The sequence below is a fragment of the Phytopseudomonas daroniae genome, from assembly GCF_004327285.1.
Lineage (GTDB): Bacteria > Pseudomonadota > Gammaproteobacteria > Pseudomonadales > Pseudomonadaceae > Aquipseudomonas > Aquipseudomonas daroniae.
In genome coordinates, this window is the sequence record NZ_QJUI01000008.1 from 172,413 (window position 1) to 228,985 (window position 56,573).

The 56,573-nt window shown below is 62.7% G+C and carries 52 protein-coding genes and 1 pseudogene (1 of these 53 only partly in view); 31 read left to right on the top strand and 22 right to left on the bottom strand.

All coding sequences use genetic code 11. The features are described 5' to 3' along the window. Window positions 1–52: 52 nt before the first annotated feature. The 5 genes from epd (at window position 53) to fba (ending at window position 4,147) form a co-directional block, all read left to right on the top strand. Window positions 53–1,117: an erythrose-4-phosphate dehydrogenase gene (gene epd, locus DNK06_RS10885; protein ID WP_131180051.1), complete on the top strand. Its 1,065-nt coding sequence runs from the start codon at window positions 53–55 to the stop codon at window positions 1,115–1,117. A 4-nt stretch (window positions 1,118–1,121) separates the two neighbouring features. Continuing rightward, entirely contained in the window at window positions 1,122–2,300 is a 1,179-nt protein-coding gene (locus DNK06_RS10890; RefSeq protein WP_131180052.1) for a phosphoglycerate kinase, read from the top strand. A gap of 75 nt (window positions 2,301–2,375) precedes the next feature. Beyond that, a complete protein-coding gene (locus DNK06_RS10895) occupies window positions 2,376–2,570 on the top strand; it encodes a hypothetical protein (protein WP_131180053.1) in 195 nt (64 codons plus the stop codon). A 17-nt stretch (window positions 2,571–2,587) separates the two neighbouring features. After that, window positions 2,588–2,917, top strand: a complete 330-nt coding sequence (locus DNK06_RS10900; RefSeq protein ID WP_131180054.1) for an MliC family protein — start codon at window positions 2,588–2,590, stop codon at window positions 2,915–2,917. Window positions 2,918–3,082: 165 nt separating this feature from the next. Continuing rightward, a complete protein-coding gene (gene fba / locus DNK06_RS10905) occupies window positions 3,083–4,147 on the top strand; it encodes a class II fructose-bisphosphate aldolase (protein ID WP_131180055.1) in 1,065 nt (354 codons plus the stop codon). Window positions 4,148–4,446: 299 nt separating this feature from the next. On the opposite strand, the gene DNK06_RS10910 is transcribed toward fba, so the two are convergent. The 3 genes from DNK06_RS10910 to DNK06_RS10920 form a co-directional block, all read right to left on the bottom strand. Then, a complete protein-coding gene (locus DNK06_RS10910) occupies window positions 4,447–5,142 on the bottom strand; it encodes an SPOR domain-containing protein (protein ID WP_131180056.1) in 696 nt (231 codons plus the stop codon). Then, complete coding sequence (argS, locus tag DNK06_RS10915; protein WP_131180057.1) at window positions 5,143–6,882, bottom strand: arginine--tRNA ligase; 1,740 nt, start codon at window positions 6,880–6,882, stop codon at window positions 5,143–5,145. 132 nt (window positions 6,883–7,014) lie between these two features. Continuing rightward, on the bottom strand, window positions 7,015–9,234 hold the full coding sequence (locus DNK06_RS10920) for a primosomal protein N' (protein ID WP_131180058.1): 2,220 nt from the start codon (window positions 9,232–9,234) through the stop codon (window positions 7,015–7,017). Between the two features lie 310 nt (window positions 9,235–9,544). Between DNK06_RS10920 and rpmE the strand changes: the two genes are divergently transcribed. The 4 genes from rpmE (at window position 9,545) to DNK06_RS10945 (ending at window position 13,388) form a co-directional block, all read left to right on the top strand. Beyond that, on the top strand, window positions 9,545–9,757 hold the full coding sequence (gene rpmE, locus DNK06_RS10930) for a 50S ribosomal protein L31 (protein ID WP_042552353.1): 213 nt from the start codon (window positions 9,545–9,547) through the stop codon (window positions 9,755–9,757). A gap of 26 nt (window positions 9,758–9,783) precedes the next feature. Continuing rightward, entirely contained in the window at window positions 9,784–10,581 is a 798-nt protein-coding gene (locus DNK06_RS10935) for a thermonuclease family protein (protein ID WP_207389942.1), read from the top strand. After that, window positions 10,581–12,017 (top strand): M48 family metalloprotease, encoded by a 1,437-nt coding sequence (locus DNK06_RS10940; protein ID WP_131180118.1) that lies wholly within the window; start codon window positions 10,581–10,583, stop codon window positions 12,015–12,017. Before DNK06_RS10935 ends, DNK06_RS10940 begins: the two co-directional genes overlap by 1 nt. A gap of 102 nt (window positions 12,018–12,119) precedes the next feature. Beyond that, window positions 12,120–13,388, top strand: a complete 1,269-nt coding sequence (locus DNK06_RS10945; protein WP_131180060.1) for a malic enzyme-like NAD(P)-binding protein — start codon at window positions 12,120–12,122, stop codon at window positions 13,386–13,388. Window positions 13,389–13,637: 249 nt separating this feature from the next. Here the strand turns inward: DNK06_RS10945 and DNK06_RS10950 are convergent, their stop codons facing one another. Beyond that, window positions 13,638–16,076: a penicillin-binding protein 1A gene (locus tag DNK06_RS10950; protein WP_131180061.1), complete on the bottom strand. Its 2,439-nt coding sequence runs from the start codon at window positions 16,074–16,076 to the stop codon at window positions 13,638–13,640. A 182-nt stretch (window positions 16,077–16,258) separates the two neighbouring features. Between DNK06_RS10950 and DNK06_RS10955 the strand changes: the two genes are divergently transcribed. The 11 genes from DNK06_RS10955 to DNK06_RS11005 all read left to right on the top strand — a co-directional run bounded on the left by DNK06_RS10955 (window position 16,259) and on the right by DNK06_RS11005 (window position 31,946). Then, a complete protein-coding gene (locus tag DNK06_RS10955; RefSeq protein ID WP_131180062.1) occupies window positions 16,259–17,323 on the top strand; it encodes a pilus assembly protein PilM in 1,065 nt (354 codons plus the stop codon). Then, complete coding sequence (locus DNK06_RS10960; RefSeq protein WP_131180063.1) at window positions 17,323–17,895, top strand: PilN domain-containing protein; 573 nt, start codon at window positions 17,323–17,325, stop codon at window positions 17,893–17,895. Before DNK06_RS10955 ends, DNK06_RS10960 begins: the two co-directional genes overlap by 1 nt. Further along, window positions 17,892–18,515 (top strand): type 4a pilus biogenesis protein PilO, encoded by a 624-nt coding sequence (pilO, locus tag DNK06_RS10965; RefSeq protein WP_131180064.1) that lies wholly within the window; start codon window positions 17,892–17,894, stop codon window positions 18,513–18,515. The genes DNK06_RS10960 and pilO overlap by 4 nt, the downstream gene beginning before the upstream one ends. Further along, a complete protein-coding gene (gene pilP / locus DNK06_RS10970; RefSeq protein ID WP_131180065.1) occupies window positions 18,512–19,030 on the top strand; it encodes a type 4a pilus biogenesis lipoprotein PilP in 519 nt (172 codons plus the stop codon). The genes pilO and pilP overlap by 4 nt, the downstream gene beginning before the upstream one ends. 54 nt (window positions 19,031–19,084) lie before the next feature. After that, the gene (locus DNK06_RS10975; protein WP_131180066.1) at window positions 19,085–21,226 is read left to right on the top strand and encodes a type IV pilus secretin PilQ; all 2,142 of its coding nucleotides are present in this window, start codon (window positions 19,085–19,087) and stop codon (window positions 21,224–21,226) included. A 3-nt stretch (window positions 21,227–21,229) separates the two neighbouring features. Continuing rightward, a complete protein-coding gene (gene aroK / locus DNK06_RS10980; protein WP_131180067.1) occupies window positions 21,230–21,748 on the top strand; it encodes a shikimate kinase AroK in 519 nt (172 codons plus the stop codon). A gap of 51 nt (window positions 21,749–21,799) precedes the next feature. Then, on the top strand, window positions 21,800–22,906 hold the full coding sequence (gene aroB / locus DNK06_RS10985; RefSeq protein ID WP_131180068.1) for a 3-dehydroquinate synthase: 1,107 nt from the start codon (window positions 21,800–21,802) through the stop codon (window positions 22,904–22,906). 7 nt (window positions 22,907–22,913) lie between these two features. Next, window positions 22,914–24,500, top strand: coding sequence for an SPOR domain-containing protein (locus tag DNK06_RS10990; protein WP_131180069.1), 1,587 nt, complete (start codon window positions 22,914–22,916; stop codon window positions 24,498–24,500). Window positions 24,501–24,732: 232 nt separating this feature from the next. Continuing rightward, window positions 24,733–29,181 (top strand): glutamate synthase large subunit, encoded by a 4,449-nt coding sequence (gene gltB, locus DNK06_RS10995; RefSeq protein ID WP_131180070.1) that lies wholly within the window; start codon window positions 24,733–24,735, stop codon window positions 29,179–29,181. Between the two features lie 117 nt (window positions 29,182–29,298). Beyond that, window positions 29,299–30,717, top strand: coding sequence for an FAD-dependent oxidoreductase (locus DNK06_RS11000; RefSeq protein WP_131180071.1), 1,419 nt, complete (start codon window positions 29,299–29,301; stop codon window positions 30,715–30,717). Between the two features lie 128 nt (window positions 30,718–30,845). Beyond that, window positions 30,846–31,946 (top strand): glycerol dehydrogenase, encoded by a 1,101-nt coding sequence (locus tag DNK06_RS11005; RefSeq protein WP_131180072.1) that lies wholly within the window; start codon window positions 30,846–30,848, stop codon window positions 31,944–31,946. On the opposite strand, the gene DNK06_RS11010 is transcribed toward DNK06_RS11005, so the two are convergent. Further along, entirely contained in the window at window positions 31,943–33,871 is a 1,929-nt protein-coding gene (locus DNK06_RS11010; RefSeq protein ID WP_131180073.1) for a sigma 54-interacting transcriptional regulator, read from the bottom strand. The two genes, DNK06_RS11005 and DNK06_RS11010, sit on opposite strands and share 4 nt — an antisense overlap. A 269-nt stretch (window positions 33,872–34,140) precedes the next feature. On the opposite strand from DNK06_RS11010, the gene DNK06_RS11015 reads away from it, so the two are divergent. The 6 genes from DNK06_RS11015 to DNK06_RS11040 all read left to right on the top strand — a co-directional run bounded on the left by DNK06_RS11015 (window position 34,141) and on the right by DNK06_RS11040 (window position 39,417). Next, the gene (locus DNK06_RS11015; RefSeq protein ID WP_131180074.1) at window positions 34,141–35,508 is read left to right on the top strand and encodes a CmpA/NrtA family ABC transporter substrate-binding protein; all 1,368 of its coding nucleotides are present in this window, start codon (window positions 34,141–34,143) and stop codon (window positions 35,506–35,508) included. Then, window positions 35,508–36,344, top strand: a complete 837-nt coding sequence (gene ntrB / locus DNK06_RS11020; protein WP_131180075.1) for a nitrate ABC transporter permease — start codon at window positions 35,508–35,510, stop codon at window positions 36,342–36,344. Before DNK06_RS11015 ends, ntrB begins: the two co-directional genes overlap by 1 nt. 4 nt (window positions 36,345–36,348) lie before the next feature. Beyond that, window positions 36,349–37,257, top strand: coding sequence for an ABC transporter ATP-binding protein (locus DNK06_RS11025; RefSeq protein ID WP_131180076.1), 909 nt, complete (start codon window positions 36,349–36,351; stop codon window positions 37,255–37,257). Beyond that, the gene (gene cynS / locus DNK06_RS11030) at window positions 37,250–37,690 is read left to right on the top strand and encodes a cyanase (RefSeq protein ID WP_131180077.1); all 441 of its coding nucleotides are present in this window, start codon (window positions 37,250–37,252) and stop codon (window positions 37,688–37,690) included. The genes DNK06_RS11025 and cynS overlap by 8 nt, the downstream gene beginning before the upstream one ends. Before the next feature lie 118 nt (window positions 37,691–37,808). Beyond that, window positions 37,809–38,876, top strand: coding sequence for a uroporphyrinogen decarboxylase (gene hemE / locus DNK06_RS11035; protein ID WP_131180078.1), 1,068 nt, complete (start codon window positions 37,809–37,811; stop codon window positions 38,874–38,876). Window positions 38,877–38,898: 22 nt separating this feature from the next. Further along, entirely contained in the window at window positions 38,899–39,417 is a 519-nt protein-coding gene (locus DNK06_RS11040) for a hypothetical protein (RefSeq protein WP_131180079.1), read from the top strand. A gap of 96 nt (window positions 39,418–39,513) precedes the next feature. Here DNK06_RS11040 and DNK06_RS11045 read toward each other — a convergent pair whose 3' ends face one another. Both DNK06_RS11045 and DNK06_RS11050 read right to left on the bottom strand, forming a co-directional pair. Continuing rightward, on the bottom strand, window positions 39,514–39,795 hold the full coding sequence (locus DNK06_RS11045) for a hypothetical protein (RefSeq protein ID WP_131180080.1): 282 nt from the start codon (window positions 39,793–39,795) through the stop codon (window positions 39,514–39,516). Between the two features lie 55 nt (window positions 39,796–39,850). Beyond that, window positions 39,851–40,258, bottom strand: coding sequence for a DUF2141 domain-containing protein (locus DNK06_RS11050; RefSeq protein ID WP_131180081.1), 408 nt, complete (start codon window positions 40,256–40,258; stop codon window positions 39,851–39,853). 82 nt (window positions 40,259–40,340) lie between these two features. Between DNK06_RS11050 and DNK06_RS11055 the strand changes: the two genes are divergently transcribed. Genes DNK06_RS11055 through darH form a run of 4 tightly spaced genes read left to right on the top strand, consistent with a single transcriptional unit; the run spans window position 40,341 to window position 43,830 of the window. Beyond that, window positions 40,341–41,258, top strand: a complete 918-nt coding sequence (locus tag DNK06_RS11055) for a dialkylrecorsinol condensing enzyme (protein ID WP_131180082.1) — start codon at window positions 40,341–40,343, stop codon at window positions 41,256–41,258. Between the two features lie 19 nt (window positions 41,259–41,277). Next, window positions 41,278–42,435: a beta-ketoacyl-ACP synthase III gene (locus DNK06_RS11060; RefSeq protein ID WP_131180083.1), complete on the top strand. Its 1,158-nt coding sequence runs from the start codon at window positions 41,278–41,280 to the stop codon at window positions 42,433–42,435. Further along, window positions 42,425–42,832: a DarG family dialkylresorcinol biosynthesis protein gene (locus DNK06_RS11065; protein WP_131180084.1), complete on the top strand. Its 408-nt coding sequence runs from the start codon at window positions 42,425–42,427 to the stop codon at window positions 42,830–42,832. The genes DNK06_RS11060 and DNK06_RS11065 overlap by 11 nt, the downstream gene beginning before the upstream one ends. Then, window positions 42,829–43,830 (top strand): BtrH-related acyltransferase DarH, encoded by a 1,002-nt coding sequence (gene darH / locus DNK06_RS11070; protein WP_131180085.1) that lies wholly within the window; start codon window positions 42,829–42,831, stop codon window positions 43,828–43,830. Before DNK06_RS11065 ends, darH begins: the two co-directional genes overlap by 4 nt. A 210-nt stretch (window positions 43,831–44,040) precedes the next feature. On the opposite strand, the gene DNK06_RS11075 is transcribed toward darH, so the two are convergent. From DNK06_RS11075 to DNK06_RS11100, 6 genes are read right to left on the bottom strand one after another with little or no spacing between them, the layout of a single operon-like run. Further along, on the bottom strand, window positions 44,041–44,592 hold the full coding sequence (locus DNK06_RS11075; RefSeq protein WP_131180086.1) for a hypothetical protein: 552 nt from the start codon (window positions 44,590–44,592) through the stop codon (window positions 44,041–44,043). Continuing rightward, a complete protein-coding gene (locus DNK06_RS11080; protein ID WP_131180087.1) occupies window positions 44,589–45,695 on the bottom strand; it encodes a beta-ketoacyl synthase N-terminal-like domain-containing protein in 1,107 nt (368 codons plus the stop codon). Before DNK06_RS11080 ends, DNK06_RS11075 begins: the two co-directional genes overlap by 4 nt. Continuing rightward, complete coding sequence (locus tag DNK06_RS11085; protein ID WP_131180088.1) at window positions 45,692–45,958, bottom strand: acyl carrier protein; 267 nt, start codon at window positions 45,956–45,958, stop codon at window positions 45,692–45,694. The genes DNK06_RS11080 and DNK06_RS11085 overlap by 4 nt, the downstream gene beginning before the upstream one ends. Beyond that, a complete protein-coding gene (locus DNK06_RS11090; RefSeq protein ID WP_131180089.1) occupies window positions 45,940–47,127 on the bottom strand; it encodes an ABC transporter permease in 1,188 nt (395 codons plus the stop codon). The genes DNK06_RS11085 and DNK06_RS11090 overlap by 19 nt, the downstream gene beginning before the upstream one ends. Next, window positions 47,124–48,008, bottom strand: coding sequence for an ABC transporter ATP-binding protein (locus DNK06_RS11095; RefSeq protein ID WP_131180090.1), 885 nt, complete (start codon window positions 48,006–48,008; stop codon window positions 47,124–47,126). Before DNK06_RS11095 ends, DNK06_RS11090 begins: the two co-directional genes overlap by 4 nt. Next, entirely contained in the window at window positions 48,001–48,408 is a 408-nt protein-coding gene (locus DNK06_RS11100) for a hotdog family protein (RefSeq protein WP_131180091.1), read from the bottom strand. Before DNK06_RS11100 ends, DNK06_RS11095 begins: the two co-directional genes overlap by 8 nt. Window positions 48,409–48,468: 60 nt before the next feature. Here DNK06_RS11100 and DNK06_RS11105 point away from each other — a divergent pair, with 60 nt between their 5' ends. Further along, the gene (locus DNK06_RS11105) at window positions 48,469–49,023 is read left to right on the top strand and encodes a methyltransferase family protein (RefSeq protein ID WP_131180092.1); all 555 of its coding nucleotides are present in this window, start codon (window positions 48,469–48,471) and stop codon (window positions 49,021–49,023) included. Between the two features lie 549 nt (window positions 49,024–49,572). On the opposite strand, the gene DNK06_RS11110 is transcribed toward DNK06_RS11105, so the two are convergent. The 9 genes and pseudogenes from DNK06_RS11110 to DNK06_RS11145 form a co-directional block, all read right to left on the bottom strand. Continuing rightward, complete coding sequence (locus DNK06_RS11110; protein WP_131180093.1) at window positions 49,573–50,013, bottom strand: excinuclease; 441 nt, start codon at window positions 50,011–50,013, stop codon at window positions 49,573–49,575. Window positions 50,014–50,029: 16 nt separating this feature from the next. Then, entirely contained in the window at window positions 50,030–50,431 is a 402-nt protein-coding gene (locus tag DNK06_RS11115) for a hypothetical protein (RefSeq protein ID WP_207389940.1), read from the bottom strand. Window positions 50,432–50,462: 31 nt separating this feature from the next. Further along, window positions 50,463–51,689 (bottom strand): beta-ketoacyl-ACP synthase, encoded by a 1,227-nt coding sequence (locus tag DNK06_RS11120; protein WP_131180095.1) that lies wholly within the window; start codon window positions 51,687–51,689, stop codon window positions 50,463–50,465. A gap of 19 nt (window positions 51,690–51,708) precedes the next feature. Further along, window positions 51,709–52,437, bottom strand: a complete 729-nt coding sequence (fabG, locus tag DNK06_RS11125) for a 3-oxoacyl-ACP reductase FabG (RefSeq protein WP_131174391.1) — start codon at window positions 52,435–52,437, stop codon at window positions 51,709–51,711. After that, window positions 52,434–52,916: a hotdog family protein gene (locus tag DNK06_RS25290; RefSeq protein WP_165493586.1), complete on the bottom strand. Its 483-nt coding sequence runs from the start codon at window positions 52,914–52,916 to the stop codon at window positions 52,434–52,436. Before DNK06_RS25290 ends, fabG begins: the two co-directional genes overlap by 4 nt. Window positions 52,917–53,189: 273 nt before the next feature. Further along, window positions 53,190–54,386: pseudogene (locus DNK06_RS11130) on the bottom strand (beta-ketoacyl-[acyl-carrier-protein] synthase family protein); the annotation flags it as partial. Further along, window positions 54,383–54,865 carry a DUF3261 domain-containing protein gene (locus tag DNK06_RS11135; RefSeq protein WP_131180096.1) on the bottom strand — a complete coding sequence of 161 codons (483 nt, stop codon included), beginning with the start codon at window positions 54,863–54,865 and terminating at the stop codon, window positions 54,383–54,385. The pseudogene DNK06_RS11130 and the gene DNK06_RS11135, both read right to left, overlap by 4 nt. Further along, the gene (locus DNK06_RS11140; RefSeq protein ID WP_131180119.1) at window positions 54,862–55,590 is read right to left on the bottom strand and encodes a class I SAM-dependent methyltransferase; all 729 of its coding nucleotides are present in this window, start codon (window positions 55,588–55,590) and stop codon (window positions 54,862–54,864) included. The genes DNK06_RS11135 and DNK06_RS11140 overlap by 4 nt, the downstream gene beginning before the upstream one ends. 10 nt (window positions 55,591–55,600) lie before the next feature. Further along, window positions 55,601–56,573, bottom strand: the 3' portion of a protein-coding gene (locus DNK06_RS11145) for an NAD(P)/FAD-dependent oxidoreductase (protein WP_131180097.1). The gene runs 272 nt beyond the window's last position; only the last 973 of its 1,245 coding nucleotides appear in the window; its start codon lies beyond the right edge, outside the window — the gene reads right to left on this strand; its stop codon occupies window positions 55,601–55,603.

Genomic DNA, 56,573 nt, shown 5'->3' on the forward strand with positions numbered 1-56,573 from the left:
CCGGTGGATCGATAAAACGCGATCCACCCTACGGGTTCATCCGAGATCTCCGATGTCCTATCGCCCTTACCGCGTCGCTCTGAACGGCTACGGCCGCATCGGTCGTTGTGTGTTGCGTGCCCTGCACGAACGTGCCGGCGAGGCGCGCCTGGAAATCGTCGCACTCAACGATCTGGCCGACCAGGCCAGCATCGAATACCTGACCCGCTTCGACTCCACCCACGGGCGTTTTCCCGGTGAGGTGAAGGTAGTTGGCGATTGCCTGCACATCAACGGCGAGCGCGTGCGTGTCTTACGCCAGCGCGAGCCGGAGGGTGTCGACTGGGCGGCGCTGGATATCGACCTGCTGCTCGAATGCTCGGGGCAATACACCACGCGCGAGCAGGCCGAGCGTTTTCTGCAGGCGGGCGCGCGGCGGGTATTGCTGTCGCAGCCGATGGCCAGCGAGAGCGATGTCGATGCCACCGTGGTTTACGGCGTCAACCAGCAGCGCCTGAGTGGCGCCGAACGCCTGGTGTCGAATGCGTCCTGCACCACCAACTGCGGGGTGCCGCTGCTCAAAGTGCTCAACGAGGCGATCGGGCTGGAGTACATCTCGATCACCACCATCCACTCGGCGATGAACGACCAACCGGTAATCGACGCCTATCACGACGAAGATCTGCGCCGTACGCGCTCGGCCTTTCAGTCGGTGATTCCGGTTTCCACGGGCCTGGCCCGAGGCATCGAACGGCTGCTTCCGGAACTTGCCGGGCGAATTCAGGCCAAAGCCATTCGGGTGCCGACGGTCAACGTGTCCTGCCTGGATATCACCTTGCAGACCGCCCGCGATACCAGTGCCGAAGAGATCAATCGGATCTTGCGTCAGGCCGCCGAACAGGGGCCGCTGCAAGGTCTGCTGGCGTACACCGAGTTACCGCACGCCAGTTGCGACTTCAATCATGATCCCCATTCGGCCATCGTCGACGGCAGTCAGACGCGGGTTTCCGGGCCGCGCCTGGTCAATCTGCTGGCCTGGTTCGATAACGAGTGGGGCTTCGCCAACCGTATGCTCGACATGGCCGTGCATTTTCTCGATGCCGCCGCTTCCCTTTCAACAGCCCCTGTTAAGGACTGACTCAATGACCGCAGCTTCCGTAAACATCACGAAAATGGCCGACCTCGACCTGCAAGGTAAACGCGTGCTGATCCGCGAAGACCTCAATGTGCCGGTCAAGGATGGCGTGGTGAAGAGCGATGCGCGCATCCTCGCGGCGCTGCCGACCATCAAACTGGCCCTGGAGAAGGGCGCCGCGGTGATGATCTGCTCGCACCTGGGACGTCCTACCGAGGGCGAATTCAGCGAAGAGAACAGCCTGGCGCCTGTGGCCGACTACCTGAGCAAGGCCCTTGGCCGTGAGGTGCCGCTGATCAAGGATTACCTGAATGGCGTCGAGCTGAAAGCCGGTGATCTGGTGCTGTTCGAGAACGTACGCTTCAACAAGGGCGAAAAGAACAACGCCGACGAGCTGGCCCAGCAATACGCCGCCCTGTGCGACGTGTTCGTCATGGATGCCTTCGGTACCGCCCACCGCGCCGAGGGCTCGACCCATGGCGTGGCCAAGTTCGCCAGGGTCGCTGCCGCCGGCCCGCTGCTGGCTGCCGAACTGGATGCATTGGGCAAGGCCCTGGGCGCACCGGCTCAGCCGATGGCGGCGATCGTCGCCGGCTCCAAGGTATCGACCAAGCTGGACGTCCTGAACAGCCTGAGCAGCATCTGCGATCAACTGATCGTTGGCGGCGGCATTGCCAACACCTTCCTCGCCGCAGCCGGTTACCCGGTGGGCAAGTCGCTGTACGAAGCCGACCTGGTCGATACCGCCAAGGCCATCGCCGCCAAGGTCAGCGTGCCGCTGCCAGTGGATGTGGTGGTCGCCAAGGAGTTTTCCGAAGCCGCGACCGCTACCGTCAAGGCGGTGGCCGATGTGGCCGACGACGACATGATCCTCGACATCGGCCCACAGACCGCAGCGCAGTTCGCCGATCTGCTCAAGGCCTCGAAGACCATCCTGTGGAACGGCCCGGTCGGCGTATTCGAATTCGATCAGTTCGGTGAAGGCACCAAGGCCCTGGCCCTGGCCATCGCCGAAAGCCCGGCGTTCTCCATCGCCGGTGGTGGTGACACCCTGGCGGCCATCGACAAATACGATGTGGCTTCGCGCATTTCCTATATTTCCACCGGTGGCGGCGCTTTCCTCGAGTTCGTCGAAGGCAAGGTGCTGCCGGCAGTGGAAGTGCTGCAGCAACGCGCAGCCAAATAAGGCAATTCGGCTAAACCTTGGCTGCTGCAGGCGGTCACTACCCTTGTATGGAAATCAGCCTGCAAGGAGTGACCGATGCGTAACGTAGCCGTGGTATTGACCTTATGTGCCGTCCTGGGTGGTTGTGCTGGTGGCGGATCGCCGCGTGATGAAGCGTGCAGAGTGTTGAGTCCGGCAGAAATCGATCTGCCGACCACGCGTGACGAGCCGCGCATCGAAGGACAAAGTACCGGTGATCCGACGCCGCCCGTGGGCGAGCAGAACTGCTAAGTGACAAGGAGAGTGCGATGAATCGTTATAAAGGCGCCGCCGCGTTGCTCGGTCTGTTCATGCTCGCCGGTTGTGCCGGCAAGGACTACGCCGACAGTCAGGAGTGGAACCGCTGGGTGTGCGACAGTCAGGCCGAAGTGTTCTGGCGTTATGCCGACAGTACCCACGAGAAAGTCGATGTGCGTATGGGCGGCAGCGATATCGTTCATCGTTTGAGCCAGGAGCCTGCCGGTTCCGGCGTGTTGTACAGCGACGGTACGCTGTCCCTCCATACCAAGGGGGAGGAAGGCCTGATCTATCGTACCGCCAATGATGATTTGCTCGGGCGTGGCTGCAAGGCGCCCTGAAGGCAGTGACAAGCTGCAAGCCACAAGCTGCAAGTGGGGGTTGGATACTTCGGCTCTTCCTTGCGGCTTGAAGCTTGTAGCTTAGCGCTGTAGCAGTACTTGAATAGCGCCTGCCACTGCGGCAGGCTTGCACGATTAACGAGCCCTATCGGGAGATAGCAAAACATGGCACTTATCAGCATGCGCCAGATGCTCGACCACGCCGCCGAATTCGGCTACGGCGTGCCGGCTTTCAACGTCAACAACCTGGAGCAGATGCGCGCCATCATGGAAGCTGCCGACAAGACCGATTCGCCGGTCATCGTCCAGGCTTCCGCAGGTGCCCGCAAGTACGCCGGTGCGCCTTTCCTGCGTCATCTGATCCTCGCCGCCATCGAAGAATTCCCGCATATCCCGGTGTGCATGCACCAGGATCACGGCACCAGCCCGGACATCTGCCAGCGCTCGATCCAGCTGGGCTTCAGCTCGGTGATGATGGACGGATCGCTGAAGGAAGACGGCAAGACGCCGTCCGACTACGACTACAACGTCCGCGTGACTCAGCAGACCGTGGCTTTCGCCCACGCCTGCGGAGTGTCGGTAGAAGGTGAGCTGGGCTGCCTGGGCAGCCTGGAAACCGGCCAGGCTGGTGAAGAAGACGGTGTCGGCGCCGAAGGCGTGCTGGATCACAGCCAACTGCTGACCGACCCGGAAGAAGCCGCCGACTTCGTCAAGAAGACCCAGGTCGACGCCTTGGCCATCGCCATCGGCACCAGCCACGGCGCCTACAAGTTCACCAAGCCACCAACCGGCGACGTGCTGTCGATCGAGCGCATCAAGGAAATCCACAAGCGCATCCCCAACACCCACCTGGTGATGCATGGTTCCAGCTCGGTGCCGCAGGATTGGCTGGCGATCATCAACGAGCACGGTGGCGAGATCAAGGAAACCTACGGCGTGCCGGTCGAGGAAATCGTCGAAGGCATCAAGTATGGCGTGCGCAAGGTCAACATCGACACCGACCTGCGTCTGGCCTCCACCGGCGCCATCCGCCGCTTCCTGGCCGAGCACCCGAGCGAGTTCGACCCGCGCAAGTACTTTGCCCATACCATCACCGCCATGCGTGATATCTGTATCGATCGTTACGAAGCCTTCGGCACCGCCGGCAACGCCTCGAAGATAAAACCGATCTCCCTGGAAGGCATGTTCCAGCGCTACGCCAAGGGTGAGCTGGCCGCCAAGGTCAACTGATCGGTCATCGCGATCATCGGTATAACGAAGCCGTTTACTCTTTGCAGGGTAAGCGGCTTTTTTGTGCCTGGATGTTCGCCAGGGGCAGACGACTGAAAGGCGAGAACGGCCATTCTTAGAATGGGTCGATCCGCGCAGGTGAAACCCATCAGCGATTGATGGGGTTCACCCATCCTGCTGTAGCGGTATTGCAAGCGGTGGGCTGAGGCGGATCGCCGCCTGGCCCACCCTTGTCTCTCGACTACAAGCTTCTCAAGAGGCGATAGTTCCCGACTGATCATCGGGGAGCCATGCGGGTCTTAGCGGCTCTGGCGCTGTTGCAACAGGAGATTGCTGAAGCCGTTGGCGGCCAGGGCTTTCTGCGACCGGGCCAACTGTTCGCGGTTGGCGAACGGGCCGACGAGCACGCGGTGCCAGGTTTCGTCGCGCACCGTGCCGGACTCCACGCGTACGTTCTGGCCGAGCAGGGTGATTTGCGCACGCACGCTCTCGGCGTCGTCCTTGCGGCGGAACGAGCCGGCCTGCAGGAAGAACTGCGTGCTCAGCGGCGCCTGCACGGCGGGAGGCGCCGTCGCCACTGGCGGGGCTGGCGGTGGTGTTTCGCCATTCAGTGCAGCCAGGGCGCGGGCGGCGTCGATCTTCGCCGCTTCCTCGGGTGTTACGGCAGGCGGTGTCCGCGTGGGCGGCGGAGGTACGGCGTCCGGCGGCACGATGACTTCCGACTCCGGCAGCAGCGTGTAGAAGTCGTACTTGGGCTTGCCCGGCTCCTGGCTGGTGGCCGACGGCGTCGGTTTGGGCGAGGTGCTGGCGCGCTCCGGCTGGGGCTTGTCACGCTTGATTGCATCGCTGCCTGGCTGCAGGTTGAACAGCAGCATGGCGAACACGCCAACCACCAGCCCGCAGGCCAGCCAGATCCAGCCCGGTACCGGGCGTTTGCTCGGGGCCTTGTAACGGCTGGCGCCGCGTTTGGGTGCGGGCTTCTTGCGGGTTGCCACTTACATGCGCTCCAGAGTTTCCAGGCCGAGCAGTTGCAGGCCTTGCTTGAGGGTACGACCGGTCAGTGCGGCGAGGCGCAGGCGGCTCTGGCGAGTGGCCTCGTCCTCGGCGCTCAGTACCGGGCAATGCTCGTAAAAACTGGAGAACAGCCCGGCGACGTCATACAGGTAGGCACACAGTAGGTGCGGCGTGCCCTTGTCGGCGACGTTGGTCAGCACTTCTCCGAACTGTGCCAGTTTGCCGGCCAGTTCGATTTCCTGGGGCGCTTGAAGTTCGATGCGGCCATCGACTTGTTCGAAGCCTTTGCCCAGCTTGCGGAAGATGCTCGCTACCCGGGTGTAGGCGTAGAGCAGGTATGGTGCGGTATTGCCCTCGAAGCTGAGCATCAACTCGAAGTTGAAGCTGTAGTCGCTGGTACGGTGCTTGGACAGGTCGGCGTACTTCACCGCACCGATGCCCACGGCGCGGGCGATCTGGCGCAGCTCGTCTTCGCCCAGTTCGGCGTTCTTCGCCTTGACCAGCTCGTAGGCGCGCGCCTCGGCCTCGTCGAGCAGATCGATGAGCTTTACCGTACCGCCGTCGCGGGTCTTGAACGGGCGGCCATCGGCGCCGTTCATGGTGCCGAAGCCCATGTGTTCGAGCTGCATGCCGTCGTGCACGAAGCCGGCGCGGCGCGCCACTTCGAAGGCCATCTGGAAATGCAGGGCCTGGCGCTGATCGACGAAGTACAGGGCGCGGTCGGCCTTGAGCACCTGGCTGCGGTAACGCATGGCGGCCAGGTCGGTGGTCGAGTAGAGGTAGCCGCCGCCGGCCTTCTGCACGATCACCGGCAGCGGGTTGCCTTCGGCGTTCTTGTAGTCGTCGAGGAAGACGCACTGGGCGCCGTTGTCCTCGGTCAGCAGGCCTTTCTCGCGTAGTGCCTCGATCACGCCTGGCAGCTCGGCGTTGTAGGCGCTTTCGCCCTTGACGTCGGCCGGGGTCAGTTTGACGCCCAGGCGGTCGTAGGCCTTCTGGCAATGGCTCAGGGAAATGCTGTTGAAACGGTGCCACAGGCGCATGCATTCCGGCTCGCCAGCTTGCAGCTGGACGACCAGGGCGCGGGCGCGTTCGGCGAATTCGGCGGAGTCATCGAAGCGCTTCTTGGCGGCGCGATAGAAGCCTTCGAGGTCGGCCAGCTCGCTTTCCGCAGCAGCCGGGTTTTCCTCCATGAAGGCCAGCAGCATGCCGAACTGGGTGCCCCAGTCGCCGACGTGGTTCTGGCGGATCACTTCGTCGCCGAGGAACTCCAGCACTCGCGCCACGGCATCGCCGATGATGGTCGAGCGCAGGTGGCCGACGTGCATTTCCTTGGCCAGGTTCGGCGAGGACAGATCGACGACCACGCGCTCGGCGGCACCGCTCTTGCGCACGCCAAGGTGATCGTCGGCCAGCGCGGTTTCCAGGCGCTCGGCCAGGGAGTCGTTGTTCTGGAAGAAGTTGAGGAAACCCGGGCCAGCGATCTCGACCTTGGTGATCTGCGTATCGGCGGGCAGGGCATCGATCAGCTTCTGCGCCAGGTCGCGCGGCTTCATCGCCGCCGGTTTGGCCAGCATCATGGCGATGTTGCTGGCGAAGTCGCCGTGGGTCTTGTCCCTGGTGTTCTCCACCTGGATCGTCGGGCTCAGGCCTTCGGGCAGCACGCCTTCGGCGGTCAGGCGGGTCAGGGCTTGCTGGATCAGGTGGCGAATACTGTCTTTCATGGTCTGCTCATTCGGCCGCGAGATGCGGCGCCGCTCGAAAGCGTGGGTTGAAAACCCCGCATTATCGACGGGGCAAGGGCGCAGCTTCAAGCCATAACGGCTGCGGGGTGTTTCGGCAGCGAGCGCTGCTGCTCAGAATAGATCGATCGGATCGACATCCAGCGACCAGCGCACGGCACGCCCACTGGGCAGACTCTCCAGCACCAGCAGCCAGTGGGCGAGCAGTTTGTGCAGGGGCGCGCGGGCGTTGCCTTGCAGCAGCAACTGGGCGCGGTAGCGACCGGCGCGACGCTCCATCGGTGCGGGCACCGGGCCGAGCAGTTCGATGCCGCTCAGGCCCAGCTCTCCCAGCAATTGCTCGGCCTCGTTGCAGGCTTCATCGAGAAAACCTTCGGCTTGCCCGGGTTTGTGCGCTTCGGCGCGCAGCAGGGCCAGGTGGCAGAACGGCGGTAAACCGGCGGCGCGGCGCTCGCTGAGGGCCTGATCGGCAAAGGCGAAGTAGCCCTGCTCGGTCAGTTGCACCAGCAGCGGGTGGTCGGCCAGATGACTCTGGATGATCACCTTGCCCGGCTCTTCGGCGCGCCCGGCACGACCAGCCACCTGGACGATCAACTGAGCCATGCGCTCGCTGGCGCGGAAGTCCGCCGAAAACAGGCCGCCGTCGGCGTCGAGGATGGCCACCAGGGTCACCCGTGGGAAGTGGTGACCCTTGGCGAGCATCTGGGTGCCGACCAGGATGCACGGCTCACCACGCTGCACGGTGTTGAACAGGGTGGTCATGGCTTCCTTGCGCGAGGTGCTGTCGCGATCTACCCGTAGCACCGGTACCTCGGGGAAGAGGATCTCCAGGCGTTCTTCGGCCCTCTCGGTGCCGGCTCCGACCGGGCGCAGGTCGACGTTGTTGCAGCTCGGGCAGTTGCTTGGCTGGCGTTCGGCATGGCCGCAATGGTGGCAGCGCAGCTCGCGGCTGCGCTGATGCACGGTCATGCGCGCGTCGCAACGTGGGCATTGCGACAGCCAGCCGCATTCGTGGCACAGCAGGGTCGGTGCGAAGCCGCGGCGATTGAGAAACACCAGTACCTGCTGGCCGGCGGCCAGGGTCTGGGCGATGGCCTGCTGCAGTGGCGGCGACATGCCGGCGTCGAGCGGGCGACTCTTGATGTCCAGGCGCAGAAAGCGTGGCGGATGGGCGCCACCGGCACGCTGATTCATGCGCAGCAGGGCGTAGCGGCCGCTGTGGGCGTTGTGCAGGCTCTCCAGCGAGGGGGTGGCCGAGCCGAGAACGATCGGTACGTTTTCCTGATGGGCGCGCACCACGGCCAGATCGCGGGCGTGGTAGCGCAGGCCTTCCTGCTGTTTATAGGACGCGTCGTGTTCTTCGTCGATGATGATCAGGCCCGGCCGCTTCATTGGCGTGAACAGTGCCGAGCGTGTGCCGATGATGATGTCGGCCTCGCCATCGCGAGCGGCCAGCCAGGCATCCAGGCGCTCGCGGTCGTTGACCGCTGAGTGCAGCAGGGCGATACGCGCGTTGAAGCGGCGCTCGAAGCGCGCCAGGGTCTGCGGGCCCAGGTTGATCTCGGGAATCAGCACCAGCGCCTGCTTGCCGGCCTCCAGGGTTTCGCGGATCAGTTGCAGGTAGACCTCGGTCTTGCCGCTGCCGGTGACACCAGCGAGCAGGAACGCATTGAAGCTGTCGAAGCCGGCGCGCACCGCCTCGGCCGCGGCGCGTTGCTCGGCATTGAGTGGCAGCTCGGGCTGGGCCAACCAGTTGGCGTGGCGCTCGGGGCTGCTCAGGCGGCGGACTTCGACGCGCACCAGGCCTTTTTCCTGCAGCAGTTGCAGGCTGTCGCGGTTGATCTGCAACTGACTGAGCAACTGATGGGCGACGCCGTGGGGGTGTTGGGCGATGGTCTTCAGCGCATCGCGCTGACGGGGCGCGCGAGCCAGACGTGGGTCATCCAGATGGGCGTCCTTGGCGATCAGCCAGAAACGCTCCTGGCGCGCCTCGGCCGGCTCGCCCTGGCGCAGCAGCACTGGCAATGCCCAACTGAGGGTGTCGCCGAGGCTGTGCTGGTAATACTGCGCCGTCCACTGGCACAGGCGCAGCAGTGCTGGCGGCATGGGCGCCTGCAGGTCGAGCAGTTGCAGGGCGGGCTTGAGTTTGTCGGCCGGTACCTCGCTGTGCTCGCTGACTTCCACCAGAATGCCGATCATCTCGCGACGGCCGAACGGTACGCGCAGCCGCGCGCCAGGACGCAGGTCACGAGTCGACACGCCAGGCGGGGCGAGGTAGTCGAACAGGCGGCGCAGCGGCGAGGGCAGGGCGAGTCGCAGGATGGCGTCGGGCACGCGGAGGGCTCCAGGCAGGCGAGGCGCGATATTAGCAGGCCATTGAAAAACTACCTACGTTGCCATCGCTGCGTTAAAAACAGGCTCAAAATGCTCATTTACAGCCAGTAAACTGCGCTTTTTCGCCTGTTTTTGTCTTGCGCTGGCTGCCTCGCAAACGTTTTTCAACGGCCTGCTAGCATGCCCCCTGGCGACGACCGGCAGAGCCTGTGGCTTGCATCGCAGGTTTGCTCTGGTATGATCCGCGGCCAACCTACGTGCGGTACCCGACATCCAGTCTGGTGGCGGCACAAGACCTGAGGAAGAATTCATGAAAGCCGATATCCATCCGGAATACGTTGCCATCGACGCTACCTGCAGCTGCGGCAACGTCATCAAGACTCGCTCCACGCTGGCCAAGCCGCTGAGCCTAGACGTGTGCTCCGAGTGCCACCCGTTCTACACCGGCAAGCAGAAAGTGCTGGACGCTGGCGGCCGTATCGATCGCTTCAAGCAGCGTTTCGGTGTGTTCGGCGCCAAGTAAGCGACCGAGCAGCGAAGAAAGCCCCCATGGCTGTTTTCGCACTATTGAAGAAGGCGTCCCTCGTGGGCGCCTTTTTCGTTTCTGTCGTTTGCCTGCCGGCGCAAGCCTTCTGCCCGTCACCAGGCAAGCTGGCGCAGATCAAGGTGCAGCGCGTGGTGGATGGTGACACCCTGCGCCTGACGGATGGTCGCAGTGTTCGGTTGATCGGCCTCAACAGCCCGGAGCTGGCGCGCAAGGGACGGCCAGCAGAACCTTTCGCCGAGGCCGCACGGGATCGCCTTAGCCAACTGGTCGTCGCCAATGGCGGACGAGTAGGGGTGCAGGTGGGCGAGCAGAGACGGGATCGTTACGGCCGAACCCTGGCCCATCTCTACGGCAGCAGCGGCGATAATCTGGAAGCGCAGATGCTGGCCGAGGGTTTCGGCCAGGTGGTGGCCGTCGCGCCCAATGTAGCGCTTGTCGCTTGCCATCGTGAGGCCGAGCGCCAGGCGCGTGGCGCACGGGCAGGGCTTTGGGCGCAACTGCAACCTTTGCCAGCACGGGCCGTGCGCAGCGCTGGGTTTGCCTTGCTCGAAGGCCAGGTGCAGCGGGTCGAACGCAACCGGGGTGGTGTATGGATCGAGCTGGGCCATTCCGTGGTGTTGCGTATCGCCCCGCAGGTGCTGGATACATTCGATCCGTCGCTGCTGCGTGACCTGCAAGGCAAGCGCATCGAGGCACGGGGCTGGATGATCGATCGTTCTCGAAGTGGCGGCCTCAAGGCTGGCCAGGCACGCTGGATGTTACCGTTGACCCACGGCGCCATGCTGGAGGTATTGCGATGATGCTTCGTCTGTTTTTCATGCTGTCGATTCTGGCGCCACTTGTAGGCTGTGCGGTGAACCCCGCCACCGGGCGCAACGATTTCGTGATGATGAGCGAGGCCCAGGAGCTGGCGCTCGGGCGCGATGCCCATCAGCAGATTCTTCAGCAATACCCGCGCTACGCCGACGAGGCGCTGCAGGCTTACGTGCAAAGTGTGGGCGAGCGGGTGGCACGGTACAGCCATCGTGGTCAGCTGGACTACCGTTTCACGGTGATCGACAGCCCGGACATCAACGCCTTCGCCCTGCCGGGCGGCTACATCTATATCCACCGTGGCCTGCTCGCCTATCTCGGTTCGGAAGCTGAGCTGGCGGCCGTGCTAGGGCATGAGGTCGGGCACGTGACGGCGCGCCATGGTGTACGCCAGCAGAGCCAGTCGACGGCCTGGAGCATTCTCGGTCAGGCCGTGGCGATGGGTACCGGCGTCGGAGCGGCAGGGGATGTGACTGGTGCCCTGGGCACGGCGTTCGTACGCGGTTATGGTCGCGATATGGAGCTGGAAGCCGATGGCCTGGGAGCACAATACCTGGCGCGTGGCGGCTATGACCCGCAGGCGATGATCGAAGTGGTCAAGGTGCTCAAGTTGCAGGAGGATTTTGCCCGCGATCAGGCTGCCAGGCGCGGCGAGGAGCAGCCGGTCAGTGGCTACCACGGCCTGTTCGATACCCATCCGGATAACGACCGGCGTCTGCAGCAAGTGATCGGCCCAGCGCAGGCGTTGGTTTCCGGGCAGCAGGAGGTCAACCGCGAGGCTTTTCTGCAGCGCCTGCAGAACCTGCCCTTCGGCGATTCGGCCGAGAGCGGCATCCGTCGTGGTGAGCGCTTCTATCACCGTGACCTCGACTTCACGCTGGCCTTCGCCGCGGGCTGGAGCATCATCAACCAGCCACAGGCATTGATCGGCCATTCGGCGGACGAGCAGGTCTTCGTCGCCATGACCCTGGAAGACAATCCCCGTCAGTTCGATGCCGCGACCCTGCTGCGTCAGCGTATCGGCGGTAATCGTCTGCGTGACGAAACGCCGCTGCAGCAGGCAGGCTTGCAGGGGCACATGGGCTTGATCGACGGCAGTGCGCCGCGCCGGGTAGCGGCTATTCTCAAGGGTGGCAAGGCGTATCTGTTCGTCGGTGCGGTCAAAGGTCGCGCATTGCGAGCGGAGGACGATGCGCAGTTCGTCGCTGCGATCAAGAGTTTCCGACCCTTGCAGGCCGCCGAGCGTAAACTGGCCGAGCCGTTGCGGCTGCAACTGGTACGCGTGGAGAAGGGCCAGACACTCAAGGCCCTGGCGACGGAAAGCGGCCTTTCCGGCGATGCCGAAGGCAGCCTACGCCTGCTCAACAATCTTTATCCACAGGGCGAGCCCCGTCCTGGTGATTGGTTGAAGACGGTTCGCTGAGACACGTTTGCAGGCTGACTGCATAGTCTTGTGCAGGCCCCTGCAACTTGCGTATCCTCGGCCGCCTGCCAGTCAATAGCCCAAAAAAGCGGAAATGCCACTATGTCTGATCTGAAAACTGCCGCTCTCGAATACCATGAGAAGCCCCGTCCAGGTAAGTTGAGCGTCGAGCTCACCAAGCCTACCGCCACTGCCCGTGATCTCTCTCTGGCCTACAGCCCGGGTGTGGCCGAGCCGGTGCGTGAGATCGCTCGCGATCCGGAGCTTGCCTACCGTTACACCGGTAAAGGCAACCTGGTAGCAGTCATTTCCGACGGCACCGCGATCCTCGGCCTGGGCGATCTCGGCCCGCTGGCCTCCAAGCCGGTCATGGAAGGCAAGGGTGTCCTGTTCAAGCGTTTCGCCGGTGTCGACGTGTTCGATATCGAAGTCGATGCCGAGAGCCCGCAGGCCTTCATCGACACCGTCAAGCGTATCTCCATCACCTTCGGCGGCATCAACTTGGAAGATATCAAGGCACCCGAGTGCTTTGAGATCGAGCGCGCCCTGATCGAACAGTGCGACATCCCGGTTTTCCACGATGACCAGCACGGTACCGCGATCGTGACCGCGGCCGGCATGCTCAACGCCCTGGAAATCGCTGGCAAGACCCTGCCGGAAGCCAAGATCGTCTGCCTGGGTGCCGGCGCTGCGGCCATCTCCTGCATGAAGCTGCTGGTGAGCATGGGGGCCAAGGTCGAGAACATCTTCATGATCGACCGCAAGGGTGTGATCCACGCGGGCCGTGATGATCTCAACCAGTACAAGGCGGTATTCGCCACCGAGACCAGCAAGCGCACTCTGGATGACGCCCTGACCGGTGCTGACGTATTCGTCGGCCTGTCCGGTCCGGATCTGCTGAGCGCCGAAGGCCTCAAGCTGATGGCGCCCAACCCGATCGTGTTCGCCTGCTCCAACCCCGATCCGGAGATCGCTCCGGAGCTGGCGCATGCCACCCGTAACGACGTGATCATGGCTACCGGTCGCTCCGATTACCCGAACCAGGTCAACAACGTTCTGGGTTTCCCGTTCATCTTCCGTGGCGCACTGGACGTTCGTGCCAGCCGTATCAACGAAGAGATGAAGATCGCCGCCGCCAACGCCCTGCGCGAACTGGCCAAGCTGCCGGTACCGCAGGAAGTCTGCGACGCCTACGGCGGCATCGCTCTGGAATTCGGTCGTGAGTACATCATTCCGAAGCCGATGGATGCCCGTCTGATCACCGTGGTCTGCGATGCAGTGGCCAAGGCTGCCATCGAAAGCGGTGTGGCGACTCTGCCGTATCCGAAGCACTACCCGCTGCAGTCGGTCAACGACGTGTTCAACGGTTGATCGATCAGTTGGTGACATAAAAAAACCCGCTTCGGCGGGTTTTTTTATGGGCCGGATTCGTTCGGCGCGGGTGGGTGTGCGACGTTGCTGCCTGTGCGTCGCCCGACTCATCAGCCGATAGTCAGCGTCATGACAATGGAGGCAGCGAAAGCAGCTGTCGGCTGTTGGGCGGTGACCAGCGCCGAAAGCACCCTGCGGCTGCAAGCTCACAATGAAGCACGCTTCTGAGTGTGGCTTGCAGCGGGTGCTCTAGAACAGATCGATCGGCGCGGTCTCGTCGGCAGGCAGCGGGCTTCCTGGCGCGCCCATGCCCGGGTCGAACTCGTTCATCGGCGGTGGCGAGTCTTCGCTCTTGAACAGCTCGAAGTAGGCATCAGGCGTACCTGGCGCCGCAGCACGCCCACTGTGCGGATCGACGCGCAGGGTGAGGATGCCGTCCGGCTCGCTCGGTGCGTGGCTGGGCTTATCCTTGAGTGCGGCGGCCATGTAACTCATCCAGATCGGCAGGGCCACGGTGCCGCCGTACTCGTTGCGACCGAGGCTTTCCGGCTGATCGAAACCCGCCCACACGGTCGTCACGTAATCGGCGTTGTAACCGGAGAACCAGCTGTCCTTGGATTCGTTGGTGGTACCGGTCTTGCCTGCCAGGTCGGTTCGTCCCAATGCCATGGCCCTGCGTCCGGTACCGCGCTTGATCACATCCTGCAGCATGCTGTTCATGATGTAAGCGGTGCGCTCGTCGAGAACGCGCTCGGCTGCCGCTGGCTCTGGTGGCTCCGGCAACTGTTCCGGAGTCGCCTGCGCCGTACTCATCACACCTTCCTCGCTGACCGGTGGCGGCACTTCGGGTTGCACACTGTTGGGCACGGTCGGCGGGTTGGCGATGAACAGCGGATCACCGTGGCGATTGTCGATGCGCTGGATCAGATACGGCTGAACCTTGTGCCCGCCGTTGGCGAACGTCGTCCAGCCGACGGCGATCTCCATCGGTGTGAGGTTGGCAGTGCCGAGCGCCAGGGACAGGTTGCGTGGCAGATCCTGGCGGTTGAAGCCAAAGCGCTCGATATAGCGCAGTGTTGGCTCTATGCCCATGGCCTGCAGCAGACGAATCGATACCAGGTTGCGCGACTTGTACAGCGCCTCGCGCAAACGGATGGGGCCGAGGAAGGTGTTGTTGTCATTCTTCGGGCGCCAGACCTGATCCATGTAATCGTCGACGAAAACGATGGGGGCGTCGTTGACCAGGCTGGAGGCGGTGTAGCCATTGTCCAGCGCAGCGCTATAGATGAACGGCTTGAAGCTCGAACCCGGCTGGCGTTTGGCCTGGACGGCGCGGTTGTAGTTGCTCTGCTCGAAGGAGAAGCCGCCGACCAGCGCACGAATCGCACCGTTCTGTGGGTCGAGCGAAACCAGAGCGCTTTGTGCGCTGGGTAGCTGCGCGAAGCGCAGGGTCTCGTCGTCCTGGCGCTGCACGCGAATCAGATCGCCGATCTGCACCACGTCGGCCGGTTGCTGTGGCCGTGGCCCCAGGCTGTTGGTGTTGAGGAAAGGCCGAGCCCATTTCATGCTGTCCCAGGACACGGCTTCTTCGGTGCCACGACGGGTCAGCACCAGAATGCCGCTTTTCTCGACCTGGGTAACGATGGCGGGATCCAGCCCGCCACGTGTGCCCTGTTTGTTCAGCTCAGTCTGCCAGGTTTCCCGGGTCATGCCGGGCAGCCGACTTTCCGGGCCGCGATAGCCGTGGCGCTGGTCGTACTCGATCAGGCCGTCACGCAGGGCTTTGTTGGCCATCTGCTGGAGATCGCTGGGCACCGTGGTGGTGACGTTGAAGCCCTGGGTGTAAGCATCGCTGCCATAGCGGCCGACCATCTCGGCACGTGCCATTTCGGCCACGTAGGGCGCCGGTACTTCCGGTGTCGGCACGTGGTAGCTGGCGTCCATCGGCTCGGCGAGCGCAGTTTCGTAGCGGGCCTGATCGATGCGACCCAGCCGATGCATGCGGCCGAGGATCCAGTCACGACGTTCTTTGGCGCGAGTTGGATTGGTCAGCGGGTTGAAGGCCGAAGGCGCCTTGGGAAGACCGGCTATCGTCGCAAGCTGGGACAGGCTCAAGTCTCGGATGGATTTGCCGTAATAGACTTGGGCAGCGGCTTCGATGCCATAAGCTCGATGGCCCAGGTAGATCTTGTTGACGTACAGCTCGAGGATTTCGTTCTTGCTCAGCTCGCGTTCGATCTGCAGGGCCAGGAGGATTTCGGTGATCTTGCGCGAGAAACTGCGCTCACTGGTGAGGAAGAAGTTTTTCGCCACCTGCATGGTGATCGTGCTGCCGCCCGACTGAATTTGCCCGGTTTTCAATAATTGCGTGGCAGCGCGCATCAGGCTTGTAAGATCAACGCCATAATGGTTTGCGAAGTTGTCGTCCTCGGCGGCGAGCAGCGCACTGGTGAAGTCAGGCGGAATATCGGCGAAGGCGATGGGCGAGCGGCGCATTTCTCCGAATTCTGCGATCAACTTCCCGTCGCTGCTGTAGACGCGCAGCGGGATTTGTAGCTCTATGCTGCGTAGCGCGTCGACAGACGGCAAGGTCGGGCTCAGGTAGAGGAAAGCGCCGCTTAGACTGAGTAATAGCGCACAAAAAACGGCGATAACGGACCAGCAGAAAAACTTCAGCAAACGCATCAAGATTTTTAGATTTCCAGATAAAAGAATGAATTAAGCGCAAGACAAAAGCGAAAAGATAAAAACTGATCACATTATAAGCGTTTTTTTTGCTGGGGAGCCATTTGCGCTTCTGTCAAGTCTGTTATTTAATGTGGAAAAACATAAATCATCCGTAAGTTACGGATGTCAATAGGAAATCGGTCGTGCTAGGGCTCTTCAGTAAGAAAGCGAATACGCTTTTGGGGATCGATATAAGTTCGACCTCCGTCAAACTCCTCGAATTGAGTCGCTCAGGAAGCCGCTACAAGGTAGAGGCTTATGCTGTCGAGCCGCTCCCCGCCAATGCTGTCGTCGAAAAAAATATTGCCGAACTCGAGGGTGTCGGTCAGGCGCTATCGCGCGTGCTGGCCAAGGCCAAGAGCAATGTGCGCACGGTCGCTGTTGCGGTCGCCGGATCCGCGGTCATCACCAAGACCGTTGAGATGGAAGCGGGTATGTCGGACGACGAACTGGAAAATCAGCTGAAGTTGGAAGCTGATCAGTACATTCCCTATCCGCTGGAAGAAGTGGCTATCGATTTCGAAGTCCAGGGTGTTTCTCCGCGTAGTTCGGAGCGGGTCGAAGTGCTGCTGGCCGCCTGCCGCAAGGAAAACGTCGAAGTTCGCGAGGCTGCCCTGGCGCTGGCTGGGCTGACCGCCAAGGTGGTGGATGTCGAAGCCTACGCTCTGGAGCGTGCCTACAACCTGCTTTCCGAACAGCTCGGCGGTGTGCACGATGAGCTGACCGTGGCGGTAGTCGACATCGGCGCGACCATGACCACCCTGAGCGTGCTGCACAACGGGCGCACCATCTATACCCGGGAACAGCTGTTCGGTGGTCGGCAACTGACTGAAGAAATTCAGCGTCGCTACGGTCTTTCCGTCGACGAGGCAGGCCTCGCGAAAAAGCAGGGCGGCTTGCCCGATGACTACGAAAGTGAAGTGCTGCAGCCGTTCAAGGATGCCCTGGTGCAACAGGTCTCCCGTTCACTGCAGTTCTTCTTTGCCGCTGGCCAGTACAACGATGTCGACTACATCCTGTTGGCGGGCGGTACGGCCTCGATTCCGGATCTCGATCGCCTCATTCAACAGAAGATCGGTACCCAGACCTTGGTCGCCAATCCGTTCGCGGACATGGCCCTGAGTGGCAAGGTCAACGCGGGTGCGCTGGCCAGTGATGCGCCGGCACTGATGATTGCCTGCGGCCTGGCGATGAGGAGTTTCGACTGATGGCGCGGATTAACCTCCTTCCCTGGCGTGAGCAGCTGCGCGAAGAGCGCAAGCAGCGCTTCCTGGTTTGCCTTGGTGGCCTGTTGGTGGCTGCCGCGGCTGTAGTCTTTTTGGGTGATCAGTACCTCAGCGGTGAGATCGAGAACCAGCAGGCGCGCAATGCTTATGTGCGCAAGGAAATCGCTGTGCTGGATACGCGAATAGCCGAAATCAGTGAGTTGCGTACGCGCCGTCAACAGCTGCTCGAACGCATGAAGATCATTCAGGATTTACAGGGCAATCGCCCGATTATTGGTCGTGTGTTCGATCAGTTGGTGCGAACCCTGCCCGATGGCGTGTATTTCACCGGGGTGAAGATGACCGGCAAGACTATCGCGATTGTTGGCGCAGCCGAATCGAACAGTCGTGTTTCCAAACTGATGCGTGATATGGATGCCTCCGACTGGCTGGCAGCACCCAACTTGACCGAGGTCAAGGCCGTTACCGCTGGCGCGGTGGATCAGGCCAATACCTTCCAGTTGACCGTGCAACAGTCGCGGCCTGCCAAGGAAGAATCGGAGGTCAAACCATGAGCCTGAGTGAGTCCCTGGCGAGCTTGCGCAAGATCGACGTCAATGACCTCGATCTCAACAACATCGGTTCTTGGCCGGCAGCCGTTAAAGTCATTGCCGGCATCCTGGCCGTGGCACTGGTTCTGGCGCTCGGTTACAACTTCCACCTGAAGGATTTGCAAGCCAATCTGGAACGGTTGCACATGGAAGAGGAGACGCTCAAGCAGCAGTTCTCCACCAAGGCTTTTCAGGCTGCCAACCTGGAGGCCTATCGCGAACAGATGAACGAAGCCGAAGTGTCGTTCGGCGCCCTGCTCAAGCAGCTGCCCAGTGATACCGAGGTACCAGGGCTGCTGGAGGATATCACTCGAACCGGCTTGGACAGCGGTCTGGAGTTCGAGGAGATCAAGTTGCTACCGGAAGTCACTCAGCAGTTCTACATCGAGTTGCCCATCCAGATTAAGGTGGTTGGTGGCTACCATGACCTGGCTACCTTCGTCAGTGGTGTCGCCAGTCAGCCGCGTATCGTGACGCTTCATGATTTCGAGATGGTTCCAGCAGAGCAAGGCAGCACCTCCAAGCTGCGCATGAGCATCCTGGCGAAAACCTATCGCTACAACGATAAGGGAGCACAGCCATGAAGCGCGTCTTCCTGTCGAGCTTGCTACTGCTTAGCCTGGGGGGCTGTGGTGGCGGTGATTTCAGTGATCTTCAGGCCTACATGGATGAGGTGCGGGCTCGACCGAAAGGTCAGATCGAGCCGCTCCCTCAGCCCGAACCCTATGAGAGTTTCACCTACAGTGCTGCTGCCCTGCGTGCTCCGTTCCAGCCACCCGTGAAGATCGACCTGGTCAACCGGGCGAAGGGAAGCAAGGAAATCAAACCGGATGAAACCCGGGTCAAGCAGTTTCTCGAAGGGTTCAATATCGAACTCTTCGAAATGGTGGGTACGCTGGCAAATGACCATGGCTCGTTCGCCTTGGTCAATGGTGCCGGTGGCGTTCATCGCGTCAAGGTCGGGGATTACCTGGGACGCAATGAGGGCCGGATCATATCCATCGACAGTGCCAAGATCGACGTGGTCGAAATCGTCCCTGACGGTGATGGTGGCTGGCTCGAGCGCCCCCGTACCCTCACTCTGAAGGAGCGCTCCTGAGGAGCGAGGTAAACCATGAACAGAAAAAACCGGTCTGCCAAACGGAATCCAAGCATGAACAGCTCTTTTTCACGTCTCAGCGTTTCGCTGCTGGCGATTTTGCTCTCTCCCGCAGCCCTGGCAGCCAACCTGCAGGCGCTGGATGTTGCTGCTCTGCCGGGCGACCGTGTCGAGCTGAAACTGTCATTCGACGAGCCGGTAACGGCGCCGCGTGGCTATACCATCGAGCAGCCAGCCCGTATCGCGCTGGATCTGCCTGGGGTCACCAACAAGCTGGGGGTGAAGAACCGCGAGCTGGGGATGGGCAATGCGCGTAGCGTGACCGTTGTCGAGGCCAAGGATCGCACCCGTCTGATCATCAACTTGACCAATCTGGCGCCCTATAACACCCGTACTGAAGGCAACGACCTGTTCGTGCAGGTTGGAACCGGTGTCGCCACGACAGCCGCTGCTCCAGCAACGGCCCAACCTGCACCGGCCGCTGCCACGCCTGCCGCAACTCCGGCCGCACCCAAGGTGTTCGGCGCGGTGAGCAAGGCGATCCGCAGTGTTGATTTCCAGCGTGGTGAGCAGGGTGAAGGCAACGTCGTCATCGATCTGTCGGATGCCTCGGTGAGCCCCGATATTCAGGAGCGCGGTGGCAAGATCATCCTGAATTTCAACCGAACTCAATTGCCCGAAGCCCTGCGCGTTCGTCTTGACGTCAAGGACTTCGCCACGCCGGTGCAGTTCGTCAGTGCCAGCGGCACAGGTGACGATGCGAGCATCGTCATCGAGCCAGTCGGTGCTTACGACTACCTGGCTTATCAGACCGAGAACAAGCTGACCCTTAGCGTCAAGCCGTTGACTCAGGAAGATGCCGAGAAACGCCAGGCTGAGCGGTTTGCCTACTCGGGCGAGAAACTGTCGCTCAACTTCCAGGACATCGACGTGCGTTCGGTGCTGCAGTTGATCGCCGACTTCACGGATCTCAACCTGGTCGCCAGTGACACGGTGGCCGGCAACATTACCCTGCGTCTGCAGAATGTGCCGTGGGATCAGGCGCTGGATCTGGTGCTGAAAACCAAGGGCCTGGACAAACGTCAGGTTGGCAACGTGCTGCTGGTAGCGCCGGCTGCAGAGATCTCCGCTCGTGAGCGCCAGGAGCTGGAGTCGCAGAAGCAGATCGCCGAGTTGGCACCCCTGCGCCGTGAGCTGATCCAGGTCAACTATGCCAAGGCTGCGGACATGGCCAAGCTGTTCCAGTCGGTGACCAGTGCCGATGGTGGCGCGGCTGACGATCGGGGTTCCATCACCGTCGACGAGCGCACCAACAGCATCATCGCCTACCAGACTCAGGAGCGCCTGGACGAGCTGCGCCGCATCGTGGCCCAGCTCGACGTGGCAGTTCGTCAGGTGATGATCGAGGCGCGTATCGTCGAAGCCAACGTCAACTATGACAAGGCGCTAGGCGTCCGTTGGGGCGGTGGTGCGAGACGCGGTGGGTGGGATGTAAGTGGTAAGGATGGGGTTCAGGCCTTTGACCCGGACACTGGTCAACGTCTGACCGTGGGAACCGATCAGGTTGGCAGCACGACGTTGGAGGATGGGCTGGCCCGCTTGCCTTTCGTCGATATGGGAGTGGCCAATAGCACATCAGGTATCGGTATCGGTTTCCTGAGCAACAACGTCGTACTGGATCTTCAGCTTTCGGCGATGGAAAGTTCGGGCAATGGCGAGATCGTCTCCCAGCCCAAGGTGGTTACTTCGGACAAAGAGACCGCGAAGATCCTCAAGGGCCAGGAAATTCCCTATCAGGAAGCCAGCTCCAGTGGCGCGACCAGTACCTCCTTCAAGGAAGCCGCACTATCCTTGGAAGTCACGCCGCAGATCACTCCTGACAATCGCATCATCATGGAAGTGAAAGTGACCAAGGATTCTGCTGATTACCAGCGGGCGATCAATGGTGGCGCGCCGCCGATCAACAAGAACGAAGTCAACGCCAAGGTGCTGGTCGCCGACGGCGAGACCATCGTGATCGGTGGCGTGTTCGAGAACACGCAAAGCAAGGCTGTGAGCAAGGTTCCGTTCTTGGGCGACGTGCCTTACCTGGGGCGTCTGTTCCGCCGTGATATCGTGACCGACAACAAGACCGAGTTGCTGATTTTCATCACCCCGCGCATCATGAACAGTCAAGCGGTGGCCGTGAGTCGGTAATTTGTGCGTAATTTGATCCTTGTTGGCCCGATGGGAGCTGGGAAGAGCACCATCGGGCGTTTGCTTGCCAAAGAGTTGCGGTTGCCATTCAAGGACTCCGACAAGGAGATCGAACAGCGTACCGGTGCCGACATTCCCTGGATTTTCGATGTCGAGGGTGAACAGGGCTTTCGTGAGCGCGAACAGGCGGTGATCTGCTCGCTTTGCGAATCCGATGGTCTGGTGTTGGCTACCGGGGGCGGCGCAGTGCTGCGACCACAGAACCGGCAAGCGCTGAGAGCTGGCGGGCGAGTGGTCTATCTGCATGCTTCCGTCGAGCAACAGATCGACCGCACGGCACGTGATCGAAATCGTCCATTGCTGCGCGCGCCCAATCCTGGGCAGGTACTGGCGGATCTGCTCGCCATTCGTGATCCGCTGTATCGGGAAATCGCCGATGTGATCATCGAAACCGATGAGCGCCCACCGCGTATGGTGGTTCAGGAAATTCTCGAGCGACTGGAAGCGCTAGCGCCCCGTTAATGACTGGGCCGAACTGCGTTATCCTAGAGTCCTTTTTCAATTGGGGGCTCCATGCAAACACTTCATGTCGATCTCGCCGAGCGCAGCTACCCCATTCATATCGGTGCTGACCTGCTCGGTCGTGCCGATCTGCTGGCACCGCATATCGTGGGTCGCCAGGTGGCAATCGTCACCAACGAGACTATCGCACCCTTGTATCTGGCTGCGCTGGAAGCGACTCTTGCGGATTATCGCGTCACCTCGATCGTGCTGCCCGATGGTGAAGCCTTCAAGAACTGGGAAACCCTGCAGGCCATCTTCGACGGATTGCTCGGGGCGCGACATGATCGTCGTACCACGGTCATCGCGCTGGGTGGCGGTGTAATCGGCGATATGGCCGGGTTCGCGGCGGCCTGCTATCAGCGTGGCGTGAACTTCATCCAGATCCCTACGACGCTGCTGTCCCAGGTCGATTCTTCGGTAGGCGGCAAGACCGGTATCAACCATCCACTCGGCAAGAACATGGTCGGTGCCTTCTATCAGCCTCAGGCGGTGCTGATCGATACACGCAGCCTGGATACTCTACCGCCACGCGAGTTGTCGGCAGGGCTGGCTGAAGTGATCAAGTATGGCCTGATCTGTGACGAGGCTTTTCTCGGTTGGCTCGAGAAGAACATGGCTGCGTTGCGCGGCCTGGATCAGGTGGCATTGACTCTGGCCATCGAGCGCTCCTGTGCAGCCAAGGCGCGTGTGGTCGGGGCCGACGAACGGGAAACCGGCATACGCGCTACCCTGAATCTCGGGCATACCTTCGGTCACGCCATCGAGACCCATATGGGCTATGGCGTCTGGTTGCACGGTGAAGCGGTAGCCGCGGGAACGGCGATGGCCCTGGAGATGTCTCATCGCCTGGGCTGGATCACTGCCGATGAACGCGACCGGGGCGTTCGCCTGTTTCTGGCGGCAGGCCTGCCTGTCGTGCCGCCGCAGGAAATGACCCCTGCGGATTTTCTCGAGCACATGGCTGTCGACAAGAAAGTACTGGATGGCCAGTTGCGCCTGGTGCTGCTGCGTTCGCTGGGCGAAGCGGTAGTGACCAGTGATTACCCGCGAGACATCTTGAATGCCACTCTGGCCGCCGACTACCCGGCGCTGGTGGCTCGGCTTAACAATCAGTGAGTATTCAATGACCAGTTTGCACGCCGACGAAGCGTTTCTCGACCACTACCAGTTCACCCACGATCCCTTCGCGGCGCGGGTGCCGGGCTTCAAGTTCTTCCCGGCGCAGCGCAAGCCCGTGCTTGGGCAATTGCACCACCTGGCTCGCTACAGTCAACTGCTGCTGGTGGTGACGGGGCCCGAGGGCAGTGGCAAGACCCTGTTGCGGCAGGCGCTGGTCGCCAGCACCAACAAACAGGCCGTGCACAACGTGGTGGTTTCCGCTCAGGGGGCTGCCGACCCGGCGACATTGATGCGCCATATCGCTCAGGGTCTCAATACCCAGCAGACGGATCGCGCGTCGTTGCTGGCCCAGGTTGGCCAGCTGTCGCTGACGGGGCAGGAAGTTTACCTGCTGATCGATGATGCCGAAGAGCTCAGTGAGGCTGCGCTGGAGGCTTTGCTGGTGCTGGCTCAGGGTGATTCGGAAGGGCGCCCCCATGTCTTTCTGTTTGCCGATAGCGATCTCATCTCGCGCCTGGATGCCTTGGCCGATGCAGAGGAAGTGTTCCACGTCATCGAGCTGCAGCCCTACACCGAGGATGAGACGCGCGAGTATCTGGCGCTGCGTCTGGACGGCGCTGCTCAGGGCATCGAGCTGTTTTCCGATGAGCAGATCGAACTGATCCACGAGCGTTCCGGTGGCTGGCCGGGTGAAATCAACCGGGTGGCACGTGATGTCCTGATCGATGCCATGGCGTCGCGCCGTGGGGCGGCGAAGGGCGGCGGTTTCTCCTTCAATCTGCCGAAAAAACATCTGCTGGCGTTGGGTGTGATTGGTATCGGTGTGGTCGCGGCCTTGCTGATGCAGGGGCGCTCGGATTCCACGGATGCTCCGGCCCCTCAAGCACAACTGCCTATTGGCGCTTCGCAGCAGGCGCAACAGCAACCCGAAGCGCAGGCGACCCAGCCTGGTGCTGAACAGGGCGCCGATGGTCGTCCGGCCATCGAGTTTGCCGGTGGCAATCAGCCGCTGCCCTTGCCCCTGGTTGGGCAGTCGCAACCGGTGATTCGTCAGCCGCTGGCGCAGGCTGCGGGAGAAACGGACGGTGAGGCCAATGTCGAGTTGCCCGAGCCAGTGACAAGCACGCCGGTGACCGTTCCTCCGGTGGCGTCGCAGCCGACTCCGCCCGCCACGCCGGCTCCCCAAGCGTCCCAGCCGGTCGCACAGCAACCCAAGCCTGTTGAACAGCCCAAGCCAGTGTCACCGCCGGCACCAGCGTCCAGGCCGACGCCTGCAGCTCAGGCGCCTGCGACGGCCAGCGCAGCGCAAGACAGTGGCTGGTATGCGGCACAGACCAAGAGCCACTACACCCTGCAGATTCTTGGTACCAGTACGGAAAGCAGTGCGCGTTCCTTCGTCAGCCAGAATGGCGCGCAATACCGGTATTTCAAGAAGATGCACCAGGGCAAGCCGCTTTTCGTCATCACTTATGGTAGTTTTGCCAGCCGCGATGCTGCCCAGGCAGCCGTGAAGACCCTGCCGGCCAAGGTTCAGGCCGGTAAGCCCTGGCCGAAAACCTTCGCCAGTGTCACTCAAGAGATGGCGCCCTGACAGAGTCAGGCCCGTCACTGGGGGCAGTCATCTGCCCATGCGACGGGCTCTCTTTCATTTTTGCGACATTTTATTCCGGTTTTTCGTCACATTGTTCTTTGTGACGCTTATCCCGCTATGTACAATGGCCTCCGTTTGCCTGCGTAAAGCCGGGCGCATCGACCTGCGCGCAGGGTAATTGATTGAATTAGAAAGAAAAATGCCGAGTAAGGCAGTCTGGTGAGAGTTCCCTATGAAAGCAGGTCTATACCATCCTGATGAGTTCAAGGATAACTGCGGCTTCGGCCTGATCGCGCACATGCAGGGTGAGGCCAGCCATCACCTGTTGCAGACGGCGATAGAAGCACTGACCTGCATGACCCACCGTGGCGGCATCAATGCCGACGGCAAGACGGGTGATGGCTGTGGTTTGCTGATTCAAAAGCCCGATCTGTTCCTGCGCGCCGTCGCCAAGGACACCTTCGGCGTCGAACTGCCCAAGCAGTATGCCGTGGGCATGGTCTTTCTCAATCAGGACGAAACCAAGGCCAGCGCTGCCCGCGACAACATGAATCGCGAGATCCAGGCCGCCGGCCTGACCCTGGTCGGCTGGCGCAAGGTGCCGATCGATACCAGCGTACTCGGCCGCCTGGCCCTGGAGCGCCTGCCGCAGATCGAGCAGGTATTCATCAGCGCCGATGGCCTGAGCGATCAGGACTTCGCCATCAAGCTGTTCTGCGCCCGTCGCCGCTCTTCGGTGGCCAATGCCGCGGACAGCGAGCACTACATCTGCAGCTTCTCGCACAAGACCATCATCTATAAAGGCCTGATGATGCCGGCCGACCTGCAGCAGTTCTACCCGGATCTGGGTGACGAGCGCCTGCAGACCGCGATCTGTGTGTTCCACCAGCGCTTCTCCACCAACACCCTGCCGAAGTGGCCGCTGGCTCAGCCGTTCCGTTTCCTCGCCCACAATGGCGAGATCAACACCATCACCGGTAACCGTAACTGGGCACAGGCACGCCGTACCAAGTTCGAGAATGGTCAGATTCCTGCCCTCGAAGAGCTCGGCCCGCTGGTCAACCGCGTGGGCTCCGACTCCTCGAGCATGGACAACATGCTCGAGCTGATGGTCACTGGCGGCATCGACCTGTTCCGCGGCGTGCGCATGATCATTCCGCCAGCCTGGCAGAACGTCGAAACCATGGACGCCGACCTGCGGGCGTTCTACGAATATAACTCCATGCACATGGAGCCCTGGGATGGCCCGGCCGGCGTAGTGCTGACCGATGGCCGCCACGCCGTGTGCCTGCTCGACCGCAACGGCCTGCGCCCGGCGCGTTGGGTGACCACCACCGATGGTTACATCACCCTGGCCTCGGAAATCGGCGTGTGGAATTACCAGCCCGAAGACGTGGTCGCCAAGGGCCGTGTCGGGCCGGGTCAGATCCTTGCCGTCGATACCGAAACCGGTCAGGTGCTGACCACCGACGACATCGACAATCGCCTCAAGTCCCGCCACCCCTACAAGCAGTGGCTGCGCAAGAGCGCGCTGCGTATCCAGGCGACCATGGAAGACAACGACCATGGTTCGGCCTTCTACGAGGCGGATCAGCTCAAGCAGTACATGAAGATGTTCCAGGTCACCTTCGAGGAGCGTGACCAGGTGCTGCGTCCGCTCGCCGAGCAGGGCCAGGAAGCGGTCGGCTCCATGGGCGACGATACGCCGATGGCCGTGCTGAGCCAGCGCGTGCGCTCGCCGTACGACTATTTCCGCCAGCAGTTCGCGCAGGTCACCAACCCGCCGATCGACCCGCTGCGCGAAGCTATCGTCATGTCGCTGGAGATCTGCCTCGGTGCCGAGCGCAACATCTTCGACGAGTCGCCGGAACACGCCTCGCGGGTGATCCTCAGCTCGCCGGTGATCTCCCCGGCCAAATGGCGCACCCTGATGAACCTGGAGCGCCCAGGTTTCGAGCGGCAGATCATCGACCTCAACTACGACGAGTCGATCGGCCTGGAAGCGGCCGTGCGCAACATGGCCGATCAGGCCGAGGAAGCCGTGCGCGCCGGCAAGGTGCTGCTGGTACTGAGCGACCGTCACATCGCGCCGGGCAAGCTGCCGGCTCATGCCGCGCTGGTCACCGGTGCGGTGCACCACCGTCTGACCGAGACCGGTCTGCGTTGCGACTGCAACATCCTGGTGGAAACCGCCACCGCCCGTGACCCTCATCATTACGCGGTGCTGATCGGTTTCGGCGCTTCGGCGGTGTATCCGTTCCTGGCCTATGAAGTGCTGGGCGATCTGATCCGTACCGGTGAAGTACTGGGCGATCTGTACGAAGTCTTCAAGTATTACCGCAAGGGCATTTCCAAGGGCCTGCTGAAGATCCTCTCGAAGATGGGCATCTCCACCGTCGGCTCCTACCGCGGTGCTCAGCTGTTCGAAGCGGTCGGCCTGGCCGACGAGGTCACCGGCCTGTGCTTCCGTGGTGTGCCGAGCCGCCTCAAGGGCGCGCGTTTCGTCGACCTGGAAGCCGAGCAGAAGGCACTGGCGGGCGAGGCCTGGAACAACCGCAAGGCGATCCAGCAGGGCGGCCTGCTGAAGTTCGTATACGGTGGCGAGTACCACGCCTACAACCCGGATGTGGTCAACACCCTGCAGGCGGCGGTGAAGCAGGGCAGCTACGAAACCTTCAAGGAATACACCAAGCTGGTGGATACCCGCCCGGTGTCGATGCTGCGCGACCTGTTGCAGGTCAAGCTGGCCGATACGCCGCTGGCTCTGGACGAAGTCGAGCCGCTGGAGTCGATCTTCAAGCGTTTCGATGCCGCCGGTATCTCCCTGGGCGCGCTGTCGCCGGAGGCTCACGAAGCCCTGGCCGAAGCGATGAACCGCCTCGGTGCGCGCTCCAACTCCGGTGAGGGCGGTGAAGACCCGGCGCGCTACGGCACCATCAAGAGCTCCAAGATCAAGCAGATCGCCACGGGCCGTTTCGGGGTCACCCCGGAATACCTGGTCAATGCCGAAGTGCTGCAGATCAAGGTGGCTCAGGGTGCCAAGCCGGGCGAAGGCGGCCAGTTGCCGGGTGGCAAGGTCAACGGCCTGATCGCCAAACTGCGCTATGCGGTACCGGGTGTGACGCTGATTTCGCCGCCGCCGCACCACGATATCTATTCGATCGAAGATCTGGCTCAGCTGATCTATGACCTCAAGCAGGTCAACCCCAGTGCCCTGGTGTCGGTCAAGCTGGTATCCGAAGCGGGCGTCGGCACCATCGCGGCCGGTGTCGCCAAGGCCTACGCCGACCTGATCACCATTTCCGGTTACGACGGCGGCACCGGCGCTTCGCCGCTGACGTCGATCAAGTACGCCGGCGCGCCGTGGGAACTGGGCCTGGCGGAAACCCACCAGACCCTGCGCGGCAACGACCTGCGCGGCAAGGTGCGGGTGCAGACCGACGGTGGCCTGAAAACCGGCCTGGACGTGATCAAGGCCGCCATCCTCGGCGCCGAAAGCTTCGGCTTCGGTACCGCGCCAATGGTTGCCCTGGGCTGCAAATACCTGCGCATCTGCCACCTGAACAACTGCGCCACCGGCGTGGCCACGCAGAACGACAAGCTGCGCAAGGATCACTTCATCGGCACCGTCGACATGGTGGTGAATTTCTTCACCTACGTTGCCGAAGAAACCCGCGAGTGGCTGGCCAAGCTGGGCGTGCGCAGTCTGGGCGAGCTGATCGGGCGTACCGATCTGCTGGAAATCCTGCCGGGCGAAACCGCCAAGCAGAACCACCTGGATCTGACCCCGTTGCTCGGCAGCGATCACATTCCCGCGGACAAGCCGCAGTTCTGTGAGGTCGACCGCAACCCGCCGTTCGACCAGGGCCTGCTGGCCGAAGAGATGCTGTCCATGGCCAAGTCGGCGATCGACAGCGCCAGCGGTGGCGAGTACGAACTGGACATCTGCAACTGCGACCGCTCCATCGGTGCTCGCATATCCGGCGAAATCGCTCGGGTGCATGGCAACCAGGGCATGGTCAAGGCGCCGATCACCTTCCGTTTCAAAGGTACTGCCGGGCAGAGCTTTGGCGTGTGGAACGCCGGCGGCCTGAACCTGTACCTCGAAGGCGATGCCAACGATTACGTCGGCAAGGGCATGACCGCTGGCAAGCTGGTGGTCGTGCCGCCGAAGGGCAGCCCGTTCAAAACCCAGGAAAGCGCCATCATCGGCAACACCTGCCTGTACGGCGCTACCGGCGGCAAGCTGTTCGCGGCCGGTACCGCCGGTGAGCGTTTCGCGGTACGCAACTCCGGCGCCCACGCGGTGGTGGAAGGTGTGGGTGACCACTGCTGCGAGTACATGACCGGCGGTTTCGTCTGCGTGCTGGGCAAGACCGGCTACAACTTCGGCTCCGGCATGACCGGTGGTTTCGCCTATGTGCTCGACCTGGACAACAGCTTCTATGACCGGGTCAACCACGAGCTGGTGGAAATCCAGCGGATCAACAACGAGTCCATGGAGGCTTACCGTAGCCACCTGGAGCGTGTGTTGGCCGAGTACGTCGAAGAGACATCGAGCGAGTGGGGCCGTAATCTGCTGGAGAACCTGGACGACTACCTGCGCAAGTTCTGGCTGGTGAAGCCGAAGGCCGCGAACCTCAAGTCGCTGCTCTCCAGCATCCGAGCCAACCCGCAATAAAACAGCTGCAAGTGGCAAGCCTCAAGCTGCAAGTTAGGAGCAGGGGCATGCCGGCCACCGTGATTGTCTTGCGGCTTGCAGCTTGCAGCTTGCCGCCGCTGTTAAGAGGTTTATGACATGGCTGAACGTCTGAATAACGACTTCCAGTTCATCGAGGTCGGGCGCAAAGACCCGAAGAAGAAGCTGCTGCGTCAGCGCAAGAAAGAATTCGTCGAGATCTACGACACCTTCAAGCCGGCCCAGGCCGGCGACCAGGCGCACCGCTGCCTGGGCTGCGGCAACCCATACTGCGAGTGGAAGTGCCCTGTACACAACTTCATCCCCAACTGGTTGAAGCTGGTCTCCGAGGGCAACATTCTGGCCGCTGCCGAGCTCAGCCACCAGACCAACACCCTGCCGGAAGTCTGTGGCCGCGTGTGCCCGCAGGATCGCCTGTGCGAAGGTGCCTGCACCCTCAACGACGGCTTCGGCGCAGTGACCATCGGTTCGGTGGAGAAGTACATCACCGACACCGCCTTCGCCATGGGCTGGCGTCCGGACATGTCCAAGGTCAAACCGACCGGCAAGCGTGTCGCGGTGATCGGGGCCGGCCCCGCAGGCCTGGGCTGTGCCGATGTTCTGGTGCGCAACGGCGTGACCCCCGTGGTGTTCGACAAGAACCCGGAAATCGGCGGTCTGCTGACCTTCGGCATTCCCGAGTTCAAGCTGGAAAAGAGCGTGCTGAGCAATCGTCGCGAAGTTTTCAGCGGCATGGGCATCGAGTTTCGCCTGAACACCGACGTGGGCAAGGACATCACTCTCCAGCAACTGCTGGATGAGTACGATGCCGTGTTCATGGGCATGGGTACCTACACCTACATGAAGGGCGGTTTCCCGGGCGAAGACCTGCCGGGCGTACACGATGCGCTGGATTTCCTGATCGCCAACGTCAATCGCAACCTCGGTTTCGAGAAAGCGCCGGAAGACTTCGTCGACATGAGGGGCAAGCGCGTCGTGGTTCTCGGCGGTGGTGACACCGCGATGGACTGCAACCGTACCTCGATCCGCCAGGGTGCCAAGGCCGTGACCTGCGCCTATCGCCGTGACGAAGCGAACATGCCGGGCTCGCGCAAGGAAGTGAAGAATGCCAAGGAAGAGGGCGTGAAGTTCCTCTTCAACCGCCAGCCCATCGCCATCGTTGGCGAGGACAAGGTCGAAGGTGTGAAGGTGGTCGAGACCCGTCTCGGCGAGCCGGATGCCCGTGGCCGTCGCAGCCCCGAGCCGATCCCGGGTTCCGAAGAGATCATCCCGGCGGAAGCGGTGCTGATCGCCTTCGGGTTCCGCCCGAGCCCGGCGCCCTGGTTCGAGGAGTTCGATATCCGTATCGACACCCAAGGCCGTGTGGTCGCGCCGGAAAAGGCCACCTTCAAGCACCAGACCAGCAATCCGAAGGTGTTCGCCGGTGGTGACATGGTGCGCGGTTCCGACCTGGTGGTAACGGCCATCTACGAAGGCCGCAATGCGGCGGAAGGGATTCTCGACTACCTCGGTGTCTGAGCAGTACGCCTTCCGACGAGGCCGGCAGCATGCCGGCCTCGTCGTTTCTGACCCTTTGCTGACCTGAGGCAATACGCCGCGTTCATCGCGCCTTTACAGTACCTCCAGGGTTTTCTCTGGAGGTTCCCATGCTGACTACTGCCATCTTTCCATCCCGTTATGTGCAGGGCCGCGCTGCGCTCGAGCAACTCGGTGTCGAACTGTCGCGCTTCGGCGGCAAGGCATTGGCGCTGCTCGATCCTTTCGCCGACGATCACCTGGGCGATCTGCTGGAAAAGACCTGCGCTGGTCATCTCGATTGTCAGCGCGTGCGTTTTGCCGGTGAGTGCAGTGACGAGGAAATCGCCCGGCTGGTAGCGTTGGCGCAACAGGGCGAACCCGAGGTGATCCTCGGCATGGGCGGCGGCAAGGCGCTGGACACTGCCAAGGCCCTCGCCCATGAGCTGGGCCTGCCCGTAGCGGTGGTGCCGACTCTGGCCTCCAGCGATGCGCCGTGCAGCGCGTTGTCGGTGATCTACACCGCCGAGGGTGCCTTCAAGCGTTATCTGGTGCTACCGCGTAATCCGGATCTGGTACTGGTCGACAGCCAGGTGATCGCCCAGGCGCCGGCGCGCTTTCTGGTTTCCGGTATGGGCGATGCCCTGGCTACCTGGTTCGAGGCCGAAGATTGCCGCATCAGTGGCGCCGCGAACATGACCGGCCGCCAGGGGCCGCGTACGGCCCATGCGCTGGCGCGCTTCTGCTACGACACGTTGCTGGAGTACGGGCCCCTGGCATTGCAGGCCTGTCGCCAGCAGGTGGTGACGCCCGCGCTGGAGCATGTCATCGAGGCCAATACGCTGCTTTCCGGCCTGGGTTTCGAGAGTGGCGGCCTGGCCGCTGCCCACGCGATTCACAATGGCTTCACGGCCCTTGAAGGTACGCATGCCTACTGGCATGGCGAGAAAGTCACCTTCGGCGTGCTGAGCATGCTGATGTTGCGCGACAGCGCGCCGGCACTGATCGATGAGGTCTACGATTTCTGTCTCGCCGTTGGCTTGCCGGTCACGCTGGCCGAAATCGGTCTGCCCGAGGTCAGCGATGCCGACCTGTTGCGCGTCGCCGAGCTCGCCTGTGCAGCGGGTGAAAGTATCCACAACGAACCCTTCGCGGTGGATGCAGCAAGCGTGCTCGCTGCCATGCGCACCGCCGATGCAGAAGGGCATCGGCGCAAGGCGCTGCTACGCTAGGTCTGATCGGTGGCGATGTACTCGCGGCGCCGGGCCGGTTGTGGACGATAGTCGCGAGGGTCAATGGCGAAACTATCCAGGCGCGAGCGCAAGGTGGTGGGTTTGAGATCAAGGAGGCGAGCCGCGCCTTGAGCGCCGGCTATCTTGCCGGCACAGGCGCTGAGCGCCGTGATCAGGTTGTCGCGCGTTTGTCGGCGTAGCTCGCCTTGTGTGAGGATGCGCGTGTCCTGTTCTCTCGGCAGGGGCCCCGGTAGCTCATCCGGACTTTCGCTGGGCAGATCCAGGCGTAAGCGCGTGCCGGGTGAGATGATCACGGCGCGCTCGATAAGATTCTCCAACTCCCGGATGTTGCCCGGCCAGGAGTAGGCCTGCAGATGCTGGATATCGGCCAGACGCAGGCTGGGCTGCGGACGATTCAACTGACGGCAGACGCGCTCGAGAAAGTGCTGTGCCAGGGACGGGATATCCTCCGGGCGTTGGCGCAGCGGCGCCGACTCGATGGGAAAGACATTGAGGCGAAAGTACAGATCCTCGCGGAAACGCCCGGCGCGCACCTCCTGGCGCAGGTCGCGGTTGGTGGCGGCGATCACCCGTACGTCGACCTGACGCGTGCGCGTATCGCCGACCCGTTCCAGTTGCTGTTCCTGCAGTACGCGCAGCAGCTTGCTTTGCAGCTCCAGAGGGATTTCACCGACTTCGTCGAGAAACAGCGTGCCGCCATCGGCCAGTTCGAAACGCCCGACCCGATCGTTCAGCGCGCCGGTGAAGGCGCCGCGGATATGGCCGAAGAACTCGCTCTCGAACAGCTCGCGTGGCACCGCGGCGCAGTTCACCCGAATCAGCGGCCGGCTGCTGCGGCCACTGTTGTCGTGGATGGCGCGGGCAATCAGCTCCTTGCCGGTGCCCGATTCGCCGGTGATCAGCACGTTGGCGCCGGTGGGGGCGACCAGCTCGATCTGGTGGATCACCTGCTGCATGGCTGCGCTGCGCCCGACCAGATCGTGCTGGGCGTATTCGCCGCGAATCTCTTCCTGCAGGTAGGCGTTCTCCAGCTCCAGGCGCTGCTTGAGCTGCTGCACCTCGCTCAGGGCCTGGCGCAGCCTGCGCTCGGTCTCCAGACGCTCGCTGATGTCGCGGAACACCACCACCGCACCGACCAGTTCGCCGTCGTCGCGTAGCGGCGTGCTGGTGTATTCCACCGGGATCGGTTTGCCGTCCTTGTTCCAGAACACCTCGTCCGCCACCTGGTGCACCTCGCCGTCGTTGAACGCGGCGTAGATGGGGCAGGTGTGGCCGTCGTAGGTGCTGCCATCCGGATGGTGGTGGTGGATGAGGTCGTGAATGTTGTGGCCGATCAGGTCTTCGCCGCGCCAGCCGAGAATACGTTCGGCGGCGGGATTGACGAAGGTGGTTTCGCCGTCACGGTTGACGCCGTAGATGCCCTCGCCGGCAGCGCCGAGGATCAGATGGTTCTGCCGTTCGAACTGGCGGAAGATGCGTTCGACCCCCTGCCACTCCAGCAAGCCCTGGCGCTGATAACGTTCGGCTTCGGCCAGCCCGCGCAGGGCGTCGAGCTGACGCCGCTCCTGAATCAGCAGGCCGAGCAGGATGGCGCCATCATGCTGCAGACGGCTCCCACTGATCTCCACCTCCAATCGTTCGCCATCCCGGCGCAGCAGTCCCAGGCCGTCGCGCCAGGCATGGCCGCGTACCTGCACCTCTTCGGTGAAGGTCACCAGGGAGCCCAGGTCGTGAGCCCAGAGGCGGCTGGCGCGTTGCGTGAGCAACGCGTTCATCGGCCAGCCGAGCAACTCGCTGCAGGCAGGGTTGGCATGCAGGATGCGATCGCTCGTCGGGTCGATGACCAGGCTGGCGCTTTGCATATGGCGCAGCAGCAATGTGCTCGCCGTGGTTGGGTCGGGCATGGTGGTGTCCGTGTGGCTTTACCTTGCTCAGGCTCTATCAAGGGTCGTGCCATTTGACGAATAGTCGTTTTTTGCTGTGACGAAATATCGTTTATTACGATATTTCGTTATTTTTAAAATCTATAAAAATCATTATTTATCAATCTATTACGTGATTATTCGAGCTGGTACAGCTCCTGCAATAGCTGATATGAACCGGCCGCCAATGGCCCAGCCCAGTCAGTGCCCGCCTCACCAATTTGGGGCAGGCCATCGCAGGAGTGATCACGATGAGCGTCAACAGCCTGGACGATCCATTCAGCCCCGACAGCGAGCTGTCCCACGCTGCCGGGTGTGCCTGTCAGCGCTGCACGCCCAGTGCCGGCGCGCTGCCTTCGAGCAGCGAGGAAATGCTCGATCGCGCCGTGGAGAATGCCATCGTGCGTGGCGTGTTCGGCCATGACGAGTGCTCCCGGCGCAGTTTCATGGGGCTGATCGGCGGCGGCGTCGCGGCGGCGATCCTTGGCAGCCTGATCCCGCTGGATGCGGTCAAGGCCGCGGTCAAGGACAGCCTCGGCCCGCTGGAGAAAACGCGCCTGAAGATCGGCTTCGTGCCCATTACCTGCGCCACGCCGATCATCATGGCCGAGCCGATGGGCTTCTACGCCAAGTACGGGCTGGACGTGGAAACGGTGAAGACCGCGGGCTGGGCCGTGGCGCGCGACAAGTCGCTGGCCGGCGAGTACGACGCTTCGCACATGCTCTCGCCGATGCCGCTGGCCATCACTCTCGGCCTGGGTTCGACGCAGACGCCTTTCGTCATGCCGGTGCTGGAGAACATCAACGGCCAGGCCATCGTGCTGGGCATGCAGCATCAGGACAAGCGCGATCCGAAGCTGTGGAAGGGCATGCGTTTCGGGGTGCCCTTCGAGTACTCGATGCACAACTTCCTGCTGCGCTATTACGTCGCCGAGCATGGCCTGGATCCGGATCGCGACATCCAGATCCGTGTGGTGCCGCCACCGGAGATGGTCGCCAACCTGCGCGCCGGCAACCTCGACGGCTTTCTCTCGCCTGATCCGTTCAACCAGCGCGCGGTGTGGGAGAAAGTCGGCTTCATCCACCTGCTGACCAAGGAGCTGTGGCCGGGCCACCCGTGCTGCGCCTTCGCCTGCAGCCAGCGCTTCGCCAGCGAGAATCCCAATACCTATGGCGCGCTGCTGCATGCGCTGATCGACGCCACGCAGTATTCCTCCAAGGCCGAGAATCGCAAGGAAGTGGCCGAGGCGATCTCTACCCGCAATTACCTCAACCAGCCGGTACCGGTGGTGCAGCAGGTGCTCAGCGGGCGCTACGCCGATGGCCTGGGCAATATCCATGACGAGCCGCAGCGTATCGACTTCGACCCCTTCCCCTGGCAGTCGATGGCGGTGTGGATTCTCACCCAGATGAAGCGCTGGGGTTACCTGCAGGGTGATGTCGATTACCGCAACATCGCCGAGCGGGTATTCCTCGCGGCCGATGCCGGCAAGGTGATGAGCGACCTCGGTCTGCCGGTGCCGGCCGATGCCTACAAGTCCTTCAGCGTGATGGGCAAGCCGTTCGATCCGGCAGACCCGGAAGGTTACCTGGCCAGCTTTGCCATGCGGAGGTCATGATGAAAGCGTCCATTTCCCTGCGCGCGGCGATCCTCTCCGCGTTTCTGCTGGTACTGCTGCTCGCCGTCTGGGAGGTGCTCTGCCGGGTGCCGGCTGGCGCGGCGGTGAGCGCCGATGACGAATACGCCATGCTGATGGGCGAGGCCGAGCAGGAAGCGCGGGTGCCGCCGCCTTCGGTGGTGCTGGCGCATGCCTATGCCGAGCTGAGCCAGCCGTTCTATGACAACGGGCCGAACGACAAGGGCATCGGCATCCAGCTCGCGCATTCGCTGTACCGGGTGCTGACCGGCTATCTGCTGGCGGCGCTGGTGGCGATTCCGGTCGGCTTCGTCATCGGCATGTCGCCACTGATGTATCGCGCGCTCAATCCCTTCATCCAGATCCTGCGACCGATCTCGCCGCTGGCCTGGATGCCGCTGGCGCTGTTCGTGATCAAGGATTCGCAGACCTCGGCGATCTTCGTGATCTTCATCTGCTCGGTATGGCCGATGCTGCTCAACACCGCGTTCGGTGTCGCCGGTGTACGGCGCGACTGGATCAACGTCGCCCGCACCCATGAACTGGGGCCGCTGCGCACCGCGTTCAGCGTGATCCTGCCCGCCGCGCTGCCGACCATCCTTACCGGCATGCGTATCTCGGTGGGCATCGCCTGGCTGGTGATCGTCGCCGCCGAGATGCTCGTCGGTGGCACCGGCATCGGTTACTACGTGTGGAACGAGTGGAACAACCTGAACCTGGCCAGCGTGATCTTCTCGATCCTGATGATCGGCGTGGTCGGCATGCTGCTCGACCTTCTGCTGGGCAGCGTCGCCCGTCTCGTCAGCTATCAGGAGTGATGTCATGTCCCGCTATTTTCTCGATGCCCGCCGCCTGGCCAAGCGTTTTCCGCAGCCCGGCAGCGAGCCGCTGACGGTATTCGAAGATGTCAGCTTCGGTCTCGATCAAGGTGAGTTCGTCTGCATCATCGGCCATTCCGGTTGCGGCAAATCCACCATCCTCAATGCGTTGGCCGGGCTGGACAGCTTCAGCGAAGGCACGCTGGAGATGGCCGGCAAGGAAGTCGCCGGCCCCAGCCTCGAACGCGGTGTGGTGTTCCAGAACTACAGCCTGCTGCCCTGGCTCAGCGCGCTGGAGAACGTCGAGTTCGGCGTACGCGCGCGCTTTCCCGGCTGGTCGAAGGAGCAGCGCCGCGCGCACAGCCGCAAGTACCTGGAAATGGTCGGTCTGGGCGGCTCCGAGGCGCGCAAGCCGGCGCAGCTGTCCGGTGGCATGCGCCAGCGCGTGAGCATTGCCCGCGCCTTCGCCACCCAGCCGCAACTGTTGCTGCTCGACGAACCCTTCGGTGCGCTGGATGCCCTGACCCGCGGGGTGATCCAGGACGAGCTGCTCAAGATCTGGAGCGCCACCAAGCAGACGGTATTCATGATCACCCATGACGTCGACGAGGCGATCCTGCTCTCCGACCGCATCCTGCTGATGACCAACGGCCCGCAGGCGCGCATCGCCGAATCGGTGTGCATCGACCTGCCACGGCCACGCCAGCGCGACCAGGTCATCCACCACCCGGCGTACTACCGCATCCGCAACCACCTGGTGGATTTTCTGGTGAACCGCTCGCACGAGCTGCGCGGGCGCACTGTCGCCGACGAGCAGGGCTTCCCGCCCGAGATCAACCCCGCCCTGGACGAGCCGGCCGCTGCCGCCAGGGCTGTACCACTGACCCCCGTGAAGGAGCTTCACCATGGATAAGCAACAGATGCGCACCACCATTAGCGCCGCCAGGGAACGCCTTGGCCTGGACTGGGCGGCTCTTGGCCAGGGTATCGGCATGTCACCGGTGTGGACGACCTCGGCTTGCCTGGGCATGAACAGCATGCCCAAGGTTCAGGCCGACGCCCTGTGTGAAATGCTCAAGTTGCCCGAGGAGGTCTCCGCCGCGCTGCAGGCCTTCCCGCACAAGCATTGGGACAAGGCCATCCCCACCGATCCGCTGATCTATCGGTTCTACGAGATGATCAACGTCTATGGCGAGACCATCAAGGAGCTGATCCATGAGGAGTTCGGCGACGGCATCATGAGCGCCATCGACTTCAGCATGGATATTTCCCGTGTCGCCGACCCGAAGGGCGACCGTGTGCAGATCGTCCTCAACGGTAAGTTTCTACCCTACAGAAGCTGGTGACAGAGTCGCGGCATATCGTCGCGATGGACGAAAGGCACGGCACTCGCCGTGCCTTTTTTTTTGCGCTCTGCGAGAATGCCCGCACTTTTTTGTCGATTACTTGTGTTCGGGAACCGCCATGACTGCCCTGAAGAACGACCGTTTCCTGCGTGCTCTGCTCAAGCAACCCGTCGACGTCACGCCGGTGTGGATGATGCGTCAGGCCGGTCGTTACCTGCCCGAGTACCGGGCCAGCCGGGCCAGGGCCGGCGATTTCATGAGCCTGATGATGAACCCCGAGTTCGCCTGCGAAGTCACCCTGCAGCCGCTGGATCGTTATCCGCAGCTGGACGCGGCGATCCTGTTCTCCGACATCCTCACCATTCCCCACGCCATGGGCCAGGGCCTGTATTTCGAGACCGGCGAGGGGCCGCGTTTTCGCAAGGTGATCGACAACGCCGCCGATGTCGACGCGCTGCCGATTCCCGATCCGGAAAAGGATCTCGGTTACGTGATGGATGCGGTACGTACCATCAAGTCGGCATTGGGTGGCCGTGTGCCGCTGATCGGTTTCTCGGGCAGCCCGTGGACGCTGGCGACCTATATGGTCGAGGGCGGCTCGTCGAAAGACTTCCGCAAAATCAAGGCCATGCTCTACGACAACCCGCAGGCCATGCACGCACTGCTCGACAAGCTGGCGCAGTCGGTCACGGCCTATCTCAACGGGCAGATTCGCGCGGGCGCGCAAGCAGTGCAGATATTCGACACCTGGGGCGGCAACCTGTCGTCAGCGGCTTACCAGACGTTCTCCCTGGCTTACATGCAGAAGATCGTCGACGGCCTGATCCGCGAGCATGACGGGCGCACCATCCCGGTGATCCTGTTCACCAAGAATGGCGGATTGTGGCTGGAGTCGATGGCGGCTACCGGTGCCGACGCGCTGGGGCTGGACTGGAGCTGTGACATCGGCGAAGCGCGCAGCCGCGTCGGCGCCCAGGTGGCGCTGCAAGGCAATATGGATCCCACCGTGCTGTATGCCAAGCCTGCGGCGATCCGCGCCGAGGTCGCGCGCATTCTCGCCAGCTACGGCACTGGCAGCGGCCACGTGTTCAACCTGGGACACGGCATCACCCCGGAAGTCGACCCGGCCCATGCCGGCGCCTTCCTCGAGGCCGTGCACGAGCTGTCGGCGGCGTATCACCGCTGACCGTTCGAGAGGGGGCGCTTGCATGTCCTTCGATACCGGTATCTTCATCGCGCTTCTGGCCTTGCTGGTTTCCTGCGTCAGCATGGGAGTCAGCCTATACAACGTCGTGCGGGATCGGGCTCGGATAAAGGCCTATTCGTCCATCTACTACGACCACTCCCGAAGCCTGGAGCCCGATCCAAGCCTGCGTATTCGTGTCGTCAATGTAGGAAGGCGGCCGGTGATGCTCGCCTACCTGGTGAAGTCAAGCCGAGAGGGGGAGTGGGCCAGCACATTGCGGCCGATACAGCCGCCTGAGGAGAGTGGAGGTCAGCTTGGCGTGTGGATCGATAAGGCTATGCTGGCTCAGCATTCCGCCCTGCGTCTTGCCGAAAGAGAGGTATTCGAGATGCTGATCCATCGGGAAGATTATGGTTTCCACTTATGCAATTGCTCTGGAGATAGTGTGCTGGAGGCCGAGAAGCTCTATGTCGAGGACGTCCAGGGGCGCCGCTATTTCGTCAAGGGTTCCAGGAAGAACATTGCGCGGCTGATCTCGTAATCGGAGTTGGCCGATTCCCAGCCGAGATCCCGATCTTTTCGCAAGTCCATTGGCTTGACCCATGCCGTCCACTTTCCTTCCAACCATAACGTTCTGTCATGGTAACGCTCCTGGTTCTGGTGGTGCGCCACGCTGATGATCGTGGTGTTCGGCCAGCAGCAGGTAGAGGTTGTCTTCGTTGGCGTTGTCCAGTGCCAAGATGGCTTCGTCGAGGAACAGGTAGTCGGGGCGGTGCAGCAGCACGTGGGCGAAGGCCAGGCGTTGCTGTTCGCCGGGGCGGCAGGCGTTTTCCCAGTGGTCGCTGTGCGCCAGCTTGCCGGCAGCCGTGCAGTCGCACCTGCTCCAGCGCTTCGGTGCAACGCTGGTCGTTGAAGGCATCCCTCGGCGGCGGGGTAGCAGAGTGCACCTCGCATGCGCCGCTAAGGCTGCTCGCTCACGGGGCGGCAAGTCTGCTGTTTGCCCGGGGCTGGTGCAAGCGTACGCCGATCAGGGTGTCGTCTTCACCGTGCTCGAACTGGGCGTCCTTTGGCTTGGGCTTGCCCTTGAACAGGGACGGGTTGCTGGAAAACCCGACTGGCTCGAGGGGAATTCCTCGCGGGCTGAGGTCGAGTCGGCCGTTACCGTTGCTGTCCTGAAACAACTGCAGGGCGAAGCGCCCGGGGGGCACGTCCTTGAGGATCAGTTGCTCCCCTTCGCCCTGCAGCTCACGCAGCATCGGCTCCCAGCTTTCCTGATCGGCGGCCACCAGGGCCAGGTACAGCGTGGCGGCGCTCTGGTTGTCCTCCACGCGTATCAGCAGATCGCCCGCCTGTGCCGATAAAGACCCGAGCAGGAGAACCACTACGCAGACCGTGCAGCCTTTGGTTACGATTTGAAGAATTCTCTGTGGCATAATCCGCCCATTTTGCAGGGATTCGCTTTAAATGCGTCAGGTTCTAGTCGTTCACTTCTCACAGACTGGCCAATTGAACCGCCTGGTGCAATCGGTCTGTGCGCCGTTGCAGGCGAGTGACGGCATCCAGGTGGATTTCCTGGCGCTGGAGCCGGCCAAGCCTTTTCCCTTTCCGTGGCCCTTTCTCGGCTTCTTTCGGATCTTCCCGGAAACCGTGCTGATGCAACCGCAGCCCCTGTTGCCGCTGGCAATCGATGCCGACAAGGATTACGACCTGGTGATTCTCGCCTATCAGGTGTGGTTTCTGTCGCCGTCGTTGCCGTTCACCAGTTTCCTCGCGACGCCCGAGGCCGCGCGGCTGTTGCAGGATACGCCCGTGGTGACCCTGATCGGCTGCCGCAATATGTGGCTGATGGCCCAGGAAAAGGTCAAGACGCGCCTGCAGGCGTTGGGCGCAAAACTGGTCGACAACGTGGTGCTGACCGATGCCTGCGGCACGGCGGCGAGTTTCCTGGCCACTCCGTTGTGGATGTTCACCGGTCGACAGAAACCTTACAGCTGGGTGCCGCGCGCCGGTATCGACGAGACGCAGATGGCCGATGCCAGCCGCTTCGGCGATGCCATGGCGCGCCGCCTGCTGGCTGACGAGCAGCCCATCGAGCAGCCGATGCTCAGCGGCCTGGGTGCGGTGAAGGTGGATGAAAAGCTGATCGCCAGCGAAAAGGTCGGCAATCGCAGCTTCACCCTGTGGAGCCGGCTGCTTGCCGCCCTCGGCCCGCAGCAGAGCAAGCGCCGTGGCGCCGGGCTGGTGGTGTACATCGTGTTCCTGATCTGCCTGATTCTGACCGTGGTGCCGATCAGTGCCCTGTTGAAAAAAGTGTTGGCCCCGCTGTTCAAGGCGCGAATCCAGCGTGAAAAGGCCTACTTCGCCGGCCCGTCCGGCGAGTGAAGTGGTTCGAGGTAATTCCGTGGTAACCCCCGTATTCATCAACCGCATCAGTGCTTGCCTGCCCCATGACCCGGTCGACAACGAGCAAATGGAAGCTCGTCTCGGCATGGTCGGTGGCAAGCCGTCGCGCGCGCGCAAGCTGGTTTTGCGCCGTAACGGCATCCAGCAGCGCCACTACGTCATCGACCCACGCAGCGGCGAGCCGAGCATGAGCAATGCGCAGCTCAGCGCCGAGGCGATTCGTGGGCTGGCAGGCGCGGGCTTCGCGCTGGACAGCCTGGATTGCCTGGTCGCCAGCACCTCCTCGCCCGACCAGATGATGCCCGGCCACGGCGTGATGGTGCATGGCGAACTGGGCAATCCGCCCTGCGAGGTGGCGACCACGTCAGGTATCTGCCTGTGCGGGATGACCGCGCTGAAATACGCCTGGATGAGCGTGGCCAGTGGCGAAAGCCGCAACGCCGTGGCTTGCGGCTCCGAAGTGGCGTCGACGCTGATGCAGGCGCGCAACTTCAATGCCGAGTACGAGAGCCGCGTCGACGAACTGGAGAACCATCCGGAAATCGCCTTCGAGAAGGATTTCCTGCGCTGGATGCTGTCCGACGGCGCTGGCGCCGTGCTGCTGCAGGGTCATCCCAACGCCAGCGGGTTGAGCCTGCGTATCGACTGGCTGGATATTCTCTCCTTCGCCGACCGGATGCCGGCCTGCATGTATGCCGGCGCCGATATGGAAAACGGCAGCCTGCGTGGCTGGAGCCGCTACGACGCCGATGAGCGCGCCCGGCAGTCGGTAATGGCGATCAAGCAGGACGTCAAACTGCTCAACGAAAACATCGTCAAGTACACCGTGGAAGAGGCGCTGCGGCGCATCATGACGCGCCGTGAGCTGCGCGTGGCGGATATCGACTGGTTCCTGCCGCACTATTCCTCGGAATTCTTCCGTGAACGCTTGGCCGTGGGCCTGGCCAATGTCGACCTGCCGATTCCCACTGAGCGCTGGTTCACCAACCTGACCAGCAAGGGCAATACCGGCGCGGCGTCGATCTTCATCATCCTCGACGAGCTGTTCAACGGCGGGCGCTTGCGCAGCGGCCAGAAGCTGCTGTGCTACGTGCCGGAAAGCGGGCGTTTCTCCAGTGCCTTCATGCATCTCACGGTGGTCGGCCATGAAGCTTGACGAGGTTCCTCAGGATCACAGCTCCACCTATGGCGGCCACAGCAAACTGGTCTATGCCGTGGATGCCAGCGGCCATTACCAGGGTACCCAGAGCGATGGCTGGGAGCCCGAAGCCTATGCCACGCAATTGGCGGTGGCCGAGCTCGAGGCCCAGGCGGCCGAGGCTGAGGCGGCCTGGCGTCGCGGCGAGCTGTCGCCGCTGAAATGCCTGATGTACCGCTACCGCATGGACGAACCGGCGCTGGCGCAGATAGCCGGGCTCTGGCAATGGCGCGTGCGGCGGCATTTTCGTCCGGAGATCTACCGGCGCCTGAGCACCGCGCTGCTGGCGCGTTATGCCGAAGCCTTCGGCCTGTCCGTCGACGAGTTGCGTCGCTATCAGAAGGAAACACCATGAGCGCGTTCGAGCACCGTCAGAGCGCCCACTGCGAAAGCGGCGTCATGGCCAGTCTGCTGACCCATGCCGGCCTGCCGATGAGTGAGCCCATGGCGTTCGGCCTGGCATCCGGCCTGGCTTTTGCCTACCTGCCGATCGTCAAGCTCGGCGGCATGCCGCTGATTGCCTACCGCATGCCGCCCCGTCACCTGATCAAGACCCTGAGCAAGCGTCTGGGCGTGCGCCTGACCAGCCGTACCTTCTCCAGTCCCGAGGAGGGCCGTCTCGCCTTGGATGCCGCCCTCGACAGCGGTCGCCTGGCCGGGCTGCAGAGTTCGGTGTTCTGGCTGCCGTATTTCCCGCCAGAGATGCGCTTTCACTTCAATGCTCACAACCTGCTGGCCTATGGGCGCGAGGGCAACGAATACCTGCTCAGCGATCCGGTGTTCGAGACGCCGGTGCGTTGCGCTGCCGAGGATCTGCAGAAGGCGCGTTTCGCCAAGGGCGCCCTGGCGGCCAAGGGGCTGATGTATTACCTGGACGACGTCTCGCCCGACCAGGACTGGGAGCGGCTGATTCGCAAGAGTGTGTTGTCCACCTCGCGCATCCTCGATGGCATGCCATTGCCGTGGATCGGCATTCGCGGCATCGGGCACCTGGCCAAGCGCGTCGAGGCGCTCGATCCGGTGCAGGTCAAGTACAACCGTCTGTACCTCACCCATATCGTGCGCATGCAGGAAGAAATCGGCACCGGTGGCGCGGGTTTCCGCTTCATGTACGCGAGCTTTCTGCAGGAGGCCGGCGAGAAGCTCGGTGATGCCACGCTGCAAGAGGCCTCGGTACGCATGACCGCGGTGGGCGATGACTGGCGCCAGTTCGCCTCGGCGTGCGTGCGGGCCAGCCGTAGCAAGGGCGAGGCGCCGGATTTCAGGCCGATCGCCGAGATGCTGCGCGGCATTGCCAGCCAGGAACGTGTCTTGATGAAAGAACTCGGGGCCTGGGCCAGGCGCAAGGGTTGAGCCAGGGCTGCAGTAAGGCGATAGCGGCCGTTCGAAATTTGTATCGGATGTGCCGGCCAAATGTCGGATTACGCTTCGCTAATCCAACCTACGAGGCCATGGCACGAATGTAGCCTGGATTAGCCGCAGGCGTAATCCGGGGCCGAAGGCCTGATCCTTCGTTCAATGCGGATCATCGACTGGCCGCTCCCGCCATACAGCAGTCGCTTTTTATAGCTGCAACAGCAGCACGTCGATCCCCGCCGTTAGCTCGGCAAAATCTGCCGCTTTGCTCAGCCCATTGATCAGCACCGCCTGGGCTACGAACTCGTCGTTCTCGTCGATCACCACCAGCAGCGCCTGGCTGACCAGGCCGTCGGCCAGATCCAGTCCGGCCAATGCCTGCAGCTGTTTCCAGGCACGCGGGCCGGCGCCGATAAACAGGTTCGGTCCCTCCAGCCCCAGTTGGGCCGCGACGTGGAAGCCGGCAGCATTGCTGACGCTGTTGACGAATTCGAAGGGCTTGGGCTGAAGCTGGCGGACACACACCGCGTCGAGCAGTGAACCCATGGTTACCCGTGCCGGGTAGCGTGATGCCAGATACAGCCCGCAATCTCGACGCACCTGCGCCTTGAGAGGGGCGGTGCACAGCAGCGCCTGGAGAATCAGCCGATCGATGCGCCGCGGCGGGCTGTTCAGCCATTCACCCAGGGCGGCCTTCAGATCCTTATCGGAGCAGCTGGCGTTGCCGCGAACGCTGCAGGCGGCAATGGCTGCGCTCATGACGCTTCTCCCGTGCAGCGCTGCAGCACCAGGCTGGCGTTGTTGCCGCCGAAGCCGAAGAAGTTGGCCAGCAGCAGGCTGTCATCGGCGATGGCGAGCGGCCCGGCCGGCAGTGGAAGCAGAGCTTCGTCGGTGTAATCGCACGTCGGCAGATGCGCGAGGTTGTGCACCAGCAGCAGGGTTTCAGCGAGGCCGCAGGCGCCCAGGGTATGTCCGAGCCAGGGCTTGAGCACGCACAGTGGCGGCAGCGCAGCGCCGTACAGCAGGCGCACGCCGTTGCTCTCGGCTCGGTCGTTGGCGCCGGTGGCGGTGCCGTGCAGTTTCACCAGACCGATCCGCTCGGCGCTCGTGCCAGCGCTGCGCAGGGCTTGGCGCATCACCCAGTCGATATGGCTGCCATCTTCGCGGGTGGTGGTCAGGTTGCTGGTGTCGCAGGCGCTGAAACCGCCGAGCAGCCTGGCCAAGGGGGCCGGGCCGGGCTCCAGCGCCAGCAGCGTGGCCACGTAGGCCTCGCCGAGAATCAGGCCATCGCGTTGGGGGTGGAAGGGGCGGTAGTGGCCACTGGCAGAGATCAGATCCAGCGCGCCGAAGCCTTGCTGAGCTACTGCGCTGGGCGTCTCGAAGGCCAGCACCAGGGCGCGGCGGTAAAGGTTCGCGCCGAGCAGGCGGGCGCCATACAGCAGGCCGTTGGCGGCGCTGGTGCACGCGGTGTTCAGGGTAAAGGTATCGGCGAAGCCCCAGCGCTCGCGGAGTTGCTCGGCGATCAGGTCGAGGGAGGTCGAGTGATCGGGGTGGAAGCCGCCGTCCTGGCCCACGCGCTCTTCCAGCTCGTTGATATCCAGGCTGGTGCTGGCGACGATCAGCAGGCAGTCGTCCAGCGCACTGGCATCCTCGCCAAGTGTCTCGCGGATCAAACGGTCGAAATGCTGATCCCGGCTCTCGCCCGCCGGCACGCTCAGGTAAGGGCGCGGCTGCTGCAGTTCGTGCAATACGAAGGTATCCGCGTCAGGTAGCACGCCACGCTGCAGAGCCTCACTGGCCGCGCGCAGATCGGCGCCGAGTGCACTGTGCAGAGCGCCATGCTGAAGATAGACGGGCGTCACTGCTTCTGCCTGATGAAGGCCGCGATGCTGGCGATGCTGCCCAGGATGCGTCGGCCGTCCTTGGCACCTTCGATGCGCACGCCATAATGCTGTTGCAGTGCCAGCGAGACCTGCAGCGCGTCCAGGCTATCCATCTGGATACGGCTCTGCTGGCCGAACAGTGGCTCGTCGTTGTCGATGCTTTGCCAGTCGATGTCGTCTTCCTTGTCGCACTCTCGAATCAGCAATTGCTTGAGCTTTTCTTCTAGTAGTGTGTCGTCCATTGCGTTTGCTGTACTCGTTTGTGGAACAGGAACAAGCCGCTGGCGCCCGCCAGTGCTGCGAACAGCAGCAGGCGCCCGCACCAGGGGGCTACGTCGTTGAGTGAGCCGTGGCCCACCAGCAGAGTGAGAAAGGCGTCGAGCGCCCAGCTCATCGGGGATACTTCCGCCAGTTGGCGCATGGCCTCCGGCATCACGCTCTTGGGCACCATGATGCCGCCGATGGCCGCGAGGATTATATTGATCCCGCCGCCAAGCAAAAGCGCTTGTTCACTGCTGCGTGCCAGTGCCGCCAGCAGCAGGCCGAGGCAACTGGTGGCCAGGGCGATGCTTGCCGCCACAAGTGCGTAAGCCGCCAGGCTGCCATTCAGTTCCAGCGCTGGCAGCCCGAGCAGCGGCAGGCCGTGCATGCCGATGCCCAGGAGCAGCACGAACTGCAACAGGTTGATGGCCAGGTAAGGCAGCATCTTGCTCAGCGCCAGGGTTCCGAGTCCCAGACCCAGGCAACGAAAACGCAGCAGCGCGCCGCTCTGTTGCTCGCGCTGGAAGCTGCCGGCCATCGGCAGCACGACGAAGAACATGCCGAAGATCAGCCAGGCCGGTACGCTCATCTGCGTGGCATTGGCCTGGTTGCTCAGGTCGCCGCTGGCCAGGCGCTCGCGCTCGTCGATATGGCTCTCGGTACGTTGCTGGATCAGTTCGAGCTGTTCGGCCGGAGTAAGGTTTTCATCCAGCGCGCCGCTGTCCTGCAAGTAGGCGAGCAGTCGGGTTTGCGCCAGGGCGATGGTCACGGCGCCGTGCAGGCGCTGGCGCGAGAGGCGATCGAACTGGGCGGGGAAGCTCAGCGCCGGGCCTTGGTGAGGCGTATCCAGCAGCCTGTCGTCGAAGTCGGCGGCCAGGCTGATGCGTGCCATCTCCGGCGGGCCGCTGGCAAGCAACTGGCTGTCGGGTAATTGCGCCTGCAGCGCACTCTGGAAGAAGCGGCTGGAATCGCTCTGCTGTGCTGCTTCGAGCACCAACTGCAGGGGTGGGAGGCGATCCTGCAGGTAGCTGGACATGGCCCCGGCCATGATCACCAGAAACAGCGTCGGCATGATGAACAGCACCGCCAGCGCGTGTGGATCGCGCAACAACAGGAGGATTTCCTTGCGAACCAGGGCGCGCAGTCTCATAGCCGACCTCCATTGAGGTGCAGGTAGAGCTGCTCCAGAGACGGGCGACCAAAGCGCAGCAGACTTGGCGCCTGCGCTTGCTCGGCGATGCAGCGGATGATCGCCAGCAACTGCACCACGTTCAGCGAGGCGATGCGTACGCCGTTGGGCAAATGCTCGACATTCAGGCCCAGCCCATCGAGCAGCGGCAGCAGCGCTTCAGGTGCGCGTTCGGGCCATTCCAGGAGCAGGCCCGGTTGATCGCCGAGCAGTTGGTGCTTGTCGATATCCAGTTGCACGCGGCCTTCATGGAGCAGCAGGATGCGATCCGCCACACGCTCCACCTCGTCGAGGTAATGGCTGGTGTAGATCACGGTCTTGCCTTCGGCGACCAACTGCTGGACGGCCTCGAGCAGCATCTGTCGGCTAGTGGCGTCGACGCCCACGGTGGCTTCATCGAACAGATACAGCTCTGCTGGTTGCAGCAGGCCGATGGCGAAGTTGAGGCGCCGCTGTTCGCCGCCAGACAGGCGTTCGGCGCGGCGTTCGAGCTTGTCTTCCAGGGCCGTACTGGCGATGCAGCGATCCAGACGCTGGCGACGTTCAGGGCCGCGCAGTTCATAAAGATCGGCAAACAGTTCGAGGTTTTCCTTCACCTTCAGCCCGGCATAGAACGCCAGTTGCTGCGGCACCAGACCGAGGCGCCGCTCGCCTTGCCAGACGATCTGCCCGCTCAGCGGCTGCAGCACGCCACTGAGCAGCGACAGCAGGGTGGTCTTGCCGGCGCCGTTGCTGCCGAGCAGGCCCAGGCATTGCCCTGCCTGCAGGTGCAGGTCGATACCTTGCAGCGCCGGCTGGCGGGCTTCGGGGTAGCAATAGCCGAGGTCGTTGAGCTCAAGCACGGACGAGCACCAGCAGGAGTTTGCCATCGAGCAGCAGGCATCCATCGGCGTGCACGCTGAAACCATACAGGGCGCCCGCCGGGCTCAGCGTTTCCTGGATCGCGCTGATCAGCAATTGGCCGTCGCGCTGTGTCGGCTGGTGATGCAATTGCAGGTGCGAGAGCTTGCCGACGAGGGCCATTTCGATGGCGTCATCGTCGCCGTATAGGGCACCATGTGCAGCGCACAGTTGCGCGGCGGCTTCGAACAGCAGGCAAGGCGAAGCGTTTTCGCCCAGGCTGTCGAGGTGGTGCCAGCCACTCAGGCCGCGGATGCTGCTGGCGTCGTGTTCGAGCAGCGAGTCCAGCCAGAGCGCCTTGCCCTGGTGCGGCAGCAGTGTGTGCAGTTGGGTGCGATCCATGGCGAGCGTCTGGGCGTGCGAGCGCAGCAGTGTAACAGAGGGCGATTGGGGAGGAATGTGGTGGGGGTCTGGCAATTACTGGTTTTCGTGGTGCTGAGCATCGTCCTGACGGGTATTTCCTGGCGGTCGCTGGGTAACCCGCGCAGCCATGGTTTTTATCGCTTCATCGCCTGGGAGGTGATGCTGGTATTGCTGGTGCTCAATGCGCCGTTCTGGTTCGAGAACCGCGATGCCACCCATCAGCGTATTTCCTGGGTGCTGCTGACGGCTTCACTGCTGGTGTTGTTCGCGGGCGTGTACCAGATGCGTCGCTTCGGGCGTGCCGACGAGCGGCGTCAGGATGATGAGCTGTTCGCCTTCGAGCGCACGTCGAGGCTGGTCACCAGCGGCATCTTCCGCTACATCCGCCATCCGATGTATTGCTCGCTGCTGCTACTGGCCTGGGGCATCGCCTGGAAACAACCGACGGCCGTGACTCTGGTGCTGGGAGTGCTGTCCAGCGTGCTGCTATGGCTGGCCGCCAGGTGTGAAGAGCGCGAGTGCCAGGCTTATTTCGGCGATGCCTACCGCGACTACATGGCGCGCAGTCGGATGTTCATTCCGTTCATTTTCTGAGGGCTTGTTCACGATCTGCTGCGAGTCGGCCTTATCGCGTTAAAAACAGGCTGGATCGCCAGCCCGGTCGGACTGCCCATTTACAGCTCGTAAACTCCGCGTCCTCGCCTGTTTTGCGGAGACGCCTAGTGTCGCGGCAACGGTTATGTGTCGGTCTAGGTGTTCGATGTCCGTGAGGTGGTGAACGGAACACGCGTGATGGGCGATGGTAGCCATAAGGCGATGCGGCCACTCGTAGGGTGGATCGGGGCGCGTAGCTGACGCTTTACCTACGCGGCCCGACCCGTCCACCGTTTTGCGATCACAATGGTGGATGAAAAGAGCGTCATCCACCCTACGCCTGCTCAGCCCGTTCGCTTGGATGCGACACTAGTCCTTGTATGGCTCTAGCTCGCTAGATAGTGAACAGGCTCTGAGCTTGGCGCTCAACGGCCTGGTGGCTGGCTTTCGATCATGGGCCGGCGGTAGACGCGTTGATAAGCCTCGTAGTCCAGGTTGATATGAAAAAGCCGCCCACAGGCGGCTTGGTTTGCTACGACCGGGCAGCGCTTACTTGACGCTGGCGTACTTACCCTTCAACGCCACGCCGGCCATGATGGCACCAGCGTGGCATTCGTATTTGCTGTTGTCGCGGTATTCCTTGCTCTTGTAGTAGCTGGCCAGGTCGACCACGGCGTTGGCGCCAGCGGCCTTGGCGGAATTCTGCAACTTGATCAGCGCCGATTGCAGAACCCAGCTGCAGGCTTCCTCGTCACTTTTACCGAAGGCATTGGTCTTCTGGTTGGTGGTGACGTTGGCATTGATGATCTTGGCGCCAGCCGGCGTCTTGTTCAGGTAGAACTTCACCGAACCGTCCAGGCGACCGGCCTGGGTGGCTTCATTGATCACCGACTGGAAGTCCAGGAAGTGTGCAGTGTCACGGGCCTGGCTGACGGCAGGCAGCAGGGCGACGGTGAGAAGTGCAGCAGTGGTCCAGATTTTCGCTTTCATGGGTATCTCCTTGAGTTCACTGGGGCAAATAGAGTGAGGGGCTGCTCAATTCCTGCTGGATGCTGCGATCCAGATTCTGGATCCACTTGTTGTAATTGCGATGGATCTTGCCTTTGCGGTAGTCGAGGTTGTGACTGTCGCGGTAGCGGATCGAGTAAGTCGATGCGGTATAGGGAATGGTGATTTGCGCCTGGTGGCTGCGGCGGGTGATCAGTGCCAGGATCTGCCCCTGATCGGCGCGTTCGACTGTCCACTGACGGCGTTGCAGGGCGGTGAGGATCGCCCGACGCATGTCATCCTGGCCCTTGAGCGCAGCAGGCGGTGCGCTGTTTTCGATGTTCACCACAGGCTTCGAGGTGCAGGCGGTGATGCCCAGCAGCAGAAGGGCGAGCAGGGCAATGCGGTTGAAACGAGACATCATCCATGGTCCTTGTCAGTGAAAAATCTGCTTAGTGCCAGCGGCGGAAAATCAGCGATGTATTGACCCCACCAAAGGCGAAATTGTTGTTCATCACGTATTCGTTGTTCATCTCGCGGAATTCGCCGCGCAGATAGTCCAGTTCGCCACACGCCGGGTCGACCTGATCCAGGTTGAGCGTATGCACGTAGCTGTCGCTGTTGAGCATTTCGATGCTGAACCAGGATTCCAGCGCGCCGCAGGCGCCGAGGGTGTGACCGAGGTAGCTCTTCTGCGAGCTGATCGGCATCTTCGCGCCGAACAGGTTGCTGGTGGCCTGGGTTTCCGCCACGTCACCCTGCTCGGTAGCGGTGCCATGGCCATTGACGTAACCGATGGCGTCCGCTGCCAGCGCGGCATCTTCCAGCGCGAGTTCCATGGCGCGGCGCATGGTAGCCTGTACCGGCTTGGTGGCGTGCTGGCCGTCGGCGTTGCAGCCGAAGCCGACGATTTCGGCATGGATGGTGGCACCGCGGGCGAGCGCATGCTCGAGTTCTTCGAGTACCAGCATGCCGGCGCCCTCACCGATCACCAGGCCGTCGCGACCGTTGTCGTAGGGGCGCGGGCTGGTGTGCGGCGCGTCGTTCTTCAGGCTGGTGGCGTAGAGCGCATCGAAGACCATGGCCTCGGTCGGGCACAGCTCCTCGGCGCCACCGGCGAGCATCAGCGGCAGGCGCCCGAACTTGATCGACTCGTAGGCGTAGCCGATGCCCTGGCTGCCGCTGGTGCAGGCGCTGGAGGTCGGAATCAGCCGGCCGGTAAGACCGAAGAAGATGCTGATATTGGCTGCCGTGGTGTGCGGCATCATGCGGATGTAGGAGTTGGCATTGAGGCCGTCGGCGACCGAGTTGAGCAGCATGTTGCCGAACGCCTTGATTTCCTCGGTACTGCCGGTGGACGAACCGCAGGCCACGCCCATGCGTCCGTCACCGATAGTCGCGTCGCCGAGCAGTCCGGCATGCGCCAGGGCGCGCTCGGCGGCGTAGACCGACAGCCGCGATACGCGGCCCATGCTGCGCAGTTGCTTGCGCGTCCAGTGGCCGGGCACGACGAAGTCGTCCACCGGGCCGCCCAGGCGGGTGTTCAGTTCGCTGAAACGATCCCACTCGTGCATGACGCGAATGCCGCTGCGATTGGCGCGGAAATTCGCCGAGATACTGTCCCAGCTATCGCCCAGGGAGGTAATGCCGGCCATGCCGGTAACGACTACGCGCTTCATCGTGCCACTTCACTCTTGATCAACACAGACCGCCATTCACGGCGATTACCTGGCGGGTGATATAGGCCGCCTCTTCGGACATCAGAAAATTCACCGCGCCAGCCACTTCTTCCGGGGTGCCCATGCGCGCGGCGGGAATCATCTTGAGAATCTCCTCGAGCGGTACGTGCTCGTCGAGAATCTCCGTATCGATCAGCCCTGGCGCCACGCAGTTGACGGTGATCCTGCGCTTGCCCAGCTCGATGGCCAGCGCCTTGGCGGCGCCGATGATACCGGCTTTGGAGGCGCTGTAATTGACCTGGCCGCGATTGCCGATCAACCCGGAAACCGAGGTGATGCAGACGATACGCCCTGGCTGGCGGCGGCGCACCATGGGCATGGTCAGCGGCTGCAGGACGTTGTAGAAACCATCCAGATTTGTGCGCAGCACCACATCCCAGTCCTCTCCGCTGAGTGCCGGGAAGGCGCCATCGCGGGTCAGCCCGGCGTTGCACACCACGCCGTAATAGGCGCCGTGGATTTCCACGTCGGCTTCCAGGGCGCTGCGGCAGGCCTCGCGGTCGGCCACGTCGAACTGCAGGATGCGGGCGCTCTGGCCGAGGGCTGCGATCTGCGCCTGTACGGCCTCGGCTTCGTCGCGGCGCGAACGGCAGTGCAGTACGAGATCGAAACCGGCGCGCGCCAGGCGCAGGGCGATGGCGCGGCCGATACCGCGGCTCGATCCGGTGACCAGAATGGTCTCGCTCATGGGAGCGGCTCCTGAGAAAGGGTCTGAGTAAAGGGCGGTTCCTGAATGTAGCTGGCCACGTCGCGGGGCTGGAATACGTTCAGCCGGGCTTCGACGAGAATGTCCGGGCCTTGCAGGCGGCATTCGAACACGCACATGCCATTGTCATCCTGCAGCGAGCGGGTGGCGCTGATGTGCAGGGTACTGCCGGCCGGGAAGCGCTCGACGTTGCAGGTGAAATTGCGCGTGCCGAGCAGGAAACCGAGTTCCACCGCACGGCCTTCCCGACGCGCGTGGCAACCGGCGAAGGCGGCCACGCTCTGGGCCATCAGCTCGATGCCGACCGATGCCGGCAGGCTGCCGTCTGAATGGCTGAACAGGCCGCCTGGGCGAACCTCGAGGCGCGTCTCGATATGCTCGGCATCGAACGCCAGCACTTCGTCGATCAGAATCATGTCGCCAGCGTGGGGCACCAGCTCGGCGACGGGCCAGACACTCACGGCAGGTCTCCTAGGGTCTGTTGACGTTTCAGCGCAAGCCGCGTTGCTGCGAGAAATCTCGCCAGGCGAGGCGGAGGACGCAGGGAATGGCGTTCCCTTTTCAAGTCCTCCAACGACGCATGGCGAGATTTCCCGCGCAACCCGTAGGGCCGGGCCAGTTTTGGCGCGATGCTGCGTTTCTCGGTGACTCATTTGGCCAGCCAAACTTCGCACCTCGTGCCTTGCCTCGCGCAAAAACTGGCTCCGGCGCGGTCGTGCTGAAGCGTCAACAGACCCTAAAATCAAGGACAGGTTGTTGCCACCAAAGGCGAACGAATTGCTCATCAGGTAACGGCGGCCACCCGTTGGTAGCTGGTCATGGACGTTCGCCTCGACCAGGTTCAGGCGCGGCAGCTGCGGGTCTGCCTGGCCATCCCAGACATGCACGGGCAGCTTACCGGCGGGATTGTAGTGGCTCAGGGTCAGCCAGCAGAACGCCGCTTCCAGCGCCCCGGCGGCGCCGAGGGTATGACCGGTCAGTGATTTGCTCGACGAACAGGCCACGCCGGCGGGAAACAGCGCCTGCACCGCCAGGCTCTCCATGGCGTCGTTATGGGTGGTGGCGGTGCCATGCAAGTTCAGATAGCTGATCTGCTCGGCCGCCAGGCCCGCAGCGCTCAGCGCCTTGTGCATGGCTTGTTGGGCGCCGATGCCCTGTGGATGCGGCGCGGAAATATGGTGCGCGTCGGAGCTGGCGCCGCCGCCGAGCAGGGCAATGCCCGGGACATGATCGTCGTCGTGCGCGCGGGTCATCAGGAACAGTGCTGCGGCTTCACCGATATTGATGCCATGACGGTTGATCGAGAACGGATTGCAGCGTTCGTCGGATACCGCTTCGAGGCTGGCGAAGCCGTTCAGGGTCAGCTTGCAGAGGCTGTCGACGCCGCCGCACAGCACCGCATCGCAAACACCCAGTTGCAGCAGGCGCTGGGCGCTGAGCAGGGCGCGGGCGCTGGAGGTGCAGGCGGTGGATTGGCAATACACCGGCCCGCTCAGCCCCAGCCAGTCGGCGAGAAAAGTGGCAGGCGCCACGATTTCCTGACGGCTGTAGTGGTACTCGGCAGGCAGGACGCCGCTGTTCACGTATTCGGCGATATGCTCGCCCGCCTCGGCGATACCCGAGGTGCTGGTGCCGAGCATCACGGCGATGCGCCCGGCGCCATGGCGGGCAATGGCAGCCTGGATCTCGTCGTGGATTTCCAGGGCTGCGGCCAGCAGCAGCCGGTTGTTGCGGCTGAGGGCGTGTTCCTGGCCGGCGGGCATGGCCGGCAACGGCGTCTCGACCGCGCCGACGGTCACGCTGCGCTCGGGTATCCAGCCGGCCTGGCGACGCATGCCACTGGTGTCGCCGGCGAACAGGGCATCAGCCACCGCCTGCTTGCCCTGACCGAGGGCGCAGATAACGCCGAGGGCGTCGAGTCGAGCGATCATGGTTGCATCTCCAGTGGGCTCACCCGGTAGTGCTGCTTGCCGTTATCCAGTTCGATGACCAGCGGCGCCTGGTAATGGATACGCCAGTGCGGCGCGAGCTGGCGATTGTCAGTGCCTTGCTGCTGCCAGTTAGCCTGATCGTAGTTGCGCGCCAATTCATCGGTCGGGGTGAGGGCGAACAGCAGGGCGGCGAACAGCTCCCGCGCCTCGCCATTGGGCGGCAGCAGGCCGTCGTTGTGCCAGGCACCGCCAGCCAGGGATTGTCGGGCCAGGGGCACGCCAAGCGGGTCGAACAGTGACCAGCGCAGTGCGCTGCCTTCGGCCTGGATCACCAGCAGCCAGACTTGACCATCGGCCGTGCTTACCTGCAGCGATATCGGTAGCGGCTGAACCAGCGTTGGCGAAGACGCGGGCAGCGGCGTGCGGGCGGCACAGGCCGTCAGCAACAGCACGCAGGCGAGCAGCAACAGCTTGTTCATGTCGGCGTCTGCTCGAAGGGTTTGCGCACCGCCGCATTGACCAGGGTTTCATTGCGCTGGCCAAAGGGCTTGGGCCGGCGAATGCCCCAGCGTTCCAGCAGGCCGAAGTCCTGCGAACGGCTCCACCACAGGTAGGGATAGGACACGTTGCGTTCGCTGAACTCGAAGCCCTGGTCGCGCAGCATGCCCAGGTATTGTTCGGCGCTCTTCTGCACCTCCATCGGGTGGCGGAACAGCCAGCGGATCACCCAGGTATCGATGTAGTACTTGGTCGACTCGGCGAACAGCAGCAGGCCGCCGGGCTTGAGCACGCGCCAGAATTCGGCCAGGGCCTGCTCCTGTTCGACCAGATGATGGAAGGTCTGGTGACAGAAGAGGATGTCGACGCAGGCGTCGGGCAGCTGGATCGCCGCACAATCACTGGCGATCAGTTGCACGTCCAGCTCCAGGCGATCCGCTTCGGCGCGCGAGCAGTCGAGGCTGTGCGGGTCGGCATCCAGGCCGATGATGCGTGCGGGCTGAAAGGCCCGCTGCAGCAGGGAGAACGATTTGCCCTGGCCACAACCGGCATCCAGTACCAGCGGAGCGCTCGGCAGCGGGCCGCTGATCAGCTTGTGCAGATCTTCGACGGCCACGCGTAGCACATGGTGCTGCCACACATGGCTGCGCAGGAACCAGAAACCGAAACCGGTCTCCTCGACATAGGTGGCCGCGGCGCGGTTCATCGAAGCGTTCTCAGACACTGGCGCACAACTCCGCGAGAACCCGCAGGCGTCGCCTAGGCTCGGCCACGTAGGGGTTGCGCTCGTCCCAGGCATAGCCGGCGAGGATCGAGCTGATCATGCTACGGATCTCGGGTGAAGCATTGGGGTAATAGATCACGTCCTGGAAGCTGCCGTCGTACCAGCCTTCCACGTAGACACGGAAGGTGTCGACGCCGCGTTTGAGCGGGGTGGCGAAGTCCAGTTCCCAGTCCACGCTTTCGCCGCTCAACTGGCGGTGCAGCAGGTTGGCGGCCATGCTCGCCGAGCGCATGGCGATGGTCACGCCGGAGGAGAACACTGGGTCGAGGAACTCGGCGGCGTTGCCCAGCAGGGCGAAGCCGGGGCCATGCAGGGTCTTGACGTTGGCCGAGTAGCCCTTGATTTCGCGCACCGGGGTATCCCACACGGCATTGCCCAGTACCTTGGTCAGGCTCGGGGTTTCCTCGACGAACTGCTTGAGGGCGGCGTCCATGTCTTCCGGGTAGCCGTCGAAGCGCTCGGCCAGGCCGACCACGCCGAGGGAGCAGCGGCCGTTGCTGAACGGGATCGTCCAGAACCACACATCGCGCAGCGTCGGATGGGTGGTGATGAGGATCTTCTCGCGGTCGAAGTCCGGGTGATCGATACGGTCTTCGATATGGGTGAACAGCGCCTTGCGCATCGGCAGGTTGGACGGCAGTTCGAGGTCGAGCAGGCGCGGCAGCAGTCGGCCATAGCCACTGGCGTCGAGCACGAAGGTGCAGCGCACCTGGTACTCGTGGCCGTCCGCGAGACGACGCACCGACAGCAAGGGTTGTTCGCCGCTGAAGTCCACCGCGACGATTTCTTCTTCGTAGCGGATGGTCACGCCCTGGCGCTCGGCTTCGTCGGCCAGCACCTTGTCGAAGGTGGCGCGTTGCACCTGGAAGGTCGAGCCGAAGCTCGGCGTGAAGGTCTCGCGGAAG

What these genes read in the sequence shown, in the direction of transcription:
- fabG (WP_131174391.1), bottom strand. Translation starts at nt 52,437, where the DNA reads ATGAGCGAGACCATTCTGGTCACCGGATCGAGCCGCGGTATCGGCCGC.
- DNK06_RS10935 (WP_207389942.1), top strand. Translation starts at nt 9,784, where the DNA reads ATGGCTGTTTTCGCACTATTGAAGAAGGCGTCCCTCGTGGGCGCCTTT.
- DNK06_RS10975 (WP_131180066.1), top strand. Translation starts at nt 19,085, where the DNA reads ATGAACAGCTCTTTTTCACGTCTCAGCGTTTCGCTGCTGGCGATTTTG.
- DNK06_RS10940 (WP_131180118.1), top strand. Translation starts at nt 10,581, where the DNA reads ATGCTTCGTCTGTTTTTCATGCTGTCGATTCTGGCGCCACTTGTAGGC.
- gltB (WP_131180070.1), top strand. Translation starts at nt 24,733, where the DNA reads ATGAAAGCAGGTCTATACCATCCTGATGAGTTCAAGGATAACTGCGGC.
- DNK06_RS11055 (WP_131180082.1), top strand. Translation starts at nt 40,341, where the DNA reads ATGCGTCAGGTTCTAGTCGTTCACTTCTCACAGACTGGCCAATTGAAC.
- pilO (WP_131180064.1), top strand. Translation starts at nt 17,892, where the DNA reads ATGAGCCTGAGTGAGTCCCTGGCGAGCTTGCGCAAGATCGACGTCAAT.
- pilP (WP_131180065.1), top strand. Translation starts at nt 18,512, where the DNA reads ATGAAGCGCGTCTTCCTGTCGAGCTTGCTACTGCTTAGCCTGGGGGGC.
- argS (WP_131180057.1), bottom strand. Translation starts at nt 6,882, where the DNA reads ATGAAAGACAGTATTCGCCACCTGATCCAGCAAGCCCTGACCCGCCTG.
- DNK06_RS11135 (WP_131180096.1), bottom strand. Translation starts at nt 54,865, where the DNA reads ATGAACAAGCTGTTGCTGCTCGCCTGCGTGCTGTTGCTGACGGCCTGT.
- epd (WP_131180051.1), top strand. Translation starts at nt 53, where the DNA reads ATGTCCTATCGCCCTTACCGCGTCGCTCTGAACGGCTACGGCCGCATC.
- DNK06_RS11090 (WP_131180089.1), bottom strand. Translation starts at nt 47,127, where the DNA reads ATGAGACTGCGCGCCCTGGTTCGCAAGGAAATCCTCCTGTTGTTGCGC.
- DNK06_RS11110 (WP_131180093.1), bottom strand. Translation starts at nt 50,013, where the DNA reads ATGAAAGCGAAAATCTGGACCACTGCTGCACTTCTCACCGTCGCCCTG.
- DNK06_RS11010 (WP_131180073.1), bottom strand. Translation starts at nt 33,871, where the DNA reads ATGCCCGACCCAACCACGGCGAGCACATTGCTGCTGCGCCATATGCAA.
- ntrB (WP_131180075.1), top strand. Translation starts at nt 35,508, where the DNA reads ATGAAAGCGTCCATTTCCCTGCGCGCGGCGATCCTCTCCGCGTTTCTG.
- DNK06_RS11075 (WP_131180086.1), bottom strand. Translation starts at nt 44,592, where the DNA reads ATGAGCGCAGCCATTGCCGCCTGCAGCGTTCGCGGCAACGCCAGCTGC.
- darH (WP_131180085.1), top strand. Translation starts at nt 42,829, where the DNA reads ATGAGCGCGTTCGAGCACCGTCAGAGCGCCCACTGCGAAAGCGGCGTC.
- DNK06_RS11115 (WP_207389940.1), bottom strand. Translation starts at nt 50,431, where the DNA reads ATGTCTCGTTTCAACCGCATTGCCCTGCTCGCCCTTCTGCTGCTGGGC.
- cynS (WP_131180077.1), top strand. Translation starts at nt 37,250, where the DNA reads ATGGATAAGCAACAGATGCGCACCACCATTAGCGCCGCCAGGGAACGC.
- DNK06_RS10900 (WP_131180054.1), top strand. Translation starts at nt 2,588, where the DNA reads ATGAATCGTTATAAAGGCGCCGCCGCGTTGCTCGGTCTGTTCATGCTC.
- DNK06_RS11005 (WP_131180072.1), top strand. Translation starts at nt 30,846, where the DNA reads ATGCTGACTACTGCCATCTTTCCATCCCGTTATGTGCAGGGCCGCGCT.
- rpmE (WP_042552353.1), top strand. Translation starts at nt 9,545, where the DNA reads ATGAAAGCCGATATCCATCCGGAATACGTTGCCATCGACGCTACCTGC.
- DNK06_RS11000 (WP_131180071.1), top strand. Translation starts at nt 29,299, where the DNA reads ATGGCTGAACGTCTGAATAACGACTTCCAGTTCATCGAGGTCGGGCGC.
- hemE (WP_131180078.1), top strand. Translation starts at nt 37,809, where the DNA reads ATGACTGCCCTGAAGAACGACCGTTTCCTGCGTGCTCTGCTCAAGCAA.
- DNK06_RS10890 (WP_131180052.1), top strand. Translation starts at nt 1,122, where the DNA reads ATGACCGCAGCTTCCGTAAACATCACGAAAATGGCCGACCTCGACCTG.
- aroB (WP_131180068.1), top strand. Translation starts at nt 21,800, where the DNA reads ATGCAAACACTTCATGTCGATCTCGCCGAGCGCAGCTACCCCATTCAT.
- DNK06_RS11085 (WP_131180088.1), bottom strand. Translation starts at nt 45,958, where the DNA reads ATGGACGACACACTACTAGAAGAAAAGCTCAAGCAATTGCTGATTCGA.
- DNK06_RS11065 (WP_131180084.1), top strand. Translation starts at nt 42,425, where the DNA reads ATGAAGCTTGACGAGGTTCCTCAGGATCACAGCTCCACCTATGGCGGC.
- DNK06_RS10945 (WP_131180060.1), top strand. Translation starts at nt 12,120, where the DNA reads ATGTCTGATCTGAAAACTGCCGCTCTCGAATACCATGAGAAGCCCCGT.
- fba (WP_131180055.1), top strand. Translation starts at nt 3,083, where the DNA reads ATGGCACTTATCAGCATGCGCCAGATGCTCGACCACGCCGCCGAATTC.
- DNK06_RS11025 (WP_131180076.1), top strand. Translation starts at nt 36,349, where the DNA reads ATGTCCCGCTATTTTCTCGATGCCCGCCGCCTGGCCAAGCGTTTTCCG.
- DNK06_RS10990 (WP_131180069.1), top strand. Translation starts at nt 22,914, where the DNA reads ATGACCAGTTTGCACGCCGACGAAGCGTTTCTCGACCACTACCAGTTC.
- DNK06_RS11100 (WP_131180091.1), bottom strand. Translation starts at nt 48,408, where the DNA reads ATGGATCGCACCCAACTGCACACACTGCTGCCGCACCAGGGCAAGGCG.
- DNK06_RS11045 (WP_131180080.1), bottom strand. Translation starts at nt 39,795, where the DNA reads ATGCCTTCAACGACCAGCGTTGCACCGAAGCGCTGGAGCAGGTGCGAC.
- DNK06_RS11140 (WP_131180119.1), bottom strand. Translation starts at nt 55,590, where the DNA reads ATGAACCGCGCCGCGGCCACCTATGTCGAGGAGACCGGTTTCGGTTTC.
- DNK06_RS10895 (WP_131180053.1), top strand. Translation starts at nt 2,376, where the DNA reads ATGCGTAACGTAGCCGTGGTATTGACCTTATGTGCCGTCCTGGGTGGT.
- DNK06_RS11120 (WP_131180095.1), bottom strand. Translation starts at nt 51,689, where the DNA reads ATGAAGCGCGTAGTCGTTACCGGCATGGCCGGCATTACCTCCCTGGGC.
- DNK06_RS10960 (WP_131180063.1), top strand. Translation starts at nt 17,323, where the DNA reads ATGGCGCGGATTAACCTCCTTCCCTGGCGTGAGCAGCTGCGCGAAGAG.
- DNK06_RS11040 (WP_131180079.1), top strand. Translation starts at nt 38,899, where the DNA reads ATGTCCTTCGATACCGGTATCTTCATCGCGCTTCTGGCCTTGCTGGTT.
- DNK06_RS11015 (WP_131180074.1), top strand. Translation starts at nt 34,141, where the DNA reads ATGAGCGTCAACAGCCTGGACGATCCATTCAGCCCCGACAGCGAGCTG.